Consider the following 57,671-nt stretch of genomic DNA (forward strand, 5'->3'; position numbering starts at 1 on the left):
TGTCGCAGCCAGCAAGCGCTCGAGGCGTTTTTTGACCCGATAACCGCTCGCATGCTGGATGCTTTTATCGAAGGTATGACACTGCATTATGTGACGGACAGGCATCCGTTGAGTCGTGAGGACTTGAGCAGGATGCTGGCAAAAATTGCCGGTTAGATTGGACAGGGTATTCTTATCAGTCAATCGTCGTACCCGCACTCATATTGACCACAGTTGCCGTCATCGCCCCTGCGTTTTCTGACGCCAGAAATGTCATTAACTCTGCAATCTGCGAAAGCGTGGGCAGACGTTTTAACATCGTACTTTGTGCCGCCCCTCCTACCCACTGTTCCACGCTCAAACCCATCGCTTGTGCCTTTGGCTCGAAAACTTCTCTGGTATAGGAACCAGCCTGAACGGCATCAGAAATAGCATGTGATCGGACGCAGACGACGCGAATATTCTTCGGAGCAAGTTCGCTGGCTAGTGTTTTAATAAAGGCTTCTGTACCAGCGTGCTACCGATAGCTCCGCTGCCCCCGAAGATCACCACGATTTTATCTTTAAGTAACATCACGAATCCTCGCTCACTAGCTCTCAGTATTCAAATTATGAAGGATGGGTTTAGATTTGGTGGTGATTAAGGCGTGACTGGAGCAGAGATGGGCAAGAGTTTGATTTGAAAGGGAACACGAATTTCAGGCAATAAAAAACCCATCAACCTTGAACCAAAGAGGCGGGGTTGATGGGCTCCACAAATTGGGGACATCAAAGAAAAGCAGTGGCACTAATTAAGACTTTGTCTTGGGTAAAAAGTTCGCACTGTCATAAAAAAATCTTTTTTCTTTGTCTGCGGCACGGATCACAAACCAGGCCATATGATTACGATAAGCGTCCCCGCCAACGTTAACAACACGTTAGCGATAGCGTAAGTTCCGGCGTAGCCAAGGGCTGGAATATTACTGCGCGCGGTGTCGCTGATAATTTCCATCGCCGGTGCACAAGTTCGTGCGCCCATCATCGCCCCGAATAGCAATGCGCGGTTCATACGTAAAACATATGCACCGAACAGGAAGCAGATCACTACGGGTACCAGGCTAACGATAAGGCCTGCAATCAACATTTGCCCGCCGACTGCACCTAAACCATTGCCAATGCCGCTACCGGCACTTAACCCGACGCCCGCCATAAACACCATCAGGCCGAATTCTTTCACCATGTTCAACGCCCCTTGCGGGATGTAGCCGAACGTTGGGTGGTTGGCGCGCAAGAAGCCCAACATGATTCCGGCAAACAGCAAGCCTGCGGCGTTACCGACACCGAAACTAAACGAGCTGAACTGGAAGGTGATCATGCCGATCATCAGGCCGATAATGAAGAAGGCGCAAAAAGCGAGCAGGTCGGTAATCTGGCTATGAATCGAGATAAAACCGATGCGCTCTGCCACGGTTTTCACGCGTCGAGCGTCACCGCTAACCTGTAAAACGTCGCCTTTGTTCAGCACGATATTGTCGTCGATAGGCATTTCAATCTGGCTGCGGATAACGCGGTTCAGGAAGCAACCGTGATCGGTCAGCTTTAATTGCCCCAGGCGGCGACCTACGGCATTGTGGTTTTTCACCACAATTTCTTCGGTGACGATGCGCATGTCCAGCAGGTCACGGTCAAAAACTTCTTTACCATTACGGAAGCTTGGGTCGAGACGAGAGTGTGCGTCCGGGTAACCGACCAGCGCGATTTCATCCCCTTTTTGCAGCACAGCGTCACCGTCCGGGTTTGCCAGAATACCGTTACGGCGAATACGTTCGATATAGCAACCGGTCTGGCGATAAATACCCAGTTCGCGCAGATTTTTGCCATCCGCCCAGGCAACAAGTTCAGAACCGACGCGGTAGGCGCGGATAACGGGCAGGTAAACTTTGCGTGCGGCATCGGTATCCAGACCGCGTTCACGAGCGATTTGTTGAGCACTGGTTTGCAAATCCTGGTGCTGAAGTTTTGGCAGATAACGCGCACCAACAATTAAACTCACCAGGCCGATAAGATAAGTCAGCGCGTAGCCGAGGCTCAGATTATCAAGAGAGGCGGCAAGTTCGGTTCCCGCTATGCCGGAATGGCGCAAGGTATCACCTGCACCGACCAACACGGGGGTAGAGGTCATCGAACCGGCGAGCATACCGGCGGTGAGGCCAATATCCCAGCCAAAGAGTTTCCCCAATCCGAGTGCAAGAAGCATGGCGCTGCCGACCATCACCAGTGCCAGCATTAAATAATTTTTGCCGTCGCGGAAGAAAATTGAAAAAAAGTTTGGCCCAGCTTCCACGCCAACACAAAAAATGAACAGCATGAAACCCAGATTTAGGGCGTCTGTGTTAATGGAAAAATGTTGTTGTCCGAGTAATAAAGAGACCACTAAAACACCAATGGAATTACCCAGTTGGACAGAACCGAGGCGTAATTTACCCAGACATAAGCCTAAGGTCAGAACAACAAATAATAACAGGATGTAATTCCCGCTTAACAAATCTGCGACGTTTATATTCACGAAGGATAACTTCTTGTTTACTAGTAAGCTGTTGAAAGAAATGGTTTTTTGGGTTAGGGTTTCTACTAATTACAACGCAATTTAATGTATTTTTATTGCATTAAAATATCCAGTGCACAGACCTGATAATAGCCGCTAGTTTAATCTTTATGTAGTTTTACGGCTAGTAAGAATATTGTGCGAATTGCGCGACTTATTTTTTAGCAGGGATTGCTGAAACTTATCTGACCCGGGCTGTTCTGCGTGCAGAACTGTAATTTTAAGTTCGATACAAGCGATCGTCAGGAGGATGTGTGTTCATGCGTGGACAACGTTGGTTTGGAGTCATTTGTTGCTTCGTGTTGTTTGTTGGCGTGTTTTTGTCTCAGAAGTTGAGTGCCGCCAATAGCTACCCGGGTGATAGACATTCAGAGTGGGGATTGCTGTTTTTTATCCTTCCGGGTGTTATTGCTAGCGTGTTTTCACGCCATGGCCGAGTGATCAAACCGCTGATGGGCGCAGTACTGGCTTCACCGCTTTGTCTGTTAATCATTCACTTTTGGCTTTCGCCAACGCGAACGTTCTGGCAGGAAATGGCCTGGATGTTTAGTGCTGTGTTTTGGTGTGCTCTTGGAGCATTGAGCTACTTATTTGTTCGTACATTGCTCCGCCGTCAGCGGCGATAAAAAAAACCGGCTCAGTTATACAACGGAGCCGGTTTTTTTAGTTTGAGTATTTATTCCGCGTTCTGGAACAAGCTCAGGTGTTCTTTAGCGTAAGCTTCAAAATCAGTGCAACCACCGATGTGTTTCTGGTCGAGGAAAATCTGCGGTACAGTTTCAACAGGTTTACCTACGGTTTTTTCCAGATCGGCTTTGCTGATGCCTTCTGCGTGAATATCAACGTAACGGAAGTTGAAGTCATCACGCTCAGCGGTCAATTTCTCAGCCAACTCTTTAGCACGAACACAATATGGGCAGCCTGGGCGACCAAAGATTACTGCAAACATAGAATCTCCTTTATTTTTTGTGGCCGAACGAGCCGGCGAATGGCAACTATAATGCCGCTAACCGGGGGGAATGGAAAGAAGGTCTTGCCTCTTACATTGATATTCATCGTCTATATTGCAATGTAAGAGTCAGGCGCAACCAGGTTATACTCAAGTGATAATTGCCTGTGGAGACAAGCGGATGCGTTCACTCGGAGCCTTACCGAAACCTGTATTAATCCTCGAAGTTATCGGTATCGCCTTTTTATTGCTTTCTTATCTTTCCCTGAACGGTTATGTGGCATTACCCGCACCCTTTGGGAATGCGACGGCGGCCATCATCATGGTATTTTTAGGGATTGCACTCATGATCCCGGCAGCGGCATTCATGGTGTGGGCGATGGCTCAAAACGTTGCGCCGCTGCTGACCAAAGGGCAATCGCCCGTTAAGAAATCTCTTTCAGACAAGCCAAAGGATAAACACGATGACGCCGACCATTGATCTGCTGCGTTCACACCGTTCCGTTCGTCGCTACACCGACGAGCCAATTACTGACGAACAGCGTGCAGCGATTGTTGCCAGTGCCCAGGCGGCCTCAAGTTCCAGTTTTTTACAATGCACCTCGATTATCCGTATCACGGACAAATCCCTGCGTGAGCAACTGGTTCCGCTCACCGGCGGGCAGAAACATGTCGCGCAAGCCGCTGAATTTTGGGTGTTCTGCGCCGACTTTAACCGTCATTTGCAAATTTGCCCGGAAGCGCAGTTAGGTCTGGCCGAACAGTTGCTCCTTGGCGTGGTCGATACGGCTATTCTGGCGCAAAACGCGTTTACCGCAGCGGAGTCGCTGGGATTGGGCGGCGTTTATATCGGCGGGCTGCGTAACAACATCGAAGCGGTGACGGAATTACTGAATATCCCAAAACACGTGTTACCTCTGTTTGGTTTATGCCTGGGTTGGCCCGATGAAGACCACGGTATTAAACCGCGCATCCCGGCGGCCATGATCATGCATGAAAATAGCTATCAGCCGGTCGATGAAAACGTGCTGGAGCAATACGACGAAGAGATGGCGCAATACTATCTTTCCCGTGGCAGCAATACGCGCCGCGACACGTGGAGCGATCATATTCGTCGCACAATCATCAAAGAAAACCGTCCATTTATTCTCGATTATTTGCACAAACAGGGCTGGGCTACCCGATAACAACCTCTGGCGGTGGCGCTCGCCGCCGCTGATCAATACATTTTCGCTATCAATCACCCGCCTAAACGGTATTGGTTCTGCACTATTGTCAGTCGGTATAACAGAGTTAACGCAAATTCTGATTATTCGACTCATGACAAGGAGCACCTGATGCCGATGACTACTCTTGATAACTCTCCGTATTACGCCGCAGATATTATCCGTTCCCGTATTAATGGCCTGGTGCCGCGCGTGGCTTTCATTTTGGGGTCTGGCCTGGGCGAACTGGCTGAGAAAATCGAACAACCTATTGTTTTCCCTTACGACGAACTGCCAGGCTTTCCGGTCAGCACGGTACACGGCCATGCCGGTGAGCTGGTGGTAGGGACGCTTGCGGGTGTTCCTGTCGCTTGCATGAAAGGGCGCGGTCACTTCTACGAAGGGCGCGGTATGTCAGTGATGACTAACGCGATTCGCACGTTTAAATTGCTCGGCTGTGAAATCCTGTTCTCCACAAACGCCGCGGGTTCATTGCGTCCTGAAGTGGGGCCTGGCAGCCTGGTTGCATTGAACGACCATATTAATACCATGCCGGGTACTCCAACTATCGGCCCTAACGATGACCGTTTCGGTGAGCGTTTCTTCTCTCTGGCAAATGCTTATGACGCCGATTACCGTGGCGTATTACAGCAAGTCGCAAAAGAGCAGGGCTTCCCACTCACCGAAGGTGTGTTTGTTTCCTATCCTGGCCCCAACTTTGAAACCGCAGCTGAGATTCGCATGATGCAAATCATCGGCGGCGATGTGGTGGGTATGTCTGTTGTGCCCGAGGTGATCAGCGCTCGCCATTGCGGCCTGAAAGTGGTGGCGGTTTCGGCGATTACCAATCTTGCTGAAGGCCTGGGAAGCGTGCAGCTTTCTCATGCGCAAACGCTGGCGGCAGCGGCACTTTCGCGCCAGAACTTTATTAATCTGATTTGCGGTTTCCTGGGCAAACTCGCCTGAGGCACTACCAACACACCGGGTAAAACACATGGCGATTAACGTTTTGGCGATTAAACCTCGCTTGAAAATCATGTTGTTTTTGCAGTATTTCATTTGGGGCGCATGGCTGGTCACACTAGGCTCATACATGATTAACACCCTCGGTTTCCGGGGGGCTGATGTCGGTATGGTCTACAGTACCAAGGGACTTGCGGCGTTATTAATGCCGGGGATCGTCGGCATTATTGCCGACAAATGGCTGCCTGCGAATCGTGTCTATGCACTCTGCCACCTGGTGTGCGCCGCAATGCTGGCCTGGGCTGCCAGCATTAATCAGCCGGGGCTGATGTTTTGGGTGATGCTGGGTAACGCGATGGCATTTATGCCAACCATTGCCCTGTCGAACACCATCTCGTATGCCAGCCTTGAAAAAGCCGGCCTGGATACCGTCAGCCATTTCCCACCGATCCGCGTTTTCGGCACTATCGGTTTTATCGCCGCGATGTGGACGGTGAGCCTGATGCGATTTGAGCTGAGTAATCTCCAGCTTTATATTGCCGCGGGAGCCTCGCTGGCGCTGGCGTTGTATTCCCTGACTCTGCCAACCATTCCGGTGGCGAAAGGCGGTGTGTCGCGCTCGTGGGTGAGTCGTCTGGGTCTGGATGCGTTTGTATTATTCAAGAATCCGCGCATGGCTGTTTTCTTCTTATTTGCCATGCTGTTGGGTGCGGTTTTGCAGATAACCAATACTTTCGGCAACCCGTTCCTGCATGATTTTGCGCGTAACCCTGAATTTGCCAACAGCTTCGTGGTTCAGTACCCGTCGATTCTGCTTTCAGTTTCGCAAATGTCTGAAGTGGCATTTATCCTCACCATTCCATTCTTCTTACGTCGCTTTGGGATTAAACAAGTGATGTTGATGAGCATGGTGGCCTGGGTGCTGCGATTCGCCTTGTTTGCCTGGGGGGACCCGTCTGCATTTGGTTTCGTATTACTGCTACTTTCGATGGTGGTTTATGGCTGTGCGTTCGACTTCTTTAATATCTCGGGCTCTGTGTTTGTGGAACAAGAAGTTGATAAACGTATCCGGGCCAGTGCGCAAGGGCTGTTTATGACGATGGTTAACGGGATTGGTGCCTATCTCGGGGCGATTCTCAGTGGCTATGTGGTGGATTACTTTAGCGTTGATGGCGTCAAAGACTGGACGACGATTTGGTTGGTGTTTGCCGGATATGCATTAGTGCTGGCAGTTATTTTCCACTTCAGTTTCCAGTATCGACACAATCCTTCGCTCAAGGCTTCGGAACCGGTCGCACATTAACAGTCGGCTGGATTACAGCGAGCGGCAGGAGTGATAGTTTATGGGGCTGCCAGAACAAAGGGAGCCTCATGAGCATTTCACAGCGAGTTTATCGCACCGATTTAAAACTATTGCGCTATTTCCAGGCTGTGGCAGAAGAGCTGCATTTTGGCAAAGCTGCGGCGCGCTTAAATATGTCCCAGCCGCCGCTGAGTTTTCACATTAAAGAATTAGAGTCCCAGCTCGGCACCGTTCTGTTTATTCGCCATTCACGTAGCGTCGCGCTTACTTATGCGGGTGAAATTCTACTCGAAGAAACCCGGCGTTTGCTCGACAGCGCAAACCTTGCCCTGGCCCGAGTCGAACAAATAGGTCGTGGCGAAGGTGGGCGAATTCACCTGGGCATTGTCGGCACCGCTATCTGGGGCGGGTTGCGTCTGGGGCTGCAACAATTTATCGCTGATTATCCCGCGATTGATATTTTATTCCGCGAAAAGTCACCTGGCGTCCAGCTTTCTTTAATTGAACGCCATGACATCGACGCCGGGATCTGGCGTATGGAAACCAATCCACCTCCCGGTTTACGCAGCGAAAAACTTCACGACGCGACGTTTTTAGTGGCCTTGCCAGAAAAGCACCCCCTCACAAAACAAACCGCCATTGATATCGAGCAGTTGCGTCACGAGGCTTTTGTCACCATGACGGCGGTGCATTCTGACTGGACCTTTTTGCAGGGGGTCTGTCGGGAGGCGGGGTTCACGCCGCGTATAGTCAGGGAAGCCGTCGAGCCGCAAACGGTGCTGGCATTAGTGAGCATCGGTATCGGATTAACCATCATGGCCGACAGCTACGCGCAAATGAACTGGCCGGGCGTGACCTTCCGCCCGCTCACAAAAGCGATCCCGGCGGATCTCTATGTGGTCTACGATCCGCATCATCTGGCCTCCACAACACGCCATTTAATTGACGTGTTAAAACAGTCTCCAGATACATTGCCCGTTCGTTGAAACAACATGGCAGTGCTATGATATCCGCGCTGTCATTATTAGAGACTATCCCATTAGGCTATTTTATTTGTTAGTTTTGCCCTGGGCTGTGCTCAAAATCCTCACGTACTTCGTGTACGCTCCGGTTTTTCCGCGCAGTCCGAGTCCAAACTAACTGCATCAATCACGCCTACTGAGATTGTCTCATAGACTGGAAACGCTGAGGTGCAGGGTGAAAATCGCCATTTTGTCCCGGGATGGAACGCTTTATTCTTGTAAACGGCTTCGTGAAGCGGCATCGCGCCGGGGTCACGCCGTCGAAATTATCGATCCCCTTTCTTGCTATATGAACATCAATCCGGCAGCACCCTCTGTGCATTATAAAGGCCGCCAGCTTCCGCATTATGATGCAGTTATTCCACGTATCGGCTCGGCAATCACATTTTATGGCACTGCGGTTTTGCGCCAGTTTGAAATGCTGGGCAGCTATCCACTCAATGAATCCGTCGCGATTACCCGTGCGCGCGACAAACTGCGTTCCTTGCAGTTGATGGCGAGGCAGGGCATTGATTTGCCCGTTACCGGTTTTGCTCACTCACCTGATGACACCAGTGATTTAATCGACATGGTAGGCGGTGCTCCGCTGGTGGTAAAACTGGTGGAAGGTACACAAGGGATTGGCGTCGTGTTGGCTGAAACCCGGCAGGCGGCAGAAAGCGTGATTGATGCCTTCCGGGGTCTTAACGCTCATATTCTGGTGCAGGAATATATAAAAGAAGCGCAGGGCAGGGATATCCGCTGTCTTGTGGTCGGCAACAACGTGGTGGCGGCAATCGAACGCCAGGCAAAACCCGGTGATTTTCGCTCCAACCTGCATCGCGGAGGCGTGGCAAATCAGGTTGAAATCACCGAACGTGAACGCGAAATCGCCCTGCATGCGGCTGCAACGCTCGGGTTGGATGTGGCGGGCGTTGATATTTTGCGCGCCGAACGCGGCCCACTGGTTATGGAAGTCAACGCGTCGCCAGGTCTGGAAGGCATTGAAAAAACAAGCGGTGTGGATATTGCGACACTGATGATTAAATGGATTGAACAGCAAGCGCAGCCGGGATATTGCCTGAAAACAGGCGGCTAAATTCGAACGCATGAGCCATTGGGCGCATAATATTAGTATGAGGCGTTATTTTTGCGTAAGCTATGGCGCGACTTACTCACCCTTATTTAAGAGGCTACGGCATTTATGGATTCACTCGTTGTCCCGACTCTGGACATCTTACGCCGCTGGCTTGACGAAATCGGCGTGACCATTTTCGAGTGCGACACTTGCCAGGCGCTCCATCTGCCCCATATGCAGAATTTTGATGGTGTCTACGATGCGAAAATCGATCTGGTCGATAATATCGTCTTGTTCTCAGCGCTGGCCGAAGTAAAACCTTCCGCTTTGCTGCCACTGGCATCTGATTTGTCCTCTATCAACGCCAGTTCGTTAACCGTGAAAGCGTTCCTGGATATCCAGGATGACAATTTGCCTAAACTTGTGGTTTGCCAGTCGCTGCAAGCGTCAGTCGGCATTACCCGTGAGCAGTTTGCTGCCTTTGTAAAACAGAGTGAAGAGCAAATCTCTATGGTGATTCTGGAAGCGTGTGCCAACCAGCTGCTCTTTATCTCTGAAGGAGAAGAAGAGCAAGATGACGGCACAATTATTCAAACCCACTTCCTGCACTAATCGTTTCTTTCCTGACCGCAGCGGCTGCCATACCCGCTGCGTTCCATGTTTTTTTATTCTGCCTTAATAGCCTCCCACCAGAATTATTCTCGCCACTCCTGCCCGTTTTGCGCCACACCATAGATGTTTTATGCTTAAAAAATTGATAAAAGTCACTTTTCTGCCTGGGCTATAGTCTCTAAGTCTGGCTACAGTTATTCTTGCGGGACGCGTAAAGCGTGCAATGTCTGCTGGGGAGGCGTCAGTCTTTTTTCACAGCAGTTTGAATAGAGATGCATGATTCTTGCATGGCCTGTGTGCGAGAAAAAAATGCGTGAAAGGTTGATTGAGTAAATTATGCTCGCGAAAGCGAGATTTACCCTTTATTCAGAAGGAATGATAACTATGTTCGCCCAACGTAAAAAATTGCTATCGGGTATGGTGGCGGGTTTGCTGATGGCCGTTTCTGCCACCACATTTGCTGCTGAACAAAAGACGCTGCACGTTTATAACTGGTCTGATTATATTGCGCCGGATACGCTGGCAAACTTCACCAAAGAAACCGGTATTAAAGTCGTTTATGACGTCTTCGACTCCAACGAAGTGTTGGAAGGGAAGTTGATGGCGGGCAGTACGGGCTACGACCTGGTTGTGCCTTCTTCGCAATTCCTCGAACGTCAGGCTCAGGCCGGGATTTTCCAGCCGCTGGATAAAAGTAAACTCCCGAACTACAAAAACCTCGATCCGGAAATGCTCAAGCTGGTCGCGCACAACGACCACGACAATAAATACGGCATTCCGTACATGATGGTCACAACCGGTATCGGTTACAACGTCGAAAAAGTCAAAGCGGCACTGGGCAAAGACGCGCCAGTGGATAGCTGGGATCTTATCCTGAAACCCGAAAACCTCGAGAAGCTGAAAAGCTGCGGTGTCTCCTTCCTTGACGCACCAAGCGAAGTCTATGCCTCTGTGTTGCACTATCTGGGCAAAGATCCTAACAGCACCGACCCGAAAGATTACACCGGGGCGGCGAACGATCTGCTGTTGAAACTGCGCCCGTCTATCCGCTATTTCCACTCTTCTCAATACATCAATGACCTGGCAAACGGCGACATTTGCGTCGCGATTGGTTGGTCGGGCGATATTCTCCAGGCAGCGAATCGCGCCAAAGAAGCAAAAAATGGCGTGAATATTGCTTATACCATTCCTAAAGAAGGGGCGATGGTGTACTTCGATATGTTCGCCATGACCGCAGATGCGAAAAACAAAGACGAAGCCTATCAGTTCCTGAATTACCTGATGCGCCCGGATGTCGTGGCGAATATCAGTAACCACGTTTATTACGCGAACGCGAACAAAGACTCGACGCCGCTGCTGAACGCAGAAATTCGCGATAACCCAGGTATTTATCCGCCAGCTGATGTGCGTGCCAAATTGTTCACACAAAGTGTGCAATCGCCAAAAGTTGACCGCGTAATTACCCGGGCGTGGACTAAAGTTAAAACAGGCAAATAAGTAAACCTGTTAGCGACTTAACAAGGTTTGCAACGGAGTGGTGCACCGAAACAGTGCATGCGCTCCAACACGAGCAGAGGCCGAGGCCTCTGTATCGTCATTAGTACGGCAACCGGGTCGTACATCTATTTCGTTTTTGCCGGAGAGCAACATATTGAACGACGTAACTCCTCGTCCACACGCGAAAACTCGCAAAGCGCTCACCCCGCTGCTTGAAGTACGCAACCTCACAAAATCCTTCGACGGGCAACACGCCGTTGATGATGTGAATCTCACCATTTATAAAGGCGAAATTTTTGCGCTGCTCGGGCCATCCGGCTGTGGTAAATCAACACTTTTACGTATGTTGGCAGGCTTTGAGCAACCGAGTGCCGGGCAGATCGTGCTTGATGGCGTCGATTTGTCGCATGTGCCGCCGTATCAGCGCCCGATCAATATGATGTTCCAGTCGTATGCGCTTTTCCCGCATATGACGGTTGAACAAAATATCGCCTTCGGCCTCAAGCAAGACAAACTGCCGAAAAGTGAAATCACTCAGCGCGTGCAGGAAATGCTAACTCTTGTGCATATGCAGGAGTACGCGAAACGTAAGCCGCACCAGCTTTCTGGCGGACAGCGCCAACGTGTCGCGCTGGCACGAAGCCTCGCGAAACGGCCAAAACTGTTGCTGCTCGATGAGCCAATGGGCGCGCTGGATAAAAAGCTGCGTGACCGTATGCAACTTGAAGTCGTCGATATTCTTGAGCGCGTGGGCGCGACCTGCGTGATGGTGACGCACGACCAGGAAGAAGCGATGACTATGGCGGGGCGTATCGCCATCATGAATCGCGGTAAATTCGAGCAAATCGGCGAGCCGGAAGAAGTCTATGAATACCCGGCAACGCGCTACAGCGCTGAATTTATCGGTTCGGTAAACGTCTTTGAAGGTCTGTTGAAAGAGCGTCAGGAAGATGGCCTGGTGATTGACAGTCCAGGGCTTGTGCATCCATTGAAAGTAGACCCGGATATTTCAGTGGTCGACGGTGTGCCGGTCTACGTTGCATTGCGCCCGGAAAAAGTAATGCTTTGCGACGAACCGCCTGCCGATGGCTACAACTTTGCGGTAGGTGAAGTGGTGCACATTGCTTACCTTGGCGACTTGTCGATATATCACGTCCGCCTGAAAAGTGGCCAGATGATCAGCGCGCAGTTGCAGAACGAGAACCGCAATCGTAAAGGAATGCCGACATGGGGCGACGAAGTGCGCCTGTGTTGGGATGCTGAAAGTTGTGTGGTGTTGACGGTTTAAGGGGGCGAAATGAGCACGATGACTGAACGCCCGGCGGAGCCACCGGCAAGCGGTTTTAAATTGTGGCTGGGAAAAATGCAAATGCGCCATGGCCGCAAGCTGGTGATCGCTTTGCCTTATCTGTGGCTAATTTTGCTGTTTATGCTGCCATTCTTGATTGTCTTTAAGATAAGTTTTGCAGAAATAGCGCGATCCATTCCGCCTTACACCGATCTCGTCACCTGGGCAGACGATCAGATTTCGCTGGCGCTGAATCTGGCTAACTATCTTCAGCTAACTGACGATCCGTTATATGCCGAAGCCTATCTGCAATCGCTGCAAATGGCGGGCGTTTCTACAATTTGCTGTTTGCTGCTGGGCTATCCGTTGGCCTGGGCGGTGGCTCACAGTAAATCCTCAACACGTAATATTCTGTTGTTATTGGTTATTTTACCTTCATGGACCTCGTTCCTGATTCGCGTGTATGCGTGGATGGGGATCCTCAAAAATAACGGTGTGCTTAATAATGTGCTGATATGGTTGGGTGTTATCGATCAACCGCTGGTGATTTTACATACCAATCTCGCGGTTTATATCGGTATCGTTTATGCCTATTTACCCTTTATGGTGCTGCCGATTTATACCGCGCTGACCCGAATTGATTACTCGCTGGTGGAGGCCTCTCTGGATTTAGGTGCCCGGCCGCTGAAAACATTCTTTAGCGTTATCGTGCCGCTCACCAAAGGTGGGATTATTGCCGGCTCGATGCTGGTGTTTATTCCGGCGGTAGGGGAGTTTGTTATCCCGGAACTGCTCGGCGGGCCAGATAGCATCATGATTGGTCGTGTACTGTGGCAGGAATTCTTCAATAACCGCGACTGGCCTGTGGCCTCAGCGGTAGCTATCACTATGCTTATCCTGCTGATTGTGCCGATTATGTGGTTCCACAAATACCAGAACAAAGCGGCGGAGGACCACGCATGAACAATTTACCGGTAGTGCGTTCACCGTGGCGTATTTTGATTTTGGTGATTGGTTTCACCTTTCTGTACGCCCCAATGTTAATGCTGGTGATCTACTCATTTAACAGCTCAAAACTGGTAACAGTTTGGGCGGGGTGGTCTACACGTTGGTATGCCGAGCTATTCCACGACTCGGCGATGATGAGCGCAGTGGGGCTGAGTTTGACCATTGCGGCTGCGGCTGCAACAGCCGCGGTTATCCTTGGCACCATTGCTGCTATGGTGATGGTGCGTTTTGGTAAGTTTCGGGGCTCCACAGGTTTTGCCTTTATGCTCACCGCACCGCTGGTTATGCCTGATGTCATTACTGGCCTGTCGTTGCTGTTGTTGTTCGTCGCGCTTGGGCATGCCATTGGCTGGCCAAGTGACCGCGGCATGTTGACCATCTGGCTTGCGCACGTCACTTTTTGTACTGCGTATGTGTCAGTGGTAATTAGCTCACGCTTGCGCGAGCTAGACCACTCAATCGAAGAAGCGGCAATGGATTTAGGCGCCACGCCGCTGAAGGTGTTTTTTGTGATCACCGTTCCGATGATTGCCCCGGCAATCGTCTCCGGCTGGCTACTGGCGTTTACCTTATCGCTCGATGATTTGGTTATTGCGAGCTTCGTCTCAGGGCCAGGTGCGACAACCTTACCGATGCTGGTATTCTCGAGTGTCAGAATGGGGGTCAACCCGGAAATTAACGCTCTGGCATCTATCATTTTGGGTGTCGTCGGGGTTATTGGCTTAATTGCATGGTGGTTTATGGCGCGGGCAGAAAAGCAGCGTCTGCGCGATATCCAGCGTGCAAGGCGTAGCTGAAAGGTTTAAAATCTGATAAAACCTTCAGTGCCGCGCCAGACGCGGCACTGTGACGTATGGAACACGAGGTTTGCGGAAATTTTCAGGAAACGAAGTCAAACTCAAGCCAAATTGAATGCCCCCACACTCGTTCTGGTGGCGGCAATCGCTATTCTTACTACGCGGATGCTCGATCTTATGTTGCTGTTCAACATGCTCGGGTTGCGTGGAGTGATTGATTTTGTTCATCGCAGTGTGCAAACCTGGAACCTGACGCTGATTTTCCTTGGCAGCCTGGTGATGCTTTGCATCGAGTTACGTTGTGCGTTTGTCATCATGAAAGGGTGCAACTGGGGGCGCTGGGTATTCCTTGCCACGCAGGTTATTGCGGTCTCATATTTATGGGCGGCGTCGCTGGGTTGGGGTTATCCCGAACTTTTTAGTATTCCCGGCGAGTCAAAACGTGAGATATTCCGCTCGTTAATGATGCAGAAACTCCCCGATTTACTGGTGTTGTTCCTGCTGTTTGCCCCTTCGCGCAGTCGGCTTTTTTTCAAACTTCAATAACCGCGTAGTGTTTTGATCTGCGCCCTTCAGGATTTAATTATGCATTGCGCGCTATACCAGGCTAATCGTTGCCGTTCTTGTCAGTGGATTGAACAGCCGATTTCTGAACAGCTCACCGACAAAATGAACGAACTTCAGCAATTACTGGAGGGAGTTGCGGTGCAAGACTGGCGCGCGCCAATCAGTGGCCCTGAACATGCTTTTCGTAATAAAGCTAAAATGGTGGTCAGCGGCAGCGTAGAAAAGCCGTTGCTTGGCATGCTGCACCGCGATGGGACGCCTGAAGATTTAACCGAATGCCCGCTTTATCCTGCCTCTTTCCAGGTGGTTTTTGCCGTACTGAAACCTTTTATTGCTCGTGCGGGTTTGACGCCCTATAACGTGGCGCGTAAACGTGGCGAACTGAAATATCTGTTGCTGACGGAAAGCCAGTTAGATGGCGGCATGATGCTGCGTTTTGTATTGCGTTCCGATGCAAAAATTGAGCAGCTGCGTGCGGCGCTGCCATGGCTGCAACAACAACTCCCACAGCTCAAAGTGATTTCCGCCAACATCCAGCCAGTGCATATGGCGATTATGGAAGGCGAGCAGGAGATTCCGTTCACCGAACAACAATGGCTTGAAGAAAATTTTAACGGCGTGCCGTTATATATCCGCCCGCAAAGTTTCTTCCAGACTAACCCAACGGTTGCTGCGTCGTTGTATGCCACCGCCCGTGAGTGGGTGCGAGAAATGCCCGTCAAACATATGTGGGATTTATTCTGTGGAGTTGGCGGCTTTGGGCTGCACTGCGCCACACCGGATATGAAACTGACTGGAATTGAAATTGCCCCAGAAGCAATTGCCTCAGCTCGCCAATCAGCCGAAAAACTCGGCTTAACCGATATTCACTTCCAGGCGCTGGACTCCACGAAATTTGCGACTGAACAGGAAGATATTCCTGACCTGGTTTTAGTGAATCCGCCAAGACGTGGCATTGGCCAGGCGCTGTGTTATTTCCTGAACAACATGGCTCCGAAATACATCATCTATTCAAGTTGTAATGCGCAGACGATGGCGCAGGATATTGCTTCGCTGGCGGAATACCGGGTTGAGAGAGTACAGCTGTTTGATATGTTCCCGCATACGGCGCATTACGAGGTGTTGGCGTTGTTGGTGCGGCTGCCTTCACCTTAATCTCCAAAACCTGGATAGAAGGAAATCGACTCGTGTGACATCTATCCAGATAAAGAAAATAATATGACCTATCAATTCTCTGCATTTGGAAATGGCAGTGCTGGAGTATAAGAATCCTGCTGCTCGGGCTGAGTATAAATTGAGTTCTCATACTCTTCCGTTATAGGGAATGTTAAGGTAGCACAGATAAGAGGTATAATCAGGCCACACCAGAAAATAGTATGATTACTCTTGGTAATATTATCCCTTTTCCAATAATAAACAGGGGAGAAAAATATCCATATCCAATGTGGTAATTTTGTATATCCGGCCGCGGTTAAATTGATTCGGTCCTTAATAAATAATGTTATAGGCAGGGCGTAACCTATAAGTTGAAGTGAAATAAAAATCACAGGGCTTGAATGTAGCTGCAAATAAGTTATTGGAATGAAAAATATCGGACAAAGAACTAGCAGCCAAATATAAAGGTTATTCAAGGGAGGGCGAGAAGAATTAGATTGTAGAACACTATTATTTTCCATTTAAATCATCCATGTAAAATTCTGTCATGTATTTTACATAGATAATTTATCTAGTGCAAAAACGTCACACCCACTATTAACTGGATGTAATTTAAGTAAAAATACGTATTTTTTCATTTTTCAAATGTACGAATTCAGATTGTACATTTATACTTTAAATGATTGGGTCTACTTCATCAGCACGATACTTGTGAGAATATCGGCCAGAAGGTAAAAACACAATCTGGCCTGGATATTTAGAACATGTAAATAATTACTGCGGGAACCACTGGTCGCTAATCTTCTGATAAGTCCCGTCAGCTTTAATCGCTGCCAGCGCGGTATTCAGTTTGGTCAGCAATGCCTTGTTATCCGGGCGAACCGCAATCCCCAGGCCCGTACCGAAGTATTCTGCATCAGTCACGTGCTCGCCCACCGTCCCTAACTGCGGGTTGGTTTTCAGCCATTCATTAACGACAGCCGTGTCGCCAAATACGCCATCAATACGCCCATTTTTCAGGTCGATAATCGCATTCTGGTAGCTATCGTAAGAAACGGTTTTAATTTCCGGATGTTTATCCTGGAGATATTTCTGATGTGTGGTGCCGTTTTCCATGCCGATACGTTTGCCTTTCAGTTCGTCAAAAGATTTAAACGCCCCTTTTTTGGCAATCACCACCGCTGAGTTGGCATAGTACGGTGCAGTGAAGGAAACTTGTTTGCTGCGTTCAGGGGTAATATCCATGCCGGAAATGACGGCATCGTATTTACGGAATTTAAGCGACGGGATCAGGCTGTCAAATGCATGGTTAGTGAATGTGCATTCAGCTTGCATTTGTTTGCATAAAGCTTTTGCCAGGTCGATATCAAAACCGACAATCTGATTATTGGCATCCAGCGATTCAAATGGCGGATAAGTCGCCGAAGAACCAAAGTTGATTTTGTCGGCCGCAGCCACGTTGAATGCGGCTGTGGCGAACAGTGCGGCCAAAATAAACTTCTTCATGTGTGTAGCTCCTGTCTGTCGTGTTTTATTGTATTCACCGTTTTCCGGCGTCAAAAAATCATGCCAGTAAATGAATTTATATGCAAATTAAATGTATAATTATATTTGTCGGGATATAAAAAAGGCGGGGAATTCCCCGCCGTTTTCTATGATTCGCTATCGTTTAATTTCGACGTTCAAATGCCAGAGCGCGACGTTCTACCACACGCATTATGAGCGTCAGTAAACCGTTCACGACCAGATAAACCAGGCCTGCGGCACCGAACACCATCACATCGTAAGTCCGTCCATACAGCAACTGCCCGTGGCCCATCACTTCCATCAGCGTAATGGTGTACGCCAGCGAAGTACTTTTAAACACTAAAACCACTTCGTTCGAGTACGACGATAGTGCGCGTTTAAATGCATAAGGAAGCAAAATGGCGAGCGTATCCTTTTTGCTCATTCCCAATGCGCCACACGATTGCCACTGCCCCTCAGGAATCGCGCGAATAGCCCCGTAAAACAGTTGTGTGGTGTAAGCCGCACTGTTTAACGAAAGGGCAATCAATGCACACAACCACGGCTCAGAAAGCAGATGCCACAACACAGGGTAATTTTGAATCGACGGGAATTGACCTGGGCCGTAGTAAATAAGGAAGATTTGCACCAGCAAAGGCGTACCAGTAAACAGGGTGATGTAGGCACGTACAATATGAACCAATACCGGTGTTTTCAGCGTCAAAACGATGGTGAAAAACAGCGATAAAATCAACGCGACCACAATTGACGCTACGGTCAGAGTCAGGCTGGTATGCAGGCCTTTAAACAGTTCCGGTAAATACTCAAGCATCAGCCGGGTCTCCGTTCAAAACGAGTCGCTCTCTGGTCAATACGTTTGAGCACGTACTGGCTGATGAGGGTGATCACGAGGTAGATCGCGGCAGCGACCACATACCAGGTAAATGGCTCCTGGGTACGGGTGGCGATACTCTTGGTTTGTAACATCAAATCATTGACGCTTATCAGCGAAACCAGCGCGGTATCTTTAAGCAAAACTAACCACTGGTTGCCTAAACCTGGCAGCGCATGGCGCCACATTTGCGGCATCACCAGACGGAAGAAAATGGCTGCTTTCGATAAACCTAATGCCTGGCCGGACTCCCATTGCCCAATTGGTACGGCTTTGAGTGCGCCACGCAAAGTTTGCGAAGCATAAGCCGAGTAGAGCAAGGAAAGTGCAATGACGCCGCACAGGAACGGGCTGACATCGAAATTCTCGATCTGTAATTGGATGGGGATCTGCGCAAAACCGAGATTGAGCGTGAAGCCATCTGAGAGGATAAGCAGTAACTGTGAGGAGCCGAAATAAATAAACAGCACCACCAGAATTTCAGGTAAGCCGCGCAGCACCGTCACCCAAGCTGAACCCAGCCAGGCTATCGGACGCCATTTTGCAGACTCCCATACGGCAAAAATCATCGCCAGAGCCAGGCCGATGATTAGCGCACAAACGGCAAGGCCGACGGTCATCCCGGCGGCGCTTGCTAAAGTAAACATTTCGTTCATTCAGATTACTTCTGGAACCATTTTTCGTAGATGGTTTTGTAGGTACCATCTTGCTTCACTTTTTCAAGTGCAGTGTTGAACTTCGCCTGCAGGTCAGTGTTGCCCTGACGAACAGCGATGCCCAGGCCTGTACCGAAGTAGTCTTTATCCGTAACTTTATCGCCAATGGCGGCTAGTTTAGGATCGGCTTTCAGCCATTCGGTAACGACAGCAGTGTCACCAAATACCGCGTCAATACGGCCACTTTCCATATCCAGCTTGGCATTCATGTAGCTGTCGTAAGGAACGGTGGTGATTTCTGGATGTTTATCCATGATAAATTTCTGGTGCGTGGAGCCGTTCTGCATACCCACTTTTTTGCCTTTCAGCGCACTGATATCAGCAATTTTGCCTTTCTGGCCGACAAACAGCGCAGAGTTTTCATAGTATGGGGTGCTGAAAAGTACCTGTTTTTCACGCTCTGGGGTGATATCCATACCTGAGATTACCGCGTCGATACGGCGGAATTTCAAACTTGGGATCAGACTATCAAATGCTTGATTACTGAAAGTACAGGTTGCATCGATCTCTTTACACAACGCATTGGCTAAATCGACATCAAAACCAACAATCTTGTTACTGGCATCCATCGATTCAAACGGAGGGTAAGACGCTTCCATAGCAAAACGAATAGTTTGTGCAGCCGACGCGGAAAGGCTCAGGCTGGCTAATAATGTGGCAAGCAGAACTTTTTTCATGGTTATTTTCCCGGATACATCAGTGTGACAGATAGAATTTAAACGCTTCGGTCTGTGGTTTTGCGAAGCAACTCGCATCACCTTGCTCGACGATGTGGCCATTTTCCATGTAAACCACACGGCTTGCGGTTTTACGCGCAACTTCCACTTCGTGGGTCACGATGACCTGAGTGATGTTGGTTTCTGCCAACTCACGAATGATGCTGACGATCTGCGCGGTGATTTCCGGATCCAGTGCTGCGGTGGGTTCATCGAACAGCAGGATCTGTGGTTCCATCATCAAGGCACGTGCAATCGCGACACGCTGCTGCTGGCCACCGGAAAGGTGCAGCGGATAGCGGTCCATATACGGTTTCAGGCGTAAACGCTCAAGCAGTTTGTCGGCACGCTGACGCGCTTCATCTTTGCTGATCCCCAGAACGCGACAAGGCGCTTCCATCAGGTTTTGCAGCACAGTGAGATGAGGCCAAAGATTATATTGCTGGAACACCATGCCAACATTGCGACGCAATTCACGAATGGCTTTATCGCCAGGCGCTTTTGCAAAGTCAAAATGGTTATCCGCAATGGTGAGTTGCCCGGAGTGCGGCATCTCAAGCAGATTGAGTACGCGCAGAAGCGAGCTTTTACCTGCGCCGCTTGGACCAAGCAGCACCAGCGTTTCGCCCTGTGGGCAACTAAGGGTGATATCGAACAGCGCCTGGTGTGCGCCGTAAAAACAATTAATGCCGTTTAGTTGAATACTCATGCGCATAAGTTGAATAGCAATTGAAGCCGCAAAGGGTACCTTTAACAGAATAGTTATGCAATCTTTGTGCGTTAAAACCTAAAAATAACTACTCACATGCATTAAAGGTAGCACAATATAGCGGGGCGGGGTGAAGGCAAGAATAAATGTCGGAGTTATGTCAAAACTCCAGACTATTTACATGGGTTATGAATTTCACCCCGCCGATTGCGTGAATATTAGACAGTTGTTAGTTGGTTTCTATTGCCTGACGCAGGCTACCTGAAGGTGCGTGGCTGTTTTCGCCTAAATAACGCACGTCATCCACTGCCCAGCACTGACCCTCACGAATCATCAATACTTCATCGTTCCAGCTTTGACTGCCTTTAGTCAGTTTCACACGCAACGGAATATTCCGTGCGTCGGTGTTGGGAATGGTTGATGCAGAAGCCACTTCGGCTGTGTCCGCGCCGTCTGCATTGCTGGTAAACATATTGCTGCGCATAAATTCATTCTGCGCGTTTGGCGAAGCGCTGGCTTTCTGGAGTTGCTGCGCCAGAGAATCACTCATATAAGGACGTAAGCCGGTAATGGCGCTGCTGCCCTGGGTTTTATGGGTTAATTGATAATCGTAAAATTTCTGTGCCACGCTATCCGGGCCGCCCTCAATACAAGGGCCGCTGCGGGTGCCAATATCTTTAAAAGCGGGAGTAACGGGGGTAGTACAGGCCGTGAGGAGCAGAGCGCACGGAAGAAGAACCAAAACTGAGCTGCGCATTTTTATTTCCTTATTTTCTCAGGAGGACTCACTTAGCATAGCGTATCGCTGTCAAAACCCGTCATACTTCGAGCTGCCTCTTTGTTGGCTGCGCGAACTCACCCGAATCACTTAGTTTACTAAGCTCGTCGGGATTCGTTTACTTGCCGCTGCGATGCCGCTCGAATTATTTAGGGTTTAATATGTTGATTCAAAAAAGAGAGAGGGAAGCGAATGCAGTGGCGAATTAGCCTGATCATTTTCGTAGCTTTGCTGGTGGGGTGCTCCAGTAAGCCTGAAGTTGTTGAAAAAACCGTTGTCGATAAAGGCGATTTTAAAGTCGACACCAGCCACACCGCGAGGAATGCCTATCCACGGGTAAAAGTGTTGGTTATTCACTACACCGCCGATGACTTTGCCGGTTCGCTAACCACTTTAACTGAACAAAATGTCAGTTCACATTATCTCATTCCTGACACCCCTCCGGTATCTGGCGGCAAGCCTGTTATCTGGCAATTAGTGCCTGAGAGCGAATTGGCGTGGCACGCAGGAGTGAGTTTTTGGCGTGGCGCAACGCGGATTAATGACACCTCGATTGGTATCGAGCTTGAGAATAAAGGTTTTACGCGTCAGGGCCGTGGAAAGCAGTTTTATCCCTTCAATGCTCCGCAGATCTCGGTGCTGGAGAAACTGGCGAAAGTGATTATCGCTCGTTATCAAATCCAACCGCAAAATGTTGTCGCCCATGCGGATATTGCTCCGCAACGTAAAGTTGACCCAGGTCCGCTATTCCCATGGCAGCAATTGGCTCAACAGGGCGTGGGTGCCTGGCCGGATGCAAACAGAGTAGCCTTTTATCTGAATGGTCGTGGGCCTTACCAACCGGTGGACAGGCGAGGTCTGCTGGATTTGCTATCGCGTTATGGTTATCAGGTGACGCCTGATATGGCGTGGGAGCAGCAAAAGAGAGTGATCCAGGCTTTCCAGATGCACTTCCGCCCAACGAAATATTCCGGTGATGCGGATGCGCAAACTGAGGCAATAGCGGAAGCGCTACTTGAAAAATACGGGCAAGGTTGATTAGCGATGCAATAACGTACCGTGGTCACGCAGCCAGAGCGCGGTACGCCGGATACCTTCATCAAGCGTAACAACAGGCTGATAACCTAATTCTGTTTCAGCGCGTGTCGTATCGAGCGTTAAATCAAAATTAAGCTTCGACACGCCGTAGTGAGTGAGCACCGGTTCTTTGGCTGATTTACTGCCAAAACGCTCCATGCTTCGGGCAATCATATCCAGCATCGGATACGGTACCGAACGGATCCTGCATTGAATGTCTAATTCATCAATCAGCTTTTGCACGATAACCCGCAGCGGGCGAGCTTCCATGTTAGTGATGTTGTAGGCGCGCCCAGATGGCTGTGATTCGCACTGAGTTGCGAGCCACATCGCATGTACGGCATTTTCGATATAAGTCATATCGACCATCGCATCACCACCGCGCGGTAACAGCACGCTGCCGTAATGGCGCATCATCTGTACCAGACGTGGGAAGAAGACTTTGTCGTGCGGGCCGAACAAACTTTGCGGACGCAGAATCGTAAAGCGCGTGTGCGGATTCGATTGTGCCAGCAGCTGAATCACTTCTTCGCTGGCGGCTTTGCTGCGGGCAAATTCGTTGGCAAAGCGCACCGGACGGAAGTCCTCGCTGATATTGCGATGATGGTGATAATCAAAATAGAGTGAAGGTGAGGAAATATGCACAAAGTTGCGCACCCCCCACGCCACTGCCCATTCACCTAAGCGGCGAGTTGCGCGAACATTGGCGAGATCAAATGCTTCCTGTGTCCCCCACGGGGAAGTAAAGCTTGAGCAATGCCAGAGCGTGTCAACATCGGCCAGCATCACTTTGGCCTGCGAGGAAACCAGTTCCGTCAGGTCGGCATGGACGAACTCGGCACCCATTTTTTCCAGCAGTTTGCCCATGGCTTCATTGCGCCCGGTTGCCCGTACGCTGATGCCTTTTGCGCGAAGAAATTCGACCGCGTTTCGGCCTAAACCGCTGGTGGCGCCCGTTACCAGTACCTTCATGTCGACCAACTCATGATAATTGAGATTTACGCTGCGCATTTTTCCGTGAAATGGCAGCGCTTGCAATGGGGAAAGCTAAAGATTAGGACTCTTAACGGACTTTATGTGCAGATTGTTCGGAAAGCTGGCAAATCCGTCGGGCCATGCCGCGGAAAATGAACAGATGCGCGGGGATCATGACCAACCAGTAGAACAAACCTGCTGTTCCATGCGGATGCCACCAGGCGCGAACATCCAGCGTGCGATGTTGGCCGTGGTCACGCAAAGTGAAAGAAAGTCGCCCAAGTCCGGGGGCTTTCATGCCAAACAATAGCGTCAGCTCTTTTTCGGGTTCGACAATAATCACTTTCCAGCTATCAACCCGATCTCCAACTTGCAGCATTTCCCGCTCCGGGCGTCCTTTCGCCAGTCTGTGACCGACCAGCAAATCCATATATCCTCGGGTTTGCCACAGAATGTTGCCGAAGAAATATCCTTCTTTGCCGCCAATCTGATTCACCACTTGCCACAAATCTGCCAGCTCAGCGGAGGTCGTTAACGTACAACCTGCCTGTTTGGGGAAGAAGCCATATTCCGGACGCCAGCGGGCATAGGCCTGTGCGTCGTAACCCCAGTCCTGCGAGTTTGCCAGCTTGTGTTCATCTTCAAGTGTTGCGCGAACGGCATCGTCAAAGGTGAGCAGAGTTTGTGGGATCAGCGCACGTAACTCGCGATCGTCAGCCAGAAGATCGTGCTTTAATCCCTGGATCAGGGCCTTGGCGATGGTCGGGGGCACCGACGTTATCATGTTTAGAAACCACACCGAGATCCAACTTGTCGGCAGCGGAATGGGAATCAGTGGGCGGCGTTTACCGCTTATTGCCATGAACCGTTCGAACTGCTGCTGATAACTCAGCACGTCAGGTCCGGCAGCCTCAAATACACGGTTCTCCTGCGCAGGATGTTTCAGCAATTCAACCAGATAATAGAGCAGGTTTTTCAGCGCAATCGGCGTGGTGCGCGAGCGAACCCAGCGCGGTGGCGTGAGCACCGGCAGGTTGTAAACCATGTCGCGCATCACCTCAAAGGCAGCGGAACCGGCACCAACAATAATACCGGCACGAATTTCGGTAACGGGAACGCCTGCATCACACAGAATATCCGCTGTTAGCTGGCGAGCGCGTAAATGCTCGGAGTCGCCATCACCTTCAGCGGCTTGCAGAGAACTGAGGAATATCAGCTGTTTTACTGGATGCACACGCAGCGCATCGCGCAAATTCAGGGCCGTCTGGCGTTCATGGGCCACGAAATCGGCTCCGTCACCCATGCTGTGCACCAGATAATAAAGCGTATCGACGTTTTCCAGCAGTTGAGGTAGCGTTGACGGCCACTGTAAATCGACGTGACGGCAGTCAACGCCCGGCCAGGGTTGTTTTTCCAGCCACTCAACGCGCCTTGCGGCCGCCGTGACATGATGCCCGGCAGCGGTAAGTTCCGGCACAAGGTGTTGTCCGATATAGCCGCTTGCGCCAAGTACCAGAATATTTTGTGGCTGTGTCATCTTCCCTGACCCTCCGGTTAGCGTTGTAAAAATGCCTGCCAGTGGGAAACCACTTCGGTCAGTTGCTGGCGATTCACATCAAGATGAACAACCAGACGAGTGACTGGCCCTGCGCTCATCAGCACACCGCGTTCTTTCATAAATTTGCCGAGGCTTTCAGCCTGCTCAACCGGCACGCGAGCAAACACCATATTAGTGTCCTGACGTGTCACATCGACGCCAATTTCACGTAACTCACCCGACAGCCAATGCGCGTTGTCGTGGTCTTCTTTAAGGCGCTGCACGTTATTCTCAAGGGCGTACAAACCTGCGGCTGCCAGAATACCGGCCTGGCGCATACCGCCGCCGACCATTTTGCGCCAGCGCGTGGCACGTTTAATGTATTCCTGGCTACCGACTAACAAAGAACCAACTGGCGTTCCCAGGCCTTTTGAGAGGCAAATCGTGAAGGTATCGCAGTAACGCACCACTTCTTCCAGCGTGCAGCCATATTCCACCACGGCGTTGAAGATGCGCGCACCATCAACGTGTAATGCCAGTTTATGATTGCGGCTAAATTCCCACGCCTGCTTGAGATACTCGCGCGGCAAAACTTTGCCGTTATGGGTATTTTCGAGACTCAGTAATTTCGTGCGTGCGAAGTGGATATCATCAGGTTTGATTTTTGCCGCGACTTTATCGAGAGGCAGCGAACCATCGGGATTGGCGTCAATAGGTTGCGGCTGGATGCTACCTAACACCGCAGCACCACCCGCTTCATAGAGATAATTGTGCGCCAGTTGCCCCACAATATACTCTTCGCCACGTTCGCAATGGCTTAACAGGGCCACCAGGTTAGCTTGGGTGCCCGTTGGCAGGAATAGCGCGGCTTCTTTGCCGCTGATTTTTGCCGCGTATTCTTGTAATTCATTGACCGTTGGGTCATCGCCATAGACGTCATCGCCGGTTGGCGCTGCCATCATACGCTTGAGCATTTCTTCACTCGGCCGGGTTACTGTGTCGCTGCGCAAATCAATCACGGTGGTTCCTTATTATTATCCTCAATTAAAGGAATGTTTTACCGGAACCAGTTCGTTTTCGCCAGTTCGATAACTTCATCGCCGCGCCCGCTAATGATGGCGCGAAGCATATACAGGCTGAATCCTTTGGCTTGTTCGAGTTTAATTTGCGGTGGGATCGCCAGCTCATCTTTGGCAACGACCACATCTACCAAAACCGGGCCGTCGATGCTAAAAGCACGTTGCAAAGCAGTGTCTAACTCTTCCGCTTTCTCAACGCGGATGCCGGTAATGCCGCAGGCGTTAGCGATATTGGCAAAGTTAGTGTCGTGCAATTCGGTACCGTCCGTCAGGTAACCGCCAGCTTTCATTTCCATTGCCACAAAGCCCAGCACGCTGTTGTTAAACACCACGATTTTGATGGGTAATTTCATTTGCACGACCGACAAAAAATCCCCCATCAACATGCTAAAACCCCCGTCGCCACACATCGCGATAACTTGTCTGCCTGGTGTCGTAGCTTTTGCACCGAGTGCTTGCGGCATGGCGTTGGCCATTGAACCGTGAGTGAACGAACCCAGCAAACGGCGTTTGCCGTTCATTTTCAGATATCGTGCGGCCCAGACTGTCGGCGTGCCTACGTCACAGGTGAAAATGGCGTCATCATCAGCGTAATGGCTGATTTGTTGCGCGACATATTGTGGATGGATGACTTTGCCATCGCCCTGTTGCGCGAGTTCGTCCAGGCTTTCGCGGGCCTCGCGATAGTTATCCAGTGCTTTATCCAGGAAGCTGCGGTCTGTCTTTTCTTCCAGAAGCGGAATCAATGCCGCAAGTGTGGCTTTAATATCCCCGACCAGCGCCATATCCACTTTACTGTGCGCCCCGATGCTGCCAGGGTTGATATCAATCTGAATGATTTTCGCGTCAGTCGGATAGAAAGCACGATAAGGGAATTGGGTGCCGAGCAGAATCAGCGTGTCGGCATTCATCATGGTGTGGAAGCCGGAAGAAAAACCAATTAGCCCGGTCATGCCTACGTCATAGGGGTTGTCATATTCAACATGCTCTTTACCGCGCAGGGCATGGACAATGGGCGCTTTAAGCGTGGCGGCAAACTGCACCAGCTCTTCATGCGCACCGGTACAACCGCTGCCGCACATCAGGGCAATGTTGTCGTTGTAACGCAGCAGTTGCGCCAGCTTTTTGAGTTCTTCCTGTGCAGGAAGAACAACGGGTTGTGGAGCCGCGTACCAGTGGGAACTTGCTGTTTCAGGGGCCGGTTTCAGCGCGACATCGCCAGGTAAAACCACAACTGAAACGCCACGGTTAAGAACCGCTTTGCGCATGGCAATTGCTAACACTTGCGGAATTTGTTCCGGGGATGACACCAGCTCGCAATAATGGCTGCATTCGCGGAATAACTCTTCGGGGTGGGTTTCCTGGAAATAGCCGCTGCCAATTTCACTTGATGGGATATGCGCAGCAATCGCCAGGACCGGAACCCGGTTGCGATGGCAGTCGAACAGGCCGTTAATTAAATGCAGATTACCAGGGCCGCAGGAACCGGCACATACCGCCAGCTCACCGGAAAGATGGGCTTCTGCACCCGCAGCAAATGCGGCGACTTCTTCATGGCGGGTGGGCATCCATTGAATTGTGCCCATGCGGTTCAGGCTATCGGACAGTCCGTTGAGGGAATCACCGGTGACGCCCCAGATGCGTTTCACGCCTGCACTTTCGAGAGTTTTTGCCACATAAGCGGCGACGGTCTGTTTCATTGCTTCTCCTTGTCACGATTCAGTTAACGTAAACAAGCTTAGTCAAGGAAACAGAAGAGGCGGGGCAGAAAGTGCCACTCAGAGTCTGAGTGGCACGCGTGGATCAAGCGAGAACTAAGTCTCCTTGCGGATGACAACAGCAAGCCAGCACATAACCGTTGGTAATTTCTGCCTCGGTCAACGTCATGGAACTGCTGACCGTGTAATCACCGGACTCGACTTTGGTTTTACAGCTACCACAAACTCCGGCGCGACATGCCGCGTTGACGGGTACGCTATTGCTCTCCATTGCCGCCAGCAACGTGCTGCCAACGGGTGCATAGAACTCGCGCAGCGGTTTTAGCGTGGTAAATTTCAAACCACTTTCGACAGGAGCGGCGACGGGTGTGAAGAATTTCTCAGAATAAAACTCAGTCACCCCCAGGGCTTTGACTTCTGTTTCGACCAGTTCCATATACGGCGCTGGGCCACAGGTCATTACGGTGCGCGAGGCAATATCCGGCACGGTTGCCAGAATTTCGCGGGTTAAACGCCCGGCGATAAAGCCGTGTGTCGCGTTATTCTCGGCAATCATGGCTACCGAATAATTGCGCCATTCGTCGGCAAAAATCACATCTTCGGGCGTTCGAACGTTGTAAATAACCTGCACGTCGGCCAGCGGACGATGCTCTGCCAGCCAACGGCGCATCGCCATAATCGGCGTCACGCCACAACCTGCCGCGATTAACAAATAGCGATCGGTGTTCAGATTTTCACAGGTGAATTCCCCCTGGCCTTCAGATAGCCACAGGTAATCACCTGGTTTCACATCCTGAGTCAGCCATTGGGAACCAACGCCATTCTCGATACGACGAATCGTCAGCGTGATAAACGGGCTGAGTCCCGGCGTGGAAGAGATTGTGTAAGCGCGCAGTGTCTCATCGCTATTACGAATACTCACCAGCGCGTATTGCCCAGCCTTGTAAGGATAGAAATCGTGATTAATCAGCGATAGCGTCCAGACATCCGGCGTTTCCTGATGAATATGATGCACCTGCATACGATGCGGACACAGTGGCGTTGGCATGGTCATGGCGTCTCCTTATGCACTCATCAGCTGTTGAATATCTTGCTCAACGGTAGTGATGGCGCGCAGGCCAAATTTCTCGTTCAGCACAGCCAGCAGATTTGGCGTCAGGAAAGCGGGTGTCGTTGGGCCAGCGACGATATTAGTCACGCCCAGAGACAGCAAGGTCAGCAGGATAACAATCGCTTTTTGCTCAAACCAGGAAAGCACCAGACTTAGCGGTAGATCGTTCACGCCGCAGCCGAGTTTCTCAGCAAGCGTGACGGCAAGAATGATCGCAGAGTAAGCATCGTTACACTGGCCTGCATCGACCAGACGTGGCAGACCTTCGATATCGCCGAAGTCCAGCTTGTTGAAGCGATATTTACCGCAAGCCAGGGTCAGGATCAGGCAGTCTTTTGGCACGCTGGTGGCAAAATCAGTGAAGTAGCTGCGTTCGCCACGCTCACCGTCACAGCCGCCGACCAGGAAGATGTGGCGCAGTTTTTCACGGCTGACCAAATCAATTAGCGTATCGGCAGCGCCCAACAGAGTCTGGCGACCAAAGCCTACAGTGATCAGGTGCTCGATTTCGCTGTACGGGAAGCCAGCCATTTGTTGCGCCTGAGTAATTACGGGGGCGAAATCATCACCTTCGAGATGGCTCACGCCCGGCCAGCCAACAATGCTGCGTGTCCAGATACGGTCAGTATATGAACCCACTTCCGGGTTGATGATGCAGTTGGAGGTCATCACCACGGGGCCTGGGAAACGGGCGAACTCGGTCTGCTGGTTTTGCCAGCCGCTGCCGTAGTTACCCACCAGATGCTTGAATTTACGCAGCTCAGGGTAACCGTGGGCTGGCAGCATTTCACCGTGGGTAAAGACGTTAACGCCAGTGCCTTCGGTTTGTTCCAGCAGGTTGTAGAGATCTTTAAGATCGTGGCCGGAAATCAAAACACATTTGCCCGCTACCGGGCGCACGTTAACTTGCGTCGGGGTCGGGTGACCGTATTTTTCGGTTTCGCCGAGATCCAGAATGCTCATCACTTTGAAGTTCATCTGGCCGATTTCCATGGAGCACTCAAGCAGTGCGCCCATGTCAGCAGGCCAGGTTCCGAGCCACGCCATAATTTTGTGGTATTGCGCGTAGATATCGTTGTCGTATTGGCCGAGTACGTGAGCGTGTTCCATATAGGCCGCCGCACCTTTCAGGCCGTACAGACACAGCAGACGCAGGCCAAGAATATCTTCGCCAATTTCTGCTTTATCGCGGTTTGGCGCGAATTCAGCCGCCTGGCGTTGTAAATCACCCAAATCTTTGCTGACCAATTGCAGCTCGGCCATTGGGTTGGTAACGGTCAGGTTAGGGTTAATCGCCAGGCTGCGTGCCTTCAGGCTTTCTCGCAGCGTAATGGCTTCCTGCGCGTAACCCACAATGCGCGGGGAGTCGAAGTTCACGTTGGTCAGGGTAGAGAAGAAAGCGCGCGGCGCAAAGTTGTCGATGTCATGGTCGATGATGCCAACTTCACGAGCAGCGATTGCCCATGCAGACAGCCCTTGCAGCGTGGCAATCAGCAGGTCCTGGAGATCGGAAGTTTCGGCAGTTTTGCCACACATCCCCTGCGCATAAGAGCAGCCGTTGCCTGCCGGGGTGCGGATTGTTTGTTCACATTGCACACAAAACATGATCGTACCTTTTAAAGTTATATTTAATATACATGTTTAAGGTTATGCTCAGTGCGACACAGGGAAAAGGGATTTTTAATGCAACTTAGAGGGAGATTGATTTAGCGCAATTTTGGCGGTAGAAACCTACCGCCAATGAGGTATCAGGAGGCGAAAAAGGCCATGAGTAAAGGCGTCAGCAAGCTGAGAATAAAGCCGTGAACGATTGCCGCGGGAACAATTTCTAAACCGCCGCTGCGTTGCAGAACCGGAAGCGTGAAGTCCATCGACGTTGCGCCAGATAACCCAAGTGCGGTTGAGCGACTGCGACGAACGAGACCGGGAATCAACATGATTGCCACCAATTCACGCGCCAGATCGTTGAAGAACGAGGCACTACCAATCACCGGGCCGTATGATTCGGTCATTAAAATACCGGAAAGTGAATACCAGCCGAATCCTGAGGCCATCGCCAGCCCGGTCTTAATCGGCAGGTCGAGAATAAAGGCATTGATAACGCCACCGGCGAGGGAACTGAGTGCGACGACCACGGCGACAATCATGCCCCTTCGGTTCAGCACGATCTGTTTTAGCGTCATGCCGCTATTGCGCAATTGGATACCGACTAACAGCAGCAGGAAGATTAATGTGTATTCGCTGGCATCGGTTGCGTGCTGCAAAATAGGCCATCCTGCCAGACCTAGCAGAAAACCGGCTACCACTACGCCGCATAATTTGAGCGATTCCAGTGCCATTGCAATACGTGAAGGGAGTTTTTCTTGCTCGTGGTTGTGTCGCCACGGCATCGAACGCTCCAGCCAGAGCAGTGCCGCAGCATTGCACAGCAATAACACCACCACGGTGACCGCCGCGTAATGAAAAATTGCCAGCAGATTACTTGCCAGGTTGTCGAGAAATGCGAGGCTGATGCCCATGAAAAACAAAATAACGTACACAATCCAGCTTAATAAGCGATTGATTAGCTTTAGCAGACTGGTTTGTTTTAATGGAATGAGATAACCGATAATCAGCGGCACTAAGATAATTAACAATCCCGAAAACATGGTGCGGACAATCCTTGCAATAAAAGTAACGACATGTGTCACACTACCCAAAGTTCGGGAATGAGTAAAGCTACGAAAAAAAAGGATTATTATGCAGGGGGAAGATTGGCGAAGAGCGGTGGGAAAGCCGCGTCACTTGCCAAAATTCGGCAGGTGACGCGAAAGTTTGATTAGTGACGTTTTTCTAGCAAAGTACGGTAAATAATGCCACCCAGGATACCGCCAATAATTGGCATTACCCAGAACAGCCAGAGCTGCTGAAGTGCCCAACCGCCCTGGAAGATGGCGACCGCAGTACTGCGCGCTGGGTTCACAGAGGTGTTAGTCACAGGAATACTGATTAAGTGAATCAGCGTCAGCGCCAGGCCAATGGCAATAGGAGCGAAACCCGCTGGAGCAAGCTTGTCTGTTGCGCCATGAATAACAATCAAGAAGCCACAGGTTAATACGATTTCAATAATGATGGCTGACAACATGGAATAATGGTCCGGTGAATGCTCGCCATATCCATTCGATGCAAAGCCGCTAGCCGCAGCATCAAAACCGCTTTTCCCGCTGGCAATTAAATAGAGAATACCTGCCGCAACAATACCGCCAATGACTTGCGCAACAACATAGCCAATCACTTCTTTTGCCGGGAAACGTCCGCCTGCCCATAAACCCAGAGTCACAGCCGGGTTAAAGTGGCCGCCGGAAATATGCCCGACGGCATAAGCCATCGTTAATACGGTTAAACCAAATGCTAATGCGACGCCTGCAAAACCTATCCCCAATTCAGGATACGCTGCGGCAAGAACCGCACTGCCACAACCACCAAATACTAACCAGAACGTACCAAAGAATTCTGCTGCTAATTTCCTGAACATAACCACCTCTGCGTTTCATAATTTTAACTGCGGGTAGGGTAAATAAACGCACCCATCCGATTATTTTTTGTCACAACTATTTAAGGCGTAACGTAAATAATAAAAGAGCAGTAATGTTAATGAGATCACTAAGTCAGAACCAGCCTATAAAATCCTAAAAAATTGATTTAGGGCAATGAGATGGCATTCCTTACAAGAATAAACACGTAGAAAGTATAGAAGACTTTTTAATAAAGTAAGAATCTTCTGCTATTCAATGTATTTTCTGATTACCCTGATTTTATCAAGGATTAAATGCAAGGGTTTCGGCTATTATTAAATAAAATAAAAATTGAAATTTAGATAATTCCTGCTACTTCATTAATAACCCGGAATGCTCACCTGCAACCTGAGGCACGAAGGGTATATACTCAGGTTATGCGTTGAGCCGTGCGGCTAATGGAAAGCATCAACCAATCTGGAGGGATTATGTTTCTCGAGCGAGTAGAAATTGTCGGATTCAGGGGTATTAACCGTCTTTCGTTAATGCTTGAGCAAAATAACGTGCTGATTGGCGAGAACGCATGGGGTAAATCGAGCCTGCTGGATGCCTTAACCCTGTTGTTGTCGCCGCACGAAACGCTTTACCATTTTAATCGTGATGATTTTTACTTTCCGCCGGGCGACGTACAAGGCCGGGAACACCATTTACACATTGTTCTGACATTTCGGGAGACTGCTCCAGGGCACCATCTTGGGCGGCGTTACCGTTCACTTGCGCCGGTGTGGGTTGAAGGTAACGACGGCTTTCAGCGCATTATGTACCGCCTGGTGGGCGAACTGGCGCCAGACAATTCGATTTTGACGCTTCGCAGTTTTCTCGACGAGAAAGGCCACGCAATCGATCTTGATGATATTGATGACGTGGCAAAACAAATTACCCGCCTCAATCCTGTTTTGCGCTTACGTGACGCGCGTTTTATGCGTCGATTACGCAATGACAGCATACCCACTATGCCAGAAACCGAAATGACGGCTCGCCAGCTTGATTTTCTTTCGCGTGAGCTGGTGTCGCGCCCGCAAAATCTTACGGATGCGCAGTTACGTCAGGGGCTGTCGGCGATGGTGCAATTGCTCGAGCACTATTTTTCTGAGCAGGGGGCAGTAGCTCACCAACGTTTATTACGCCGTCGATCCCACGATGAACAACGCAGTTGGCGTTATCTGGATATCATCAACCGCATGATAGATAAGCCAAATAGTCGAGCGCATCGGATGATTTTATTGGGGATGTTCTCCACGCTTTTGCAAGCGAAAGGCAGCGTGGCGCTGGATAAAAATGCGCGGCCTTTATTGCTGGTCGAAGATCCCGAAACCCGGCTGCATCCCATTATGTTATCGGTGGCCTGGCATTTACTAAACTTGTTACCGCTGCAAAAAATCACCACCACCAATTCCGGTGAATTGTTATCTCTCACGCCTGTCGAGAATGTCTGCCGCCTGGTGCGTGAATCCTCTAAAGTCGCAGCCTGGCGGCTCGGCCCGGGTGGAATGAACGCCGAAGACAGTCGCCGCATTGCATTTCATATCCGCTTTAACCGTGCTTCTTCGCTGTTTGCCCGCTGCTGGCTATTGGTTGAAGGGGAAACCGAAGTGTGGGTGATGAACGAACTGGCGCGCCAGTGTGGGCATCATTTCGACGCCGAAGGGGTGAAGGTTATTGAGTTTGCCCAGTCGGGGCTGCGGCCATTGATTAAGTTTGCTCGACGTATGGGTATTGAATGGCATGTGCTGGTGGATGGTGACGAAGCCGGTAAGAAATATGCCTCCGTCGTGCGCGGCATTCTGGAAAATGACCGTGACCAGGAACGCGATCATTTAACCGCATTACCTGCGATGGATATGGAACATTTCATGTATCGGCAAGGGTTTTCCGATGTCTATCACCGGGTGGCGCAACTCCCTGAAAACGTGCCGATGAATATGCGCCGCGTTATCGTCAAAGCAATTCATCGCTCCTCAAAACCCGATTTAGCTATTGAAGTGGCAATGGAAGCCGGAAGGCGGGGCGTGGATGCGGTACCGTCGCTGCTGCGAAAGATGTTCTCACGGGTGCTCTGGCTTGCACGTGGCCGGGCTGACTAACCCGGCCGTTGGACTAAAGCTGCTGCTCAATTTGTTCCATCATCTCATCTAACAAACTGTAGCGGCGGCGATACTCAGCGCGTTTTTTACTGGCGATATCCTCAATGGGTTTGCGTGACACAGTAAGTGGCAGTTCAAAGAAACCTTCAGGCGTTAATTCCCCGCTCATTGATTCCCAAAAGCTATCGTAATCTGCATGGATTTTGTCTTTCTTCTTTTTCGCATAACGCCAGGAACGGTAAATATGCGCGTTGTTGCTCACTGCCAGAATCTGGCTCATGCCTAAATGATGCGCCAGCAGGCAGGCTGCTTCCAGCACCAGACGCTTCGGGAATAAGCCATGACAGGCTTTTGTCGCAATCTGAATGTATTCATGCGGGATATCACTTTTAGCGCCCTGTAGCCCACCGATGAACAAAGTCGGCTTATCATGATGTTGGCATAGTGTGAAAGTTAACCCGGCGAGGGCAACCCCATCATCACGGCTCAGGGTTATTGTCGCTTCACCTTCTTTATCCACATTGGCGATAGCGCATAAATCAAGATGGTAGAAGTTCTCATCTTTACCCGTTATTGTTGCCAGGCGTACGCCACTGGCTGAATAGTGCTGCTGTAACAAGTGCTCAGGCAGTACGTGAGTTAAAGCGTGATAGTGGAAAGACAATGCATTAACGGCATCCTTACGGTTAAAATTTGCCGTTAAATAAGGACGGTGCGCACGACAGGGTAAACCCGGCTGCACGGCGAGCAGTTTTTCCAAAAAAGGCTGGTGGGCCAAATCGGCCAGTAAACGAGCCGTCGCGAGCGGAGTAGTCAGTGAACGCAGGACGAATTTCCGACGATAAACCGGATTTTGCCAGGCGCTTCCAGGCATCCATTGTCCGGTGGCTAAAGAGAGAAATAACTGCCAGCCATTGCGTTGAGTGGCGGGTATAAATTCGTTTACGGCAGCTGGATACATGGTTGAGGCCTGGTTGAAGGGTTATGGCGTAATTTCACCATTTGTTTGCTCAACGAATGTTCAATCGCCACACAGGTCGATAAGACCATATAGTTTTTGTTGATACTTCGTTTAATTTGCCAGTTTGTTTGTAGGATACCTATGAGATTCAAGGGAAAAATTAAAAAGCGTTATTGGCTTCTGGGCCTGCTGGTATTACTCCTGGTGATCTGGCTGTGGCAGTTTTTAAATGCGCCAGCGCCGGTCTATCAGACGATGATTGTGCGTAAAGGCGAGCTGCAACAAAGCGTGTTGGCGACCGGCAAACTGGATGCTCTACGCAAAGTGGACGTCGGTGCTCAGGTCAGCGGGCAGCTCAAAACGCTGTCGGTGAATATCGGCGATAAAGTAAAAAAGATCAGCTGTTGGGGGTGATTGACCCGGAACAGGCGCAAAACCAAATCAAAGAAGTTGAAGCGACACTCATGGAATTGCGTGCGCAACGGCGACAGGCTGTGGCTCAGGCGAAACTCGCGCAAGTGACGTTAAATCGCCAACGGGCGCTGGCAAAAACTCAGGCGGTTTCGCAGCAGGATTTGGATACCGCAGCGACCGATCTGGAAGTCAGGCAGGCGCAAATTGGCACCATAGACGCGCAGATTAAACGCAATCAGGCCTCGCTGGACACGGCAAAAACCAACCTCGATTACACCCAGATTGTGGCTCCAATGGCGGGTGAAGTGACAGAAATCACCACCAAACAAGGCCAAACGGTGATTGCCGCACAGCAAGCGCCAAACATTCTGACGCTTGCCGATCTCGGGACCATGTTGGTGAAAGCGCAGGTTTCTGAAGCGGACGTGATTCACCTTAAACCGGGCCAGAAAGCCTGGTTTACGGTGCTGGGCGATCCATTAACGCGTTATGAAGGCGTGCTCATTGATATTCTGCCGACGCCGGTAAAAGTGAACGACGCGATTTTCTATAACGCCCGTTTTGAGGTGCCGAATCCGAAAGGCGTGTTGCGTCTTGAAATGACAGCACAAGTACATATCCAACTTGGCGGCGTAAAAGATGTGCTCACTATTCCACTGGCTGCGCTGGGCGAGCCAGTTGGCGATAACCGCTACAAAGTTTCGGTATTGCGTAACGGTGAAACGCGTGACCGTGAAATCACCATCGGGATGCGTAATGACACGATAGTGCAAGTCGCCAATGGACTGACTGAAGGTGAAGAAGTGGTGATTGGGAAAAGCACCACCGGGAGCGCACCATGACGGCACTGCTTGAGCTACGGGATATTCGCCGTAGCTATCCGTCGGGAGACGAACAAGTTGAAGTGCTTAAAGGCATTAATATCACCATTGAAGCTGGCGAAATGGTGGCGATTGTCGGTGCGTCTGGCTCCGGTAAATCGACGCTGATGAATATTCTCGGCTGCCTGGATAAACCCACCAGCGGGAGTTACAAAGTCGCGGGCCAGGATGTTGCGTTACTGGATAGCGACGCGCTCGCCACATTACGCCGCGAACATTTCGGCTTTATCTTCCAGCGATACCATCTGCTTTCTCATCTTAATGCGACGCAAAACGTTGAAGTCCCGGCGGTATATGCCGGGACGGCGCGGGTCTATCGCCAGCAGCGGGCGCGGGCATTATTGATGCGTCTTGGGCTTGCAGAACGCGTGGACTACCTGCCTTCACAACTCTCTGGCGGCCAGCAGCAGCGTGTGAGTATCGCTCGCGCCCTGATGAACGGCGGGCAGGTGATTCTAGCGGATGAACCGACCGGCGCGTTGGATAGCCATTCCGGTGAAGAAGTGATGGCCACGCTTAAGCAACTGCGTGAGCAGGGGCATACCGTCATTATTGTGACGCATGATCCTTCCATTGCCGCGCAGGCGCAGCGTGTGATTGAAATTCGTGACGGTGAAATTATCAGCAATCCTCCCTCGGTGGCGCAAGAATCTGCCGCACAGAAAGAGGTGAAAACTCAGCCGATAAATTCTGCGTTTCAGCAAACTATCAGCAGCTTTCGTGAAGCATTCGCCATGGCCTGGCTGGCGCTGGCGGCGAATAAAATGCGCACTTTGCTGACCATGTTGGGGATTATTATCGGTATCGCATCTGTGGTGTCGATTGTGATTGTTGGCGACGCGGCGAAACAGTTGGTATTACAGGACATTCGCTCGATTGGCACCAATACGATTGATATTTATCCGGGTAAGGATTTCGGCGATGACGATCCGCAGTATCAACAGGCGCTAAAATATGACGACCTGGCGGCTATCAGCCAGCAGCCGTGGGTCAGTTCAGCCACCCCGGCGCTCTCGAGCAATTTACGTGTGCGTTACGGCAACGTTGATGCGGCGGCAAGCGTGAATGGTGTCAGCAGCCAATATTTTAACGTTTACGGCATGAGCTTTAGCGAAGGCAACACCTTCAACGAGGAGCAATTGACCGGGCGTGCGCAAGTGGTGGTGCTCGATAGCAACACCAAACGCCAGCTCTTCCCGAATAAAGCCAACGTGGTCGGTGAAATCATTCTGGTGGGGAACATGCCTGCAACGGTCATCGGCGTGGCGCAAGAAAAGCAGTCGATGTTTGGCAGCAGCAAAATTCTGCGTGTCTGGTTGCCTTATAACACCATGGCCGGGCGAGTGATGGGGCAAAGCTGGCTTAACTCGATTACGGTGCGAGTCAACGAGGGTTACAACAGCCACGAAGCCGAACAGCAGCTCAATCGGTTGTTGCAGTTACGTCACGGTAAGAAAGATTTCTTCACCTACAATATGGACGGGCTGTTGAAAACGGCGGAAAAGACCACACGTACTCTTCAGATGTTCCTGACATTAGTGGCGGTGATTTCGTTACTGGTGGGTGGGATAGGCGTGATGAATATTATGCTGGTTTCGGTGACAGAACGTACCAAAGAGATTGGCATTCGTATGGCCGTAGGAGCCAGAGCCAGTGATGTATTGCAGCAGTTTTTAATTGAAGCAGTGCTGGTGTGTCTGGTGGGCGGTGCGTTGGGGATTTCGTTATCCTTGTTGATTGCCTTCACGCTGCAACTGGTTTTACCCGGCTGGGAAATCGGTTTTTCACCGATGGCGTTACTGACTGCATTTGCATGTTCGACCGCTACGGGGATTATATTTGGTTGGCTACCGGCAAGAAATGCCGCGCGATTAAATCCAATTGATGCGCTAGCGCGTGAATGATTTTAATCTTTGGTATTACGTTTGGTTATAAAAATGCCAGCGTACAAGCTGGCATTTTGATTTAGTGATGTACACAATGAAACAAAAGGTCAGGCGACCGCAGCTTCGAGTTCAAGAGGCACAATCAAACTAGCGTGATTGCCTTTTGGCCCCTGGTGCACATCAAACCTGACAGTTTGTCCGGCTTTAAGCGTTCTGTAACCATCCATCTGAATGGTGGAGTAGTGAGCGAAGATATCTTCGCCGCCGCCCTCAGGGCAGATAAAACCGAACCCTTTGGCGTTATTGAACCATTTAACTGTACCCGTCTCCATGCTTCTACATCCTTCGTAAATCTTATAAGTGAGATGGAATGAACCGGTGGGTGAGGGCGGGCTGTTCAAAACCTCGCCAACTCACGCTTGTACAATGTAGATAATTTAACCATGTCGTCAAGCGTTGCACGGGGGGGTAAGAATGAAAATGAATCAAAAATTTGAAGCAGTTAACGCTATTGTGATTAATGTGACGAAGCTCTCGATTGCGATTTACCGTCCCTTTTAAACACAATGAATCACGTTAACTGAAAGCGTATTACACTCAACCTATGGGCTTCGCCTTCATGACAAAGGGCGATTAAACATGATGACGATTTGCAATGGGTAAGACGAACGATTGGTTGGATTTCGACCAGCTGGTGGGCGACAAACTGCGCGAAGCGCTCAAACCACCGTCGATGTATAAAGTGATGTTAATGAACGATGACTACACGCCGATGGAATTTGTTATTGACGTGCTGCAAAAGTTCTTTTCTTATGATGTAGAACGTGCAACGCAATTGATGCTCACTGTGCACTATCAGGGTAAAGCTATCTGTGGCATTTTTACTGCAGAGGTAGCGGAAACCAAAGTCGCGTTAGTGAACCAGTATGCAAGGGAGCATGAGCATCCGCTGCTGTGTACGCTAGAAAAAGCCTGAAGAAGGCAAAATTTGGGGGAGGTGCCTATGCTCAATCAAGAACTGGAACTCAGTTTAAACATGGCTTTCGCCAGAGCGCGCGAGCACCGACATGAGTTTATGACTGTCGAGCATCTGTTGCTGGCTTTACTCAGCAACCCATCAGCTCGTGAAGCGCTGGAAGCGTGTAGCGTAGATCTGGTGGCGCTGCGACAGGAACTCGAGGCCTTCATCGAACAAACCACACCGGTTCTGCCAGCCAGTGAAGAAGAGCGCGATACTCAACCGACGCTCAGCTTCCAGCGTGTGCTGCAACGTGCGGTGTTCCACGTCCAGTCTTCTGGTCGCAGTGAAGTGACTGGCGCAAACGTGCTGGTGGCTATTTTCAGCGAACAGGAATCCCAGGCAGCGTACTTGCTGCGCAAACATGAAGTCAGCCGCCTTGATGTGGTGAACTTCATCTCTCACGGTACACGTAAAGACGAACCAAATCAGGCTCCGGGAGCAGAAAACCCGGTCAATGAAGAGCAAGCAGGCGGGGAGGAACGTATGGAAAACTTCACCACCAATCTCAACCAGCTTGCACGCGTGGGAGGGATAGACCCCTTAATTGGCCGCGATAAAGAGCTTGAGCGCGCCATTCAGGTTCTGTGTCGTCGCCGTAAAAACAACCCGCTGCTAGTGGGTGAATCCGGGGTGGGTAAAACCGCCATTGCCGAAGGACTTGCCTGGCGTATCGTGCAGGGCGACGTTCCGGAAGTGATTGCCGATTGCACGATTTACTCGCTGGATATTGGTTCGTTGCTGGCGGGCACTAAATACCGTGGTGATTTTGAGAAACGTTTCAAAGCGCTGCTTAAACAGCTTGAGCAGGATCAGAACAGCATCCTGTTTATTGATGAAATTCATACCATTATTGGTGCGGGTGCCGCATCTGGTGGGCAAGTTGATGCTGCAAACCTGATTAAGCCGCTGCTATCGAGCGGCAAGATTCGGGTTATCGGTTCAACTACGTACCAGGAATTCAGCAATATTTTCGAAAAAGACCGTGCTCTGGCGCGTCGCTTCCAGAAGATTGATATTACTGAGCCAAGCGTTGAAGAAACCGTTCAGATTATTAACGGCCTGAAACCGAAGTACGAAGCGCACCATGACGTGCGTTACACTGCGAAAGCGATTCGTGCCGCGGTGGAGTTGGCGGTGAAATACATCAACGATCGCCATTTGCCAGATAAAGCGATTGACGTTATCGACGAAGCGGGCGCTCGTAGCCGCCTGATGCCGGTGAGCAAGCGTAAGAAAACGGTCAATGTCTCTGACATCGAAACCGTGGTTGCGCGTATTGCGCGTATCCCGGAGAAAAGTGTTTCAGCAAGCGACCGCGATACGCTGCGCAGCCTGGATGACCGCCTGAAAATGCTGGTGTTTGGCCAGGATAAAGCCATCGAGGCGTTAACCGAAGCCATCAAAATGAGCCGCGCCGGTTTAGGGCACGATCATAAGCCAGTGGGTTCCTTCCTGTTTGCCGGGCCAACTGGTGTAGGTAAAACAGAAGTGACCGTGCAATTGGCGAAATCGCTGGGCATTGAGCTGCTGCGTTTTGATATGTCCGAATACATGGAACGCCACACCGTGAGCCGCTTGATTGGCGCACCTCCAGGCTACGTTGGTTTCGACCAGGGTGGGCTGTTGACGGATGCGGTGATTAAACATCCTCACTCAGTGTTGCTGCTTGATGAAATCGAAAAAGCGCACCCGGATGTCTTCAACCTGTTACTGCAGGTTATGGATAACGGTACGCTGACCGACAACAACGGGCGCAAAGCCGATTTCCGTAATGTGATTCTGGTGATGACCACTAACGCCGGCGTGCGTGAAACCGAGCGTAAGTCTATTGGCCTGATTCGTCAGGACAACAGTACCGATGCGATGGAAGAGATCAAAAAGATCTTTACTCCAGAGTTCCGCAACCGTTTGGACAACATCATTTGGTTCAACCATCTGTCTACGGATGTGATTCACCAGGTTGTCGACAAATTTATCGTCGAGCTTCAGGTGCAGTTGGATCAGAAAGGTGTGTCTCTGGAAGTGAGCCAGGAAGCCCGTGATTGGCTGGCGGAAAAAGGCTATGACCGTGCAATGGGTGCTCGCCCAATGACGCGTGTCATTCAGGACAGCCTGAAAAAACCGCTCGCTAACGAACTGCTGTTTGGTTCATTGGTGGACGGCGGCCAGGTGACTGTCGCGCTGGATAAAGAGAACCAGAAACTGACTTATGACTTCCATAGCGCTCAGAAGCATAAACCAGAAGCAGCACACTAATTCATTCGTGTTGCCATAAAAAAAGGCCAGGTTATTAACCTGGCCTTTTCATTACTAAACTGTCTGCGCCGCATGTATCTATGCAGCGCTAAATAAAACTATCAGCGACTACGGAAGACAATGCGGCCTTTGCTCAGGTCGTACGGGGTCAGCTCTACAGTGACTTTGTCACCCGTCAGGATGCGGATATAGTTTTTACGCATTTTACCGGAGATATGAGCGGTTACCACGTGCCCGTTTTCCAGCTCAACGCGGAACATGGTGTTAGGTAACGTATCAAGAACGGTACCCTGCATTTCAATATTGTCTTCTTTGGCCATCTAATCCTCGAGGGTATCACTACCATAGTTTTGAACCGGCAAGATAATGCCCAAGTTCACGTATCATGTAAAGAATTGTTGGTGAAATCACCAGCGAAAGTGCAATTTGCACATTACCCAAAACCCACTCAAAAGCTGCACGGATTGTGCCTGCGATGAGGGCTGCGAAGAGATAAACGATGGGTTGTCCCTGTTAAAGCTAATCCCAAACGGCGGCGGGGTAATGAGCAGAGCTCACTCTGCGGGGCTAATTATAACACTCTTAACAGTAATGTGCCGTAAACATTATCGTTACGACAGGATTTGTGGCACCCAACAATACGATGCCAGATGTTGTGGACGAAATATCGACAAATGTTCCAGATATTCCCGACGCGGAATTTCAATCGTACCTAAAGATGCGGTATGCGCGTTAAGAACCTGGCAATCAATCAATTTCCCGCCATAGCTTAGAAAGTGTTGGCAGAATACCAGTAACGCAGTTTTGGATGCATTTTCCCGGCGGCTGAACATCGATTCACCGCAAAATAATGCACCTTGCGCCACACCGTACATTCCACCAACCAGTTCGTCTCCTTCCCAGACTTCAATAGAATGAGCGTGGCCTAATTCGTGCAGTCGCGTATAGGCGTCGATAATTTCGGGTGTAATCCATGTGCCTTCTTCACGGTCATCTGCGCAGTCGCTGATGACACGCTCAAAAGCATGGTTGAGCGTGACACGATAGGGCGAGTCGCGATGGAAGCGCTTCATACTGCGACTCAGATGAAACTGTTCCGGGAAAAGCACCGCGCGCGGATCGGGCGACCACCATAAAATCGGGTCGCCTGGCGAGAACCACGGAAAGATGCCGCGTTGATAAGCCATCAACAAACGAGCTGGACTTAAATCACCGCCAAGTGCCAGTAACCCATTAGGTTCACGCAACGCGCCTTCCGGGGAAGGGAAGGCGATTGAGTCACGAGAAAGCTGAATAAGGCGCATGACGACACGGCTCCACGGCTAGCAATAATTATTGATAATAGACCAATTACAAAGGCTACAAACGCTGATGAAAATGATAATAACGACCCGCGCTAGCCATCAAATCTGCGTGATTACCTTGCTCAATAATTTGCCCGTTGTCCATCACAATTATGTTGCCGAAATCAGCCAATCCGCGCAGGCGATGAGTGACCATTAAGACGGTTTTCTCTTTGGTCACTTCTGCCAGTAAATCAAGTATTTGACGCTCAGTTTCTGCATCCAGACCTTCGGTCGGTTCATCGAGCAAGAACAGCGGAGCATCATGTAATAACGCACGGGCAATGGCCAGGCGGCGCAGTTCGCCACCAGAAAGCTGGCGGCCACCTTCACCCAACCAACTATTAAGACCTGAATCGTCTAACAACTTCTCCAGACCCACGCGGGTCAAAACTTGCTTCAGCTCATCATCGCCGGCGTCAGGTGCGGCGAGTAGAAGATTGTCGCGCAGTGTGGCGCTGAACAAATGCACACGCTGTGACACGACGCTGGTTGAAGTACGTAAAGCCGTTTCATCGAATTGGCTGAGCGCCTCACCATTAAGACGAATTTCGCCCTGCTGGGGTTCCCAGGCGCGGGTCAGCAACTGTAGCAGTGTCGATTTTCCGCACCCGGTTCGACCCAAAATAGCGACGTGTTGACCGGCTTCAACCTGCAACGAAATATCACGCAGCGCCATTTGCGACTGTTCGGGATAAGCGAAGCTGAGGTTGTGAATCTCCAGTGCCACACGCTCAGGTACGGCATGAGTTTTCTCGGTGAAAATAACCTCGGGTTTCTGGCTGGTAATTTCAGTCACGCGCAAGGCCGAAGCAATCACTTGCCCCAAATGCTGAAACGACCCGGTGACGGGAGCCAGTGCTTCAAACGAGGCGAGTGCACAGAACACAAACAATGCTATCAGCGCACCTGGCGTAGTATTTCCACCCACACCTGCGGCGGCCATCCACAGCATCAGAATGACGGCGATTCCGCTAACCAGTAGCATAACTGCCTGCGACAATGCCGTAAGTTCAGCCTGGCGGCGTTGCGCTTCTTGCCAGTTGTCTTCGCTCGCTTCAAGCTGCTGGCGATAACGTTGTGTCGCACCGAAAATGGTCAGTTCCGCGTGGCCCTGTAGCCAGGCTGTAAGCTGCTGGCGATATTGCCCCCGTTGTACGGTAATCGCTTCACCGGTTTTTCTGCCCGCAAAATAGAACACGGGTGGCAGCAGAACTAATGTAGCCAATAAAATGCCGCCGAGCGTGAGCGCCAGGTGCACATCCAGCCAGCTTAATCCGAACGTGACGACCACAATCACGACAAATGCACCGACCAGAGGTGAAATTACGCGCAGATAGAGGTGGTCTAAGGTATCAACATCGGCGACCAGACGGTTAAGCAACTCACCCTGGCGAAAACGAGCCAACCCGGCAGGGGAGAGTGGTAGCAATTTGCTAAAGGTGGAAACTCGTAAGTGCTGGAGAACGCGGAAAGTCGCATCGTGGCTCACCAGTCGCTCAAAATAACGGCCCGCGGTACGGGTAATCGCGCCGCCGCGAACACCTGCGGCAGGCAACATGTAGTTGAAGCTATAAATGCCGGCCACGCCGACTACCGATGCGGCGGAGAGGAACCAGCCTGATAGTGTCAGCAGCCCGATACTGGCTAAGAGAGTAATAATCGCCAGCACAACGCCCAGCATCAGTAACCATTTATGGCGGCAATAAAGCGCAAGATAGGGGAGTAGCGCGCGCATTAAATTTCCTCCTGGCGATGAGTCAGTAACGTTGCAAACGGGCCTTCCTGAGAGGCCAGCGTTGCGTAATTTCCTTGTTGCACGATACGTCCATCACGCATCACCCAAACCTCGTCCCAATCGTTGATGTAATCTAACTGGTGCGTCACCATCAGGGTGGTTTGCTGTCGGGAGGCATTGCCCAACGCTTCCATTACACGCTGTTCGCTATGGGCGTCCAGGCTTGCGGCAGGTTCATCGAGCAATAACAATCCACATGGCATTAATAAGGCGCGCGCGACGGCAACTCGTTGTGCTTGTCCGACGGATAAGCGTGCTGCTGATTCACCTAATGGTGTATCAATCCCTTGCGGTAACAGTGGCAGGAATTCATTGACTGAGGCTTTTTCTAACGCAGCGGCTAGTTGTTCGGCGTTGGCATCAGGCACCGCTAAAAGCACGTTCTCACGAATAGTGGGGGCGGGGAGTTGCGGGTTTTGTCCGACCCAACTCAGTTGTTCGCGCCACCATTTTGGGTCCAGCTCTGAAAGCTCAACCCCGTTGACCAAAAGCTGACCCTGGTAAGGTAAAAATCCAGATATCACATTAAGCAGAGAGCTTTTCCCGGCACCGCTTTGCCCAACCAGCACCACGCGCTGCCCGGCAGAAAGGGTGAAGTTCAGCGGGCCGGCGAGTGCTTTCTCTTCGGTCGAAAGAATCACCAAATCACGCGCTTCGATGCTGACAGGTTCGTTATTGTTGAACCGTGCACAACCTTGTTTACGCTGTTGTAGCGGGGCATCAAGGAAAGTCATCAGGCTATCCGCTGCACCGACGGCCTGCGCTTTTGCATGATAAAAAGTGCCTAAATCGCGTAACGGTTGGAAAAACTCAGGAGCCAGAATCAAAGCCAGGAAACCAGCAAATAGGGTTACGCCAGTGCTGTAATGGCCAAAATTCAACTCACCTAAATAAGAGAAGCCGAAGTAAACCGCGACGACTGCGATGGATAGCGAGGCAAAGAATTCCAATACGCCTGAAGACAGAAATGCGAGGCGCAAGACTTCCATTGTCCGCTGGCGGAAATCCTGAGAAGCCGCACGAATATTCTCGGTTTCGGCATTTCCACGATTGAACAAGCGCAACGTTTCCATGCCGCGCAGACGGTCAAGGAAATGGCCGCTCAGACGCGCCAGTGCCTGGAAGTTACGACGGTTAGCATCTGCGGCTCCCATCCCTACCATCGCCATAAACAGCGGGATCAGTGGTGCTGTACACAGCAGAATCAGCGCGGCAACCCAATTAGACGGGAAAATCACGATCAAAATCAGCACCGGAACCATCACCGCAAGCGACATTTGCGGCAGATAGCGGGCATAGTAATCGTGCATATCTTCAATTTGTTCCAGCACAAGCGTAGCCCAACTGCCCACAGGCTTGCCCTGAATCCAGGCGGGGCCAGCCTCATGAACGCGGTCGAGCACTTTGCGCCGAATTTCTTGCCGTATGTGCAACCCGGCGTAGAAACCCGCTTTTTCACGCAGCCAAACCACCCATGCGCGCAATACAAAAATCAGTATCAGGATGACAAAAAGCAGAAGCAGCGCTTCGCGAGGAATGTTTTCCATGATCATGTGCTGCAACATCCGGGCTAAAAGCCAGGCTTGAGCAACAATTAAAAGTCCACTGATCAAACCCAAAACGCGGGAAAGTCCTAACCAGCGGCGCGAAATAATGCTTTGTTGTTTTAGCCAACGGCTAAGTTCTTGTTGACGGGTTTTATTCATGGTTGCCAGTGCAGGTAAATGATGAATTATCAGGCAAAATTTGCGGGCAATGTTACAACGCAGACAAAAGAAAGGCGACTTATTCAGTCGCCTTTACGTATCTTCAAACTGTCGCTATGGATTACGAGAGTTACTTATTCTGTTCGGCCAGACCGTCCAGGTAGCGCTCGGCATCCAGTGCGGCCATACAGCCCGTGCCTGCAGAGGTAATCGCCTGGCGATAGATATGATCCATGACGTCGCCTGCCGCGAACACGCCAGGGATGCTGGTTTGTGTTGCGTTGCCGTGAATACCGGACTGCACTTTGATGTAGCCGTTTTCCAGCTCGAGCTGGTCGGCGAAAATTCCGGTGTTCGGGCTGTGTCCGATTGCGACGAACAGACCTGCAACTTCTAACTCTTCAGTCTGGTCAGTATTGTGTGCATCGCGCAGACGCAGACCGCTCACACCCATCTGGTCACCGGTTACTTCATCGAGCGTGCGGTTAGTGTGCAGCACGATATTGCCGTTCTTCACTTTCTCCATCAAACGATTGATGAGGATTTTCTCGGCGCGGAAGCTATCGCGGCGGTGAATCAGGTGCACCTCAGAGGCAATATTTGCCAGATAAAGTGCTTCTTCAACCGCAGTGTTACCCCCGCCGATAACCGCAACTTTTTGATTGCGATAGAAGAAACCGTCACACGTTGCGCAGGCAGAAACGCCACGGCCTTTGAACGCCTCTTCGGAAGGCAGACCCAAATAACGAGCAGAAGCACCCGTGGCGATAATTAACGCGTCACAGGTGTATTCGCCGCTGTCGCCTGTCAGACGGAACGGACGGTTTTGCAAATCCACTTTAGAAATGTGATCGAACAGAATTTCTGTTTCGAATTTGGTCGCATGTTCGTGCATGCGCTCCATCAACGCTGGGCCTGTCAGGTCATTAGGATCGCCAGGCCAGTTCTCAACTTCAGTTGTTGTGGTCAACTGGCCACCTTTTTCCATCCCGGTAATCAAGACGGGCTTGAGGTTAGCGCGAGCCGCGTAGACTGCTGCGGTATAGCCCGCAGGGCCGGAGCCAAGAATTAGCAATTTACTGTGTTTAGCGGTGCCCATGAGATCCTCATTGTTCGTTGGCAGTCAATCGAGGGATTGTAGGGAATTTGGCGGGTTAAAAAAAGGGTGCAACGGTGGTGATGGGTAATAGTGTTAACGATATGTGCAATAGTCGTGTTCAATCAATCCCTGCAAATGAATAGAAAGCGCATAGAAATCCATCAGAACAGGGTAATTAGTCACGCCACTAAAGTGATGAATAATCGTCAAGTCGCCGGGATATATGGCACGTTCCACTAATTTTCGATGTTTTGCTTTGACAATCCGCTAAGCATTTGCGAAAACATTCGAGGAAGAAAAACATTTGGTGTGAGAGCAGTAAAATAATCACGCATACCTGATGCAATTTTACCGGGTTATTGAAATCTACTCATGGCGTGGACAGACGCCATGAGTGATGTCGATAGCGGCCATTGGGCACCGGTCTTCTCACGTACACTCGGAACATTGACGTTGACCGGGTTATGGCAGGTGAAGGAAGGAACAAAGAGAGACAATAATAATGGTAGATAGTAAGAAGCGCCCTGGCAAAGATCTCGACCGCATCGATCGTAACATTCTGAATGAACTGCAGAAGGACGGACGTATTTCCAACGTCGAGCTTTCGAAGCGAGTAGGGCTTTCACCGACTCCGTGCCTTGAGCGCGTACGTCGTCTGGAACGACAGGGTTTCATTCAGGGCTACACCGCTCTGTTGAACCCGCATTATCTGGATGCATCACTTCTGGTTTTTGTTGAGATTACTCTGAATCGTGGCGCCCCGGATGTGTTTGAGCAATTTAACGCCGCAGTTCAGAAACTTGAAGAAATTCAAGAATGTCATTTGGTATCCGGCGATTTCGACTACCTGTTGAAAACCCGTGTACCTGATATGTCGGCGTACCGCAAATTACTAGGCGAAACCTTGTTGCGACTGCCGGGTGTGAACGATACCCGTACGTATGTAGTGATGGAAGAGGTCAAACAGAGCAATCGTCTGGTTATTAAGACCCGTTAACACGGGCCAGGTGCAAAATCTGCGTATTTTGGTTACACTCCTGGTAATTCATACAGCAACAGTGCCGGGAATGCCCGGCACTGTTGCTCTCCATATTTATTAAGGACCTGGAGAGTCTTACTTGAGCCAGGAATACACCGAAGAAAAAGAAGTTACATTGAGGAAACTCAGCAGCGGGCGTCGTGCGTTAGAGGCGTTACTGCTTCTTGTTGCCATTTTTGCCGTCTATTTGATGGTGGCGTTGCTCAGTTTTAATCCTTCCGATCCGAGTTGGTCACAAACCGCATGGCACGAACCTATCCACAATCTGGGTGGAATGCCAGGTGCGTGGCTGGCCGATACTCTGCTATTCATCTTTGGCGTGATGGCCTACACCATACCGGTAATCATTATTGGTGCGTGTTGGTTCACCTTCCGTAACCGTGATAGCGAAGAGTTTGTTGATTACTTTGCCGTTTCCTTACGCCTGATTGGTGTATTGGCAATGGTACTTACGGCCTGTGGCCTGGCGGCGATAAACGCAGATGATATTTGGTACTTTGCCTCAGGTGGCGTGATAGGGAGTTTGCTCAGCACCGCGATGATGCCTTTGCTTAATAGTAGCGGCGGCACAATTGCCTTGTTGTGCGTTTGGGCGGCAGGTTTAACCCTGTTTACCGGCTGGTCCTGGGTCAGTATTGCAGAGAAAATTGGCAGTGCGACATTAAGCGTGCTGACTTTTGCCAGTAACCGTACGCGCCGGGATAACACCTGGCAAGACGATGATTACGACTACGAAGATGAAGAGCATGGTGATGAGCACGCTCCGGAAGTGGAAAAGCGTGAGTCTCGTCGTGCGCGTATTTTGCGTGGTGCATTAGCACGTAAGCAGCGTATATCTGAGAAATTCTCCAATCCTAACGCGCGTAAAACAGACACTGCGCTGTTTTCTGGTAAGCGTATGGATGATGCGGAAGATGACGTTTTATTCTCGGGAAATAAAGCGACGCTGCCTGAGGACGACGTTTTGTTCTCAGGGAATAAAGCAACACTACCTGAAAGCGACGAATACGATCCGTTATTACACGGGCAGTCTATCGTTGCCCCGGTTGCGGCAACTGCCGCCGCTGCAATGGCGAACCCTGCCTATGCCGCTCCCGTTATGCCAACCGCGACCGTATCACCAGTAGCTGCTCCGGCACCAGAAGTGGATCACCATCCCGCTATTGCCTGGGAACCTGCGCCTACTACGATGACGCCTGAACCCGTTATTGCGCCTGCGCCTGAAAGTTACGACGCGCCTCACGCGACGGATCAATATCATCCGCAATATTCTGCGCAACAAAATCCGCAGCAGCATCCGCAGCAAGTCACCAGCCATTGGTCAGAACCGGCTGCGGAGCAACCTTTTGTTGAACCGGCTTACTATGAACCAGAGGCTCCAGAGCCTGTTGTTCAGCCTGAGCCTGTTGAAGAATTCAAACCCGCCGTTCGCCCGCCGCTGTACCATTTCGAAGAAGTCGAAGAGCGTCGTGCGCGTGAACGTGAGCAACTGGCAGCCTGGTATCAGCCGGTAAACGAACCTAAGCCTGACCCTTATGGCTATGACAGTTCTCCAGCTTTTGCATCAACAAGTTCTACGGACGCTTCGCGGATTGAACCACCGGCTATGCCTCAGGGGATGTCCAACGTAATGCCGGAAATTCCGATCGTGCCAGCCCCGGATATTCCGCAAGGTGTTAAAGATGCTGCAAAAGTCGCAGGTGTTGCGGCAGCGTTTAGCCCGGTGTTTAGTATTGCCAGCGACGCGCCTCGTCCTCAGGTTAAAGAGGGGATTGGCCCGCAGTTGCCACGTCCAAATCGTGTGCGCGTACCGACTCGTCGTGAGCTTGCGTCCTATGGCATCAAGTTGCCTTCTCAGCGAATGGCTGAAGAAGAAGCGCGTCGCCAGGGCGGGATGGATATCGAAGACGACTATGCTGACGATGCCGAGGAAATGGAACAGCAGGAACTCGCTCGCCAGTTCGCGGCCCAGCAACAGCAGCGTTATGGTGAAGAGTATGAAGGCGATGCGACGCAGCAAGATGAAGCTGAGGCTGAACAGGCAGAATTAGCTCGCCAGTTTGCAGCGCAGCAGCAACAGCGTTACTCCGCGGAACAACAGCAACCAACACAGCAACAGCCAAATAATGTGCCGTTCTCACTGGATGATTTTGATTTCTCACCAATGAAAACGTTAGTCGATGATGGCCCGAGCGAGCCATTATTTACGCCGAGTCCGGTTGAAGCACCAGCTCCTGTTCAGCAACCGCAAAGTTGGCAAGCCGCGCCGCAGTCGCATGTGCAGCAGCAACCGCCAGCACCTGCTCCTGTTGCAGCACCTCCGGTACAAGAAAGTTTGATTCATCCATTCCTGATGCGTAATGGGGACGATCGTCCACGGCAGCGTCCAACAACGCCATTGCCATCGCTGGACTTGTTGACCTCACCGCCAGCAGAAGTGGAGCCGATTGACACCTTCGCGTTAGAGCAAATGGCTCGCCTGGTGGAAGCTCGTCTTGCCGATTACCGGATTAAAGCCGATGTGGTGGATTACTCTCCAGGCCCGGTTATCACCCGTTTCGAGCTGGATTTAGCGCCAGGTGTTAAAGCCGCTCGCATTTCTAACTTGTCTCGCGACCTCGCGCGCTCGTTATCAACGGTTGCGGTGCGTGTCGTTGAAGTTATTCCAGGCAAACCCTATGTGGGCCTTGAGTTACCAAACAAAAAACGCCAGACCGTTTACCTACGCGAAGTTCTCGACTGCGCTAAGTTCCGCGAAAGTGCTTCTCCGTTAACGGTCGTCCTGGGTAAAGATATCGGTGGCGAACCGGTGATTGCCGATCTGGCGAAAATGCCACACTTGCTGGTTGCGGGTACAACCGGGTCCGGTAAGTCTGTTGGCGTGAACGCCATGATCCTCAGCATGTTGTATAAAGCGACGCCTGAAGAAGTGCGCTTTATTATGATCGACCCGAAAATGCTTGAGTTGTCAGTGTATGAAGGCATCCCACATCTGTTAACGGAAGTCGTAACGGATATGAAAGATGCGGCCAATGCATTGCGCTGGAGCGTGAACGAAATGGAACGCCGCTACAAACTGATGTCTGCTCTGGGCGTTCGAAATCTGGCAGGTTACAACGAACGTGTGCTGGAAGCTGAACGCATGGGTCGTCCAATTCCAGATCCATTCTGGAAACCCGGCGACAGCATGGAAGTTTCCCATCCAATGCTTGAAAAGCTGCCGTATATCGTTGTGTTGGTTGATGAATTTGCTGATCTGATGATGACGGTCGGTAAGAAAGTGGAAGAGTTGATTGCTCGCCTGGCACAGAAAGCGCGTGCTGCGGGTATTCACCTGGTGCTGGCCACTCAGCGCCCATCCGTTGACGTTATTACAGGGTTGATCAAAGCGAACATCCCGACGCGTGTGGCGTTTACCGTCTCAAGCAAAATCGACTCGCGAACCATTCTTGACCAAGGTGGCGCTGAGTCGCTGCTGGGAATGGGTGACATGCTTTATTCCGGGCCGAACTCGACGCTGCCGGTACGTGTTCATGGCGCGTTTGTCCGTGACCAGGAAGTCCATGCTGTGGTTCAGGACTGGAAAGCGCGTGGTCGTCCACAATACATAACGGGTATCACTTCCGATAGCGAAAGTGAAGGCGGCGCAGGTGGCGGGATTGACGGTGATGAAGAGCTTGATCCGCTGTTTGATCAGGCAGTTTCCTTCGTGGTTGAAAAACGTAAAGCGTCTATTTCCGGTGTTCAGCGTCAGTTCCGCATTGGCTATAACCGTGCAGCCCGTATTGTTGAACAGATGGAAGCGCAGGGGATCGTGAGTCCGCAAGGTCACAACGGTAATCGCGAAGTGCTTGCACCACCGCCATTTGAGTAACTTTTTGCATCAGAGCCGCCGTTGCGGCTTTTATGCAAAGAAGGGTAAATTACCGGAAAATCAGCTTTTTCTTCTGTTGCTCCCAAGCAATTCTCCACTAAAGTGGGCAACAGAAATGCCACAGTGCAGTCGCTATGTGGCGCATGAATTTAAGGGATCGTAATGAAGAAAATCGCTATTACTTGTGCTTTATTGACTGCTCTGACCGCAACTGCTGCCTGGGCTGACGCCGCGGGCGACCTGAAAACGCGTCTGGATAAAGTCAGCAGCTTCCACGCAAGTTTCACACAGAAAGTCACCGACGGTGGCGGCGCTGCAGTGCAAGAAGGTCAGGGTGATCTGTGGGTTAAGCGCCCGAACTTATTCAACTGGCATATGACTCAGCCTGACGAAAGCGTCCTGGTTTCCGATGGGAAAACATTGTGGTTCTACAACCCATTTGTTGAGCAAGTGAGTGCCACCTGGCTGAAAGATGCGACTGGTAACACTCCGTTTATGCTGATTGCGCGCAACCAAAGCAGTGACTGGCAGCAGTACAACATCAAACAAAACGGTGATGATTTTATTCTGACGCCTAAAACCAGCGCCGGTAATCTCAAGCAATTCACCATTAACGTTGGACGTGATGGAACCATCCATCAGTTCAGTGCTATTGAGCAAGACGATCAGCGCAGCAGCTACGCGTTGAAATCTCAGCAAAATGGCTCGGTGGATATGAGCAAGTTTACGTTTACCCCGCCTAAAGGCGTGACGGTGGACGACCAACGTAAGTAGAGGTATGAGTGAGCAACTTGTCGCTCGATTTTTCTGAAAATACCTTCCAGCCTCTGGCCGCGCGTATGCGGCCGGAGAACCTCGCGCAGTATATCGGCCAGCAGCATCTTCTCGCTCCGGGTAAACCTCTTCCTAAAGCTATCGAAGCCGGGCATCTCCATTCGATGATTTTATGGGGCCCCCCAGGCACCGGTAAAACCACGCTTGCGGAAGTCATTGCGCATTATGCGGACGCAGATGTAGAACGAATCTCTGCTGTTACCTCCGGTGTAAAAGAAATCCGCGAGGCTATTGAGCGCGCGCGTCAGAGTCGTAATGCTGGGCGACGTACGATTCTGTTTGTTGACGAAGTCCATCGCTTTAACAAAAGCCAGCAAGATGCTTTCTTGCCGCATATTGAAGATGGCACGATAACCTTTATTGGCGCGACCACTGAAAACCCCTCATTCGAGTTGAACTCCGCTTTACTTTCACGAGCCCGGGTTTATTTGCTCAAATCGCTGACGACTGAAGATATTGAAAAAGTCCTCGATCAGGCGATGAACGACACGGCTCGCGGCTACGGAGGGCAGAATATTGTCCTGCCGGACGAAACTCGTCTGGCTATCGCTCAACTGGTCAACGGTGATGCTCGCCGCGCACTGAACACGCTGGAAATGATGGCTGATATGGCCGAAATTGATGCGAGTGGAAATCGTGTGCTACAGATTGCGCTGTTGACCGAAATTGCAGGTGAACGTAGTGCGCGATTTGATAACAAGGGCGACCGTTTCTACGATCTGATTTCCGCGCTGCATAAGTCAGTACGCGGTTCCTCGCCGGATGCTGCACTTTACTGGTATGCGCGCATTATTACTGCAGGCGGCGATCCTTTATATGTTGCCCGGCGTTTGTTAGCGATTGCGTCCGAAGATGTAGGCAATGCCGATCCACGTGGTATGCAGGTCGCTATCGCTGCCTGGGATTGCTTCACGCGGGTTGGCCCTGCAGAAGGGGAGCGCGCCATTGCACAAGCTATTGTTTATCTTGCTTGCGCGCCAAAAAGTAATGCAGTTTACAAAGCTTTCAAGGCAGCAATGGCTGATGCCCGTGAGCGCCCGGATTACGACGTTCCCGTTCATCTTCGTAATGCGCCAACCAAACTGATGAAAGAAATGGGGTATGGTCAGGAGTATCGCTACGCTCATGACGAACCCAATGCTTATGCTTCCGGAGAAGTTTACTTCCCGCAGGAAATGGCACAAACACGCTATTATCAGCCTACAAACAGAGGTCTTGAGGGCAAGATTGGTGAAAAGCTCGCCTGGCTTGCTGAACAGGATCAAAATAGCCCGACAAAACGCTACCGATAATTCAGGCGTTGCGGTAAGGTTAGCAAGACTATCATTCATTGCGGTTGCAGGCTGTGACCGCTATCCCCTTCATTTAATTCGATAAGCACAGGATAAGCATGCTCGATCCCAATCTACTGCGTACAGAGCCAGACGCAGTCGCTGAAAAACTGGCACGCCGAGGCTTCAAGCTGGATGTAGAAACGCTGCGCTCCCTTGAAGAGCGTCGTAAAGTATTGCAGGTTAAAACAGAAAATCTGCAGGCTGAGCGTAACTCGCGATCGAAATCCATCGGCCAGGCGAAAGCGCGCGGGGAGGACATCGAGCCATTGCGTCAGGAAGTTAACCAACTCGGTGAAGAACTTGATGCGGCGAAAACTGAACTTGATGCCCTGCAGGCAGAAATCCGTGATATCTCGCTGACTCTGCCTAACCTCCCGGACGATTGCGTACCGATGGGGAAAGACGACAGCGAAAACGTTGAAATCAGTCGCTGGGGTGAGCCACGTAAATTCGATTTTGAAGTGCGTGACCATGTGACGCTGGGTGAAATGGCTAAAGGCCTGGATTTCGCTTCTGCGGTTAAACTGACCGGCTCTCGTTTTGTTGTGATGCAAGGGCAAATTGCTCGCCTGCATCGCGCACTGAGCCAGTTCATGCTCGATTTGCACACCGAACAGCATGGTTACATTGAAAACTATGTCCCGTACCTGGTGAACCAAGAAACGTTGTACGGTACGGGTCAGTTGCCAAAATTTGGCGGCGACTTGTTCCATACTCGTCCATTGGATGAAGAGGCTGACAGCAGCAACTATGCGTTGATCCCAACCGCTGAAGTGCCGTTGACCAACCTGGTGCGTGACGAGATTATTGATGAAGAATCTCTGCCGCTGAAAATGACCGCTCATACGCCATGCTTCCGTTCAGAAGCGGGTTCTTACGGTCGTGATACCCGCGGTCTGATTCGTCAGCACCAGTTCGATAAAGTCGAAATGGTTCAGATTGTGCGCCCTGAAGATTCTATGGATGCACTGGAAGAACTGACAGGACACGCAGAGAAAGTGCTGCAATTGTTGGGCCTGCCATACCGTAAAGTGCTGCTGTGCAGTGGTGATATCGGTTTCGGCTCGGCGAAAACCTACGATCTCGAAGTCTGGTTGCCGGCGCAGGACACTTACCGTGAAATCTCTTCTTGTTCAAACATGTGGGATTTCCAGGCGCGTCGTCTACAGGCTCGTTGCCGTAGCAAAGCAGACAAGAAAACCCGTCTGGTACACACCCTGAACGGTTCTGGTTTGGCTGTAGGTCGTACTTTGGTTGCGGTACTGGAAAACTACCAACAAGCTGATGGACGTATCGAAATTCCAGAAGTGCTACGTCCGTACATGAAAGGTCTTGAGTACATCGGCTAATCATTGCGACTAATACATTAGTACTGTTTTACTCTCTGAAAAGCGCCTAAGGGCGCTTTTTTTATGCCGTAATTATTCTCATTCCCACAGATAATCTGCCTTTATTGATACCAGGCAATAACAAATACCCCTATATGAGTATCATTGCCTCCAGAAAGAGAGTGATGATGACGAATACAACTCATTCAGTTCCCTTATCATTTCGCCGTTTGAAGTTACATGATGTAACCGGGCAGCCAATCGTGGGACTGACATAAATTAAGACACTCCTTTCTCTTTTTGGCTGAGCAACGGAAACGCGGGCCTATTTCCCTGAGTAACCTTTGCCAGCTTGTTCAAACGTGAGCACGATACAAGTGGGTCATTATGAAAGAGAAAACTTCTAATGCGGTTCTGAGCGCACAAGTTAGCCGCCGTAAGCTGGTGAAAACCACGGCTATCGGTGGGCTTGCAGCTGCGAGCGGTGCATTAACACTCCCCTTTAGCCGTATGGCTTTCGCACAAACTGCCGCTGATACGGTCAGTACCGCTGAAAATGTGGTGTGGAGCGCTTGCACAGTAAACTGTGGCAGCCGCTGCCCATTGCGCATGCATGTGGTCGATGGCGAAATCAAATACGTTGAGACCGACAACACCGGTATTGATGATTATGAAGGTCTACACCAGGTGCGCGCTTGCCTGCGAGGCCGTTCAATGCGTCGCCGCGTCTATAATGCCGATCGCCTGAAATACCCGATGAAACGCGTTGGTGCTCGTGGAGAAGGGAAATTTGAGCGAATCAGCTGGGATGAAGCCTTCGATACCATTGCCAACAGCATGAAAGGCATTATCAAAGAACACGGCAACGAAGCCATTTATCTGAACTACGGCACAGGGACGTTGGGCGGCACGATGACTCGCTCCTGGCCACCGGGTTCCACGCTTATTGCTCGCCTCATGAACTGCTGCGGTGGCTATCTAAATCATTATGGTGATTACTCTACCGCGCAGATTGCCGCAGGCCTGAACTATACCTATGGCGGCTGGGCGGATGGCAATAGCCCGTCTGATATTGAAAACAGCAAACTTGTTGTGTTGTTTGGGAATAACCCGGGCGAAACGCGTATGAGTGGCGGCGGGGTGACTTATTACCTCGAGCAAGCGCGTGAAAAATCTAATGCTCGCATGATTATCATTGACCCGCGTTATACCGACACTGGTGCAGGTCGTGAAGATGAATGGATTCCAATTCGTCCAGGTACAGATACCGCTCTTATCTCCGCCCTCGCGTGGGTGATGATCGCTGAAAACCTCGTTGACCAGCCTTTCCTCGATAAATACTGCGTCGGTTATGACGAAAAAACGCTACCAAAAACGGCTCCGGCGAATGGCCATTACAAGGCTTATATCCTCGGCGAAGGGGCTGATGGTGTAGCGAAAACCCCGCAGTGGGCAGCAAA

49 protein-coding genes and 2 pseudogenes (2 of these 51 only partly in view) are annotated in these 57,671 nt (G+C 50.8%); 27 read left to right on the top strand and 24 right to left on the bottom strand.

What is annotated here, in order from left to right; genetic code table 11:
• Window positions 1-156 carry the end of a TetR/AcrR family transcriptional regulator gene (locus tag GBAG_RS06080; protein WP_034494587.1) on the top strand. 390 nt of this gene lie to the left of the window's left edge, so the window shows 156 of its 546 coding nt (coding positions 391-546); its start codon lies off the left edge, out of view; it ends in the stop codon at window positions 154-156.
• A 19-nt stretch (window positions 157-175) separates the two neighbouring features.
• On the opposite strand, the pseudogene GBAG_RS06085 reads toward GBAG_RS06080, so the two are convergent.
• Both GBAG_RS06085 and GBAG_RS06090 read right to left on the bottom strand, forming a co-directional pair.
• Window positions 176-493: pseudogene (locus GBAG_RS06085) on the bottom strand (SDR family oxidoreductase); the annotation flags it as partial.
• 347 nt (window positions 494-840) lie between these two features.
• Window positions 841-2,523, bottom strand: a complete 1,683-nt coding sequence (locus GBAG_RS06090) for an aspartate:alanine antiporter (RefSeq protein WP_034494245.1) — start codon at window positions 2,521-2,523, stop codon at window positions 841-843.
• A 299-nt stretch (window positions 2,524-2,822) separates the two neighbouring features.
• On the opposite strand from GBAG_RS06090, the gene GBAG_RS06095 reads away from it, so the two are divergent.
• Window positions 2,823-3,188: an inner membrane protein YbjM gene (locus GBAG_RS06095; protein ID WP_034494246.1), complete on the top strand. Its 366-nt coding sequence runs from the start codon at window positions 2,823-2,825 to the stop codon at window positions 3,186-3,188.
• A gap of 50 nt (window positions 3,189-3,238) precedes the next feature.
• Here GBAG_RS06095 and GBAG_RS06100 read toward each other — a convergent pair whose 3' ends face one another.
• The gene (locus GBAG_RS06100) at window positions 3,239-3,511 is read right to left on the bottom strand and encodes a GrxA family glutaredoxin (RefSeq protein WP_034456459.1); all 273 of its coding nucleotides are present in this window, start codon (window positions 3,509-3,511) and stop codon (window positions 3,239-3,241) included.
• 181 nt (window positions 3,512-3,692) lie between these two features.
• Here GBAG_RS06100 and GBAG_RS06105 point away from each other — a divergent pair, with 181 nt between their 5' ends.
• From GBAG_RS06105 to rlmC, 13 genes are all read left to right on the top strand, one after another.
• Window positions 3,693-3,992 (top strand): YbjC family protein, encoded by a 300-nt coding sequence (locus GBAG_RS06105; protein ID WP_034494248.1) that lies wholly within the window; start codon window positions 3,693-3,695, stop codon window positions 3,990-3,992.
• Window positions 3,976-4,698, top strand: coding sequence for an oxygen-insensitive NADPH nitroreductase (nfsA, locus tag GBAG_RS06110; protein WP_034494249.1), 723 nt, complete (start codon window positions 3,976-3,978; stop codon window positions 4,696-4,698). The genes GBAG_RS06105 and nfsA overlap by 17 nt, the downstream gene beginning before the upstream one ends.
• A 150-nt stretch (window positions 4,699-4,848) precedes the next feature.
• A complete protein-coding gene (gene xapA / locus GBAG_RS06115; RefSeq protein ID WP_034494251.1) occupies window positions 4,849-5,682 on the top strand; it encodes a xanthosine phosphorylase in 834 nt (277 codons plus the stop codon).
• Between the two features lie 43 nt (window positions 5,683-5,725).
• On the top strand, window positions 5,726-6,982 hold the full coding sequence (locus GBAG_RS06120) for a nucleoside permease (protein WP_034494590.1): 1,257 nt from the start codon (window positions 5,726-5,728) through the stop codon (window positions 6,980-6,982).
• Between the two features lie 68 nt (window positions 6,983-7,050).
• Window positions 7,051-7,968, top strand: coding sequence for a LysR family transcriptional regulator (locus tag GBAG_RS06125; RefSeq protein WP_034494253.1), 918 nt, complete (start codon window positions 7,051-7,053; stop codon window positions 7,966-7,968).
• Window positions 7,969-8,179: 211 nt separating this feature from the next.
• A complete protein-coding gene (rimK, locus tag GBAG_RS06130; RefSeq protein WP_034494254.1) occupies window positions 8,180-9,082 on the top strand; it encodes a 30S ribosomal protein S6--L-glutamate ligase in 903 nt (300 codons plus the stop codon).
• Window positions 9,083-9,187: 105 nt separating this feature from the next.
• Complete coding sequence (locus tag GBAG_RS06135) at window positions 9,188-9,673, top strand: YbjN domain-containing protein (protein ID WP_034494256.1); 486 nt, start codon at window positions 9,188-9,190, stop codon at window positions 9,671-9,673.
• A 384-nt stretch (window positions 9,674-10,057) separates the two neighbouring features.
• The gene (gene potF, locus GBAG_RS06140; RefSeq protein WP_034494259.1) at window positions 10,058-11,170 is read left to right on the top strand and encodes a spermidine/putrescine ABC transporter substrate-binding protein PotF; all 1,113 of its coding nucleotides are present in this window, start codon (window positions 10,058-10,060) and stop codon (window positions 11,168-11,170) included.
• A 154-nt stretch (window positions 11,171-11,324) separates the two neighbouring features.
• Window positions 11,325-12,458, top strand: a complete 1,134-nt coding sequence (potG, locus tag GBAG_RS06145; protein ID WP_156104859.1) for a putrescine ABC transporter ATP-binding subunit PotG — start codon at window positions 11,325-11,327, stop codon at window positions 12,456-12,458.
• Between the two features lie 9 nt (window positions 12,459-12,467).
• Window positions 12,468-13,421 (top strand): putrescine ABC transporter permease PotH, encoded by a 954-nt coding sequence (potH, locus tag GBAG_RS06150; protein WP_034494261.1) that lies wholly within the window; start codon window positions 12,468-12,470, stop codon window positions 13,419-13,421.
• Entirely contained in the window at window positions 13,418-14,263 is an 846-nt protein-coding gene (gene potI, locus GBAG_RS06155; RefSeq protein WP_034494263.1) for a putrescine ABC transporter permease PotI, read from the top strand. Before potH ends, potI begins: the two co-directional genes overlap by 4 nt.
• 78 nt (window positions 14,264-14,341) lie before the next feature.
• Window positions 14,342-14,809: a YbjO family protein gene (locus tag GBAG_RS06160; RefSeq protein ID WP_034494594.1), complete on the top strand. Its 468-nt coding sequence runs from the start codon at window positions 14,342-14,344 to the stop codon at window positions 14,807-14,809.
• A gap of 39 nt (window positions 14,810-14,848) precedes the next feature.
• Window positions 14,849-15,985 carry a 23S rRNA (uracil(747)-C(5))-methyltransferase RlmC gene (gene rlmC / locus GBAG_RS06165; protein ID WP_034494264.1) on the top strand — a complete coding sequence of 379 codons (1,137 nt, stop codon included), beginning with the start codon at window positions 14,849-14,851 and terminating at the stop codon, window positions 15,983-15,985.
• A 774-nt stretch (window positions 15,986-16,759) separates the two neighbouring features.
• Here rlmC and artJ (GBAG_RS06170) read toward each other — a convergent pair.
• The 6 genes from artJ (GBAG_RS06170) to GBAG_RS06195 form a co-directional block, all read right to left on the bottom strand.
• A complete protein-coding gene (gene artJ / locus GBAG_RS06170) occupies window positions 16,760-17,491 on the bottom strand; it encodes an arginine ABC transporter substrate-binding protein ArtJ (RefSeq protein WP_034494265.1) in 732 nt (243 codons plus the stop codon).
• Between the two features lie 163 nt (window positions 17,492-17,654).
• The gene (gene artM / locus GBAG_RS06175; protein WP_034494266.1) at window positions 17,655-18,323 is read right to left on the bottom strand and encodes an arginine ABC transporter permease ArtM; all 669 of its coding nucleotides are present in this window, start codon (window positions 18,321-18,323) and stop codon (window positions 17,655-17,657) included.
• The gene (gene artQ / locus GBAG_RS06180; RefSeq protein ID WP_034494267.1) at window positions 18,323-19,039 is read right to left on the bottom strand and encodes an arginine ABC transporter permease ArtQ; all 717 of its coding nucleotides are present in this window, start codon (window positions 19,037-19,039) and stop codon (window positions 18,323-18,325) included. Before artQ ends, artM begins: the two co-directional genes overlap by 1 nt.
• A gap of 5 nt (window positions 19,040-19,044) precedes the next feature.
• Entirely contained in the window at window positions 19,045-19,776 is a 732-nt protein-coding gene (gene artJ, locus GBAG_RS06185; RefSeq protein WP_034494270.1) for an arginine ABC transporter substrate-binding protein, read from the bottom strand.
• 19 nt (window positions 19,777-19,795) lie between these two features.
• Window positions 19,796-20,524 (bottom strand): arginine ABC transporter ATP-binding protein ArtP, encoded by a 729-nt coding sequence (gene artP, locus GBAG_RS06190; RefSeq protein WP_034494595.1) that lies wholly within the window; start codon window positions 20,522-20,524, stop codon window positions 19,796-19,798.
• Window positions 20,525-20,753: 229 nt separating this feature from the next.
• The gene (locus tag GBAG_RS06195; protein ID WP_034494272.1) at window positions 20,754-21,281 is read right to left on the bottom strand and encodes a lipoprotein; all 528 of its coding nucleotides are present in this window, start codon (window positions 21,279-21,281) and stop codon (window positions 20,754-20,756) included.
• A 213-nt stretch (window positions 21,282-21,494) separates the two neighbouring features.
• On the opposite strand from GBAG_RS06195, the gene GBAG_RS06200 reads away from it, so the two are divergent.
• The gene (locus GBAG_RS06200; RefSeq protein ID WP_034494274.1) at window positions 21,495-22,340 is read left to right on the top strand and encodes an N-acetylmuramoyl-L-alanine amidase; all 846 of its coding nucleotides are present in this window, start codon (window positions 21,495-21,497) and stop codon (window positions 22,338-22,340) included.
• On the opposite strand, the gene GBAG_RS06205 is transcribed toward GBAG_RS06200, so the two are convergent.
• The 8 genes from GBAG_RS06205 to aqpZ form a co-directional block, all read right to left on the bottom strand.
• On the bottom strand, window positions 22,341-23,351 hold the full coding sequence (locus GBAG_RS06205; RefSeq protein WP_034494597.1) for an NAD-dependent epimerase/dehydratase family protein: 1,011 nt from the start codon (window positions 23,349-23,351) through the stop codon (window positions 22,341-22,343).
• Between the two features lie 91 nt (window positions 23,352-23,442).
• A complete protein-coding gene (locus GBAG_RS06210; protein ID WP_034494276.1) occupies window positions 23,443-24,891 on the bottom strand; it encodes an SDR family oxidoreductase in 1,449 nt (482 codons plus the stop codon).
• A gap of 17 nt (window positions 24,892-24,908) precedes the next feature.
• Window positions 24,909-25,910, bottom strand: a complete 1,002-nt coding sequence (ltaE, locus tag GBAG_RS06215; RefSeq protein ID WP_034494278.1) for a low-specificity L-threonine aldolase — start codon at window positions 25,908-25,910, stop codon at window positions 24,909-24,911.
• 38 nt (window positions 25,911-25,948) lie between these two features.
• Entirely contained in the window at window positions 25,949-27,670 is a 1,722-nt protein-coding gene (poxB, locus tag GBAG_RS06220; protein WP_034494281.1) for a ubiquinone-dependent pyruvate dehydrogenase, read from the bottom strand.
• A 103-nt stretch (window positions 27,671-27,773) separates the two neighbouring features.
• On the bottom strand, window positions 27,774-28,742 hold the full coding sequence (hcr, locus tag GBAG_RS06225) for an NADH oxidoreductase (RefSeq protein WP_034494282.1): 969 nt from the start codon (window positions 28,740-28,742) through the stop codon (window positions 27,774-27,776).
• A gap of 9 nt (window positions 28,743-28,751) precedes the next feature.
• Window positions 28,752-30,404 (bottom strand): hydroxylamine reductase, encoded by a 1,653-nt coding sequence (gene hcp / locus GBAG_RS06230; RefSeq protein ID WP_034494284.1) that lies wholly within the window; start codon window positions 30,402-30,404, stop codon window positions 28,752-28,754.
• Between the two features lie 143 nt (window positions 30,405-30,547).
• Window positions 30,548-31,447: a LysO family transporter gene (locus tag GBAG_RS06235; RefSeq protein ID WP_034494287.1), complete on the bottom strand. Its 900-nt coding sequence runs from the start codon at window positions 31,445-31,447 to the stop codon at window positions 30,548-30,550.
• 170 nt (window positions 31,448-31,617) lie between these two features.
• Window positions 31,618-32,313: an aquaporin Z gene (gene aqpZ, locus GBAG_RS06240; RefSeq protein WP_034494288.1), complete on the bottom strand. Its 696-nt coding sequence runs from the start codon at window positions 32,311-32,313 to the stop codon at window positions 31,618-31,620.
• Between the two features lie 468 nt (window positions 32,314-32,781).
• Here aqpZ and GBAG_RS06245 point away from each other — a divergent pair, with 468 nt between their 5' ends.
• Window positions 32,782-34,437 (top strand): ATP-dependent endonuclease, encoded by a 1,656-nt coding sequence (locus GBAG_RS06245; RefSeq protein ID WP_034494290.1) that lies wholly within the window; start codon window positions 32,782-32,784, stop codon window positions 34,435-34,437.
• A gap of 13 nt (window positions 34,438-34,450) precedes the next feature.
• Here the strand turns inward: GBAG_RS06245 and GBAG_RS06250 are convergent, their stop codons facing one another.
• A complete protein-coding gene (locus GBAG_RS06250; protein WP_051873648.1) occupies window positions 34,451-35,398 on the bottom strand; it encodes a VirK/YbjX family protein in 948 nt (315 codons plus the stop codon).
• A 141-nt stretch (window positions 35,399-35,539) separates the two neighbouring features.
• Between GBAG_RS06250 and macA the strand changes: the two are divergent.
• Window positions 35,540-36,654 (top strand): annotated as a pseudogene (gene macA / locus GBAG_RS06255) (macrolide transporter subunit MacA).
• A complete protein-coding gene (gene macB, locus GBAG_RS06260; protein ID WP_034494292.1) occupies window positions 36,651-38,597 on the top strand; it encodes a macrolide ABC transporter ATP-binding protein/permease MacB in 1,947 nt (648 codons plus the stop codon). Before macA ends, macB begins: the two are co-directional and overlap by 4 nt.
• Before the next feature lie 89 nt (window positions 38,598-38,686).
• On the opposite strand, the gene cspD is transcribed toward macB, so the two are convergent.
• A complete protein-coding gene (cspD, locus tag GBAG_RS06265; RefSeq protein ID WP_034456407.1) occupies window positions 38,687-38,911 on the bottom strand; it encodes a cold shock-like protein CspD in 225 nt (74 codons plus the stop codon).
• Window positions 38,912-39,234: 323 nt separating this feature from the next.
• Here cspD and clpS point away from each other — a divergent pair, with 323 nt between their 5' ends.
• Window positions 39,235-39,555: an ATP-dependent Clp protease adapter ClpS gene (gene clpS / locus GBAG_RS06270; protein ID WP_034456405.1), complete on the top strand. Its 321-nt coding sequence runs from the start codon at window positions 39,235-39,237 to the stop codon at window positions 39,553-39,555.
• Window positions 39,556-39,582: 27 nt separating this feature from the next.
• The gene (gene clpA, locus GBAG_RS06275) at window positions 39,583-41,856 is read left to right on the top strand and encodes an ATP-dependent Clp protease ATP-binding subunit ClpA (RefSeq protein WP_034494294.1); all 2,274 of its coding nucleotides are present in this window, start codon (window positions 39,583-39,585) and stop codon (window positions 41,854-41,856) included.
• A 101-nt stretch (window positions 41,857-41,957) separates the two neighbouring features.
• Here the strand turns inward: clpA and infA are convergent, their stop codons facing one another.
• The 5 genes from infA to trxB form a co-directional block, all read right to left on the bottom strand.
• Window positions 41,958-42,176 (bottom strand): translation initiation factor IF-1, encoded by a 219-nt coding sequence (gene infA / locus GBAG_RS06280; protein WP_002211347.1) that lies wholly within the window; start codon window positions 42,174-42,176, stop codon window positions 41,958-41,960.
• A gap of 291 nt (window positions 42,177-42,467) precedes the next feature.
• Window positions 42,468-43,160 carry a leucyl/phenylalanyl-tRNA--protein transferase gene (gene aat / locus GBAG_RS06285; RefSeq protein ID WP_034494296.1) on the bottom strand — a complete coding sequence of 231 codons (693 nt, stop codon included), beginning with the start codon at window positions 43,158-43,160 and terminating at the stop codon, window positions 42,468-42,470.
• A gap of 55 nt (window positions 43,161-43,215) precedes the next feature.
• On the bottom strand, window positions 43,216-44,937 hold the full coding sequence (gene cydC / locus GBAG_RS06290; protein ID WP_034494298.1) for a heme ABC transporter ATP-binding protein/permease CydC: 1,722 nt from the start codon (window positions 44,935-44,937) through the stop codon (window positions 43,216-43,218).
• Window positions 44,937-46,703: a heme ABC transporter permease/ATP-binding protein CydD gene (cydD, locus tag GBAG_RS06295; RefSeq protein ID WP_034494299.1), complete on the bottom strand. Its 1,767-nt coding sequence runs from the start codon at window positions 46,701-46,703 to the stop codon at window positions 44,937-44,939. The genes cydC and cydD overlap by 1 nt, the downstream gene beginning before the upstream one ends.
• A 130-nt stretch (window positions 46,704-46,833) precedes the next feature.
• Entirely contained in the window at window positions 46,834-47,802 is a 969-nt protein-coding gene (gene trxB, locus GBAG_RS06300) for a thioredoxin-disulfide reductase (protein ID WP_034494301.1), read from the bottom strand.
• Between the two features lie 502 nt (window positions 47,803-48,304).
• Between trxB and lrp the strand changes: the two genes are divergently transcribed.
• The 6 genes from lrp to dmsA form a co-directional block, all read left to right on the top strand.
• Window positions 48,305-48,799: a leucine-responsive transcriptional regulator Lrp gene (lrp, locus tag GBAG_RS06305; RefSeq protein ID WP_000228469.1), complete on the top strand. Its 495-nt coding sequence runs from the start codon at window positions 48,305-48,307 to the stop codon at window positions 48,797-48,799.
• A 121-nt stretch (window positions 48,800-48,920) separates the two neighbouring features.
• Window positions 48,921-52,715 carry a DNA translocase FtsK 4TM domain-containing protein gene (locus GBAG_RS06310; RefSeq protein ID WP_034494303.1) on the top strand — a complete coding sequence of 1,265 codons (3,795 nt, stop codon included), beginning with the start codon at window positions 48,921-48,923 and terminating at the stop codon, window positions 52,713-52,715.
• Between the two features lie 162 nt (window positions 52,716-52,877).
• Entirely contained in the window at window positions 52,878-53,489 is a 612-nt protein-coding gene (lolA, locus tag GBAG_RS06315; RefSeq protein WP_034494305.1) for an outer membrane lipoprotein periplasmic chaperone LolA, read from the top strand.
• 8 nt (window positions 53,490-53,497) lie between these two features.
• Entirely contained in the window at window positions 53,498-54,841 is a 1,344-nt protein-coding gene (locus GBAG_RS06320; RefSeq protein ID WP_034494307.1) for a replication-associated recombination protein A, read from the top strand.
• A gap of 98 nt (window positions 54,842-54,939) precedes the next feature.
• Window positions 54,940-56,232, top strand: coding sequence for a serine--tRNA ligase (gene serS / locus GBAG_RS06325; protein WP_034494309.1), 1,293 nt, complete (start codon window positions 54,940-54,942; stop codon window positions 56,230-56,232).
• Between the two features lie 366 nt (window positions 56,233-56,598).
• Window positions 56,599-57,671, top strand: partial view of a dimethylsulfoxide reductase subunit A gene (gene dmsA, locus GBAG_RS06330; protein ID WP_034494311.1) — the start only. 1,372 nt of this gene lie beyond the right edge of the window; only the first 1,073 of its 2,445 coding nucleotides appear in the window; its start codon is at window positions 56,599-56,601; its stop codon lies beyond the right edge, outside the window.

This window comes from Buttiauxella agrestis ATCC 33320 (assembly GCF_000735355.1).
GTDB classification, from domain to species: Bacteria; Pseudomonadota; Gammaproteobacteria; order Enterobacterales; family Enterobacteriaceae; genus Buttiauxella; species Buttiauxella agrestis.

Excerpts from the sequence above, each read along its gene's own strand:
- serS (WP_034494309.1), top strand. The coding sequence starts at position 54,940 with ATGCTCGATCCCAATCTACTGCGTACAGAGCCAGACGCAGTCGCTGAA.
- potH (WP_034494261.1), top strand. The coding sequence starts at position 12,468 with ATGAGCACGATGACTGAACGCCCGGCGGAGCCACCGGCAAGCGGTTTT.
- artQ (WP_034494267.1), bottom strand. The coding sequence starts at position 19,039 with ATGAACGAAATGTTTACTTTAGCAAGCGCCGCCGGGATGACCGTCGGC.
- aqpZ (WP_034494288.1), bottom strand. The coding sequence starts at position 32,313 with ATGTTCAGGAAATTAGCAGCAGAATTCTTTGGTACGTTCTGGTTAGTA.
- clpA (WP_034494294.1), top strand. The coding sequence starts at position 39,583 with ATGCTCAATCAAGAACTGGAACTCAGTTTAAACATGGCTTTCGCCAGA.
- nfsA (WP_034494249.1), top strand. The coding sequence starts at position 3,976 with ATGACGCCGACCATTGATCTGCTGCGTTCACACCGTTCCGTTCGTCGC.
- hcp (WP_034494284.1), bottom strand. The coding sequence starts at position 30,404 with ATGTTTTGTGTGCAATGTGAACAAACAATCCGCACCCCGGCAGGCAAC.
- GBAG_RS06100 (WP_034456459.1), bottom strand. The coding sequence starts at position 3,511 with ATGTTTGCAGTAATCTTTGGTCGCCCAGGCTGCCCATATTGTGTTCGT.
- trxB (WP_034494301.1), bottom strand. The coding sequence starts at position 47,802 with ATGGGCACCGCTAAACACAGTAAATTGCTAATTCTTGGCTCCGGCCCT.
- hcr (WP_034494282.1), bottom strand. The coding sequence starts at position 28,742 with ATGACCATGCCAACGCCACTGTGTCCGCATCGTATGCAGGTGCATCAT.
- poxB (WP_034494281.1), bottom strand. The coding sequence starts at position 27,670 with ATGAAACAGACCGTCGCCGCTTATGTGGCAAAAACTCTCGAAAGTGCA.
- GBAG_RS06245 (WP_034494290.1), top strand. The coding sequence starts at position 32,782 with ATGTTTCTCGAGCGAGTAGAAATTGTCGGATTCAGGGGTATTAACCGT.
- GBAG_RS06205 (WP_034494597.1), bottom strand. The coding sequence starts at position 23,351 with ATGAAGGTACTGGTAACGGGCGCCACCAGCGGTTTAGGCCGAAACGCG.
- GBAG_RS06095 (WP_034494246.1), top strand. The coding sequence starts at position 2,823 with ATGCGTGGACAACGTTGGTTTGGAGTCATTTGTTGCTTCGTGTTGTTT.
- GBAG_RS06200 (WP_034494274.1), top strand. The coding sequence starts at position 21,495 with ATGCAGTGGCGAATTAGCCTGATCATTTTCGTAGCTTTGCTGGTGGGG.
- artM (WP_034494266.1), bottom strand. The coding sequence starts at position 18,323 with ATGCTTGAGTATTTACCGGAACTGTTTAAAGGCCTGCATACCAGCCTG.
- GBAG_RS06135 (WP_034494256.1), top strand. The coding sequence starts at position 9,188 with ATGGATTCACTCGTTGTCCCGACTCTGGACATCTTACGCCGCTGGCTT.
- artJ (WP_034494265.1), bottom strand. The coding sequence starts at position 17,491 with ATGAAGAAGTTTATTTTGGCCGCACTGTTCGCCACAGCCGCATTCAAC.
- GBAG_RS06250 (WP_051873648.1), bottom strand. The coding sequence starts at position 35,398 with ATGTATCCAGCTGCCGTAAACGAATTTATACCCGCCACTCAACGCAAT.
- GBAG_RS06235 (WP_034494287.1), bottom strand. The coding sequence starts at position 31,447 with ATGTTTTCGGGATTGTTAATTATCTTAGTGCCGCTGATTATCGGTTAT.
- cspD (WP_034456407.1), bottom strand. The coding sequence starts at position 38,911 with ATGGAGACGGGTACAGTTAAATGGTTCAATAACGCCAAAGGGTTCGGT.
- potI (WP_034494263.1), top strand. The coding sequence starts at position 13,418 with ATGAACAATTTACCGGTAGTGCGTTCACCGTGGCGTATTTTGATTTTG.
- aat (WP_034494296.1), bottom strand. The coding sequence starts at position 43,160 with ATGCGCCTTATTCAGCTTTCTCGTGACTCAATCGCCTTCCCTTCCCCG.
- GBAG_RS06210 (WP_034494276.1), bottom strand. The coding sequence starts at position 24,891 with ATGACACAGCCACAAAATATTCTGGTACTTGGCGCAAGCGGCTATATC.
- clpS (WP_034456405.1), top strand. The coding sequence starts at position 39,235 with ATGGGTAAGACGAACGATTGGTTGGATTTCGACCAGCTGGTGGGCGAC.
- GBAG_RS06195 (WP_034494272.1), bottom strand. The coding sequence starts at position 21,281 with ATGCGCAGCTCAGTTTTGGTTCTTCTTCCGTGCGCTCTGCTCCTCACG.
- lolA (WP_034494305.1), top strand. The coding sequence starts at position 52,878 with ATGAAGAAAATCGCTATTACTTGTGCTTTATTGACTGCTCTGACCGCA.
- rlmC (WP_034494264.1), top strand. The coding sequence starts at position 14,849 with ATGCATTGCGCGCTATACCAGGCTAATCGTTGCCGTTCTTGTCAGTGG.
- macB (WP_034494292.1), top strand. The coding sequence starts at position 36,651 with ATGACGGCACTGCTTGAGCTACGGGATATTCGCCGTAGCTATCCGTCG.
- GBAG_RS06125 (WP_034494253.1), top strand. The coding sequence starts at position 7,051 with ATGAGCATTTCACAGCGAGTTTATCGCACCGATTTAAAACTATTGCGC.
- artP (WP_034494595.1), bottom strand. The coding sequence starts at position 20,524 with ATGAGTATTCAACTAAACGGCATTAATTGTTTTTACGGCGCACACCAG.
- infA (WP_002211347.1), bottom strand. The coding sequence starts at position 42,176 with ATGGCCAAAGAAGACAATATTGAAATGCAGGGTACCGTTCTTGATACG.
- cydC (WP_034494298.1), bottom strand. The coding sequence starts at position 44,937 with ATGCGCGCGCTACTCCCCTATCTTGCGCTTTATTGCCGCCATAAATGG.
- lrp (WP_000228469.1), top strand. The coding sequence starts at position 48,305 with ATGGTAGATAGTAAGAAGCGCCCTGGCAAAGATCTCGACCGCATCGAT.
- potF (WP_034494259.1), top strand. The coding sequence starts at position 10,058 with ATGTTCGCCCAACGTAAAAAATTGCTATCGGGTATGGTGGCGGGTTTG.
- xapA (WP_034494251.1), top strand. The coding sequence starts at position 4,849 with ATGCCGATGACTACTCTTGATAACTCTCCGTATTACGCCGCAGATATT.
- artJ (WP_034494270.1), bottom strand. The coding sequence starts at position 19,776 with ATGAAAAAAGTTCTGCTTGCCACATTATTAGCCAGCCTGAGCCTTTCC.
- cydD (WP_034494299.1), bottom strand. The coding sequence starts at position 46,703 with ATGAATAAAACCCGTCAACAAGAACTTAGCCGTTGGCTAAAACAACAA.
- GBAG_RS06105 (WP_034494248.1), top strand. The coding sequence starts at position 3,693 with ATGCGTTCACTCGGAGCCTTACCGAAACCTGTATTAATCCTCGAAGTT.